49 protein-coding genes (1 of these 49 only partly in view) are annotated in these 57,671 nt (G+C 46.8%); 14 read left to right on the top strand and 35 right to left on the bottom strand.

Going from position 1 to position 57,671, the window contains the following annotated elements:
- The first annotated feature begins 26 nt into the window (after positions 1-26).
- Together AC1DLM_RS07300 and AC1DLM_RS07295 are read left to right on the top strand one after the other, a co-directional pair.
- Positions 27-1,043 carry a peptidoglycan DD-metalloendopeptidase family protein gene (locus tag AC1DLM_RS07300; protein ID WP_477569557.1) on the top strand — a complete coding sequence of 339 codons (1,017 nt, stop codon included), beginning with the start codon at positions 27-29 and terminating at the stop codon, positions 1,041-1,043.
- Positions 1,040-1,492 carry a bactofilin family protein gene (locus AC1DLM_RS07295; RefSeq protein WP_441988282.1) on the top strand — a complete coding sequence of 151 codons (453 nt, stop codon included), beginning with the start codon at positions 1,040-1,042 and terminating at the stop codon, positions 1,490-1,492. Before AC1DLM_RS07300 ends, AC1DLM_RS07295 begins: the two co-directional genes overlap by 4 nt.
- A gap of 62 nt (positions 1,493-1,554) precedes the next feature.
- Here the strand turns inward: AC1DLM_RS07295 and AC1DLM_RS07290 are convergent, their stop codons facing one another.
- The 7 genes from AC1DLM_RS07290 to AC1DLM_RS07260 all read right to left on the bottom strand — a co-directional run bounded on the left by AC1DLM_RS07290 (position 1,555) and on the right by AC1DLM_RS07260 (position 13,668).
- Complete coding sequence (locus AC1DLM_RS07290) at positions 1,555-2,580, bottom strand: ABC transporter substrate-binding protein (RefSeq protein WP_477569556.1); 1,026 nt, start codon at positions 2,578-2,580, stop codon at positions 1,555-1,557.
- Positions 2,581-2,593: 13 nt separating this feature from the next.
- Positions 2,594-3,358, bottom strand: coding sequence for an ABC transporter permease (locus AC1DLM_RS07285; protein ID WP_028553815.1), 765 nt, complete (start codon positions 3,356-3,358; stop codon positions 2,594-2,596).
- Positions 3,291-4,130: an ABC transporter ATP-binding protein gene (locus tag AC1DLM_RS07280; protein ID WP_477569555.1), complete on the bottom strand. Its 840-nt coding sequence runs from the start codon at positions 4,128-4,130 to the stop codon at positions 3,291-3,293. The genes AC1DLM_RS07285 and AC1DLM_RS07280 overlap by 68 nt, the downstream gene beginning before the upstream one ends.
- 54 nt (positions 4,131-4,184) lie before the next feature.
- Complete coding sequence (locus AC1DLM_RS07275; RefSeq protein WP_477569554.1) at positions 4,185-5,444, bottom strand: DUF445 domain-containing protein; 1,260 nt, start codon at positions 5,442-5,444, stop codon at positions 4,185-4,187.
- Positions 5,445-5,667: 223 nt separating this feature from the next.
- Complete coding sequence (locus AC1DLM_RS07270; protein WP_477569553.1) at positions 5,668-11,649, bottom strand: polysaccharide lyase family 8 super-sandwich domain-containing protein; 5,982 nt, start codon at positions 11,647-11,649, stop codon at positions 5,668-5,670.
- 277 nt (positions 11,650-11,926) lie between these two features.
- On the bottom strand, positions 11,927-12,586 hold the full coding sequence (locus tag AC1DLM_RS07265) for an HD domain-containing protein (RefSeq protein WP_477569605.1): 660 nt from the start codon (positions 12,584-12,586) through the stop codon (positions 11,927-11,929).
- On the bottom strand, positions 12,586-13,668 hold the full coding sequence (locus AC1DLM_RS07260) for a TrmB family transcriptional regulator (protein WP_477569552.1): 1,083 nt from the start codon (positions 13,666-13,668) through the stop codon (positions 12,586-12,588). Before AC1DLM_RS07260 ends, AC1DLM_RS07265 begins: the two co-directional genes overlap by 1 nt.
- Before the next feature lie 217 nt (positions 13,669-13,885).
- Here AC1DLM_RS07260 and AC1DLM_RS07255 point away from each other — a divergent pair, with 217 nt between their 5' ends.
- A complete protein-coding gene (locus AC1DLM_RS07255; RefSeq protein ID WP_477569551.1) occupies positions 13,886-14,338 on the top strand; it encodes a flavodoxin in 453 nt (150 codons plus the stop codon).
- Positions 14,339-14,514: 176 nt separating this feature from the next.
- On the opposite strand, the gene AC1DLM_RS07250 is transcribed toward AC1DLM_RS07255, so the two are convergent.
- Positions 14,515-15,669, bottom strand: coding sequence for a glycoside hydrolase family 88 protein (locus AC1DLM_RS07250; RefSeq protein ID WP_477569550.1), 1,155 nt, complete (start codon positions 15,667-15,669; stop codon positions 14,515-14,517).
- Between the two features lie 157 nt (positions 15,670-15,826).
- On the opposite strand from AC1DLM_RS07250, the gene AC1DLM_RS07245 reads away from it, so the two are divergent.
- Positions 15,827-16,663: an AraC family transcriptional regulator gene (locus tag AC1DLM_RS07245; protein ID WP_477569549.1), complete on the top strand. Its 837-nt coding sequence runs from the start codon at positions 15,827-15,829 to the stop codon at positions 16,661-16,663.
- A gap of 124 nt (positions 16,664-16,787) precedes the next feature.
- Here AC1DLM_RS07245 and AC1DLM_RS07240 read toward each other — a convergent pair whose 3' ends face one another.
- The 17 genes from AC1DLM_RS07240 to arfA all read right to left on the bottom strand — a co-directional run bounded on the left by AC1DLM_RS07240 (position 16,788) and on the right by arfA (position 37,036).
- Positions 16,788-17,474 carry an MgtC/SapB family protein gene (locus tag AC1DLM_RS07240; RefSeq protein ID WP_441988416.1) on the bottom strand — a complete coding sequence of 229 codons (687 nt, stop codon included), beginning with the start codon at positions 17,472-17,474 and terminating at the stop codon, positions 16,788-16,790.
- Between the two features lie 144 nt (positions 17,475-17,618).
- Positions 17,619-18,308, bottom strand: coding sequence for a response regulator transcription factor (locus tag AC1DLM_RS07235; RefSeq protein WP_477569548.1), 690 nt, complete (start codon positions 18,306-18,308; stop codon positions 17,619-17,621).
- Entirely contained in the window at positions 18,305-19,780 is a 1,476-nt protein-coding gene (locus AC1DLM_RS07230; RefSeq protein ID WP_477569547.1) for a sensor histidine kinase, read from the bottom strand. The genes AC1DLM_RS07235 and AC1DLM_RS07230 overlap by 4 nt, the downstream gene beginning before the upstream one ends.
- A 5-nt stretch (positions 19,781-19,785) precedes the next feature.
- Complete coding sequence (locus AC1DLM_RS07225; RefSeq protein ID WP_477569546.1) at positions 19,786-20,538, bottom strand: ABC transporter permease; 753 nt, start codon at positions 20,536-20,538, stop codon at positions 19,786-19,788.
- Positions 20,531-21,268: an ABC transporter ATP-binding protein gene (locus AC1DLM_RS07220; RefSeq protein ID WP_441988270.1), complete on the bottom strand. Its 738-nt coding sequence runs from the start codon at positions 21,266-21,268 to the stop codon at positions 20,531-20,533. Before AC1DLM_RS07220 ends, AC1DLM_RS07225 begins: the two co-directional genes overlap by 8 nt.
- A 94-nt stretch (positions 21,269-21,362) precedes the next feature.
- Positions 21,363-22,298, bottom strand: coding sequence for a hypothetical protein (locus AC1DLM_RS07215; protein ID WP_441988269.1), 936 nt, complete (start codon positions 22,296-22,298; stop codon positions 21,363-21,365).
- A gap of 293 nt (positions 22,299-22,591) precedes the next feature.
- Positions 22,592-22,729, bottom strand: a complete 138-nt coding sequence (locus tag AC1DLM_RS07210; RefSeq protein ID WP_441988268.1) for a hypothetical protein — start codon at positions 22,727-22,729, stop codon at positions 22,592-22,594.
- Positions 22,730-23,368: 639 nt separating this feature from the next.
- Positions 23,369-24,529 carry a Ger(x)C family spore germination protein gene (locus AC1DLM_RS07205; protein ID WP_477569545.1) on the bottom strand — a complete coding sequence of 387 codons (1,161 nt, stop codon included), beginning with the start codon at positions 24,527-24,529 and terminating at the stop codon, positions 23,369-23,371.
- A complete protein-coding gene (locus tag AC1DLM_RS07200) occupies positions 24,526-25,977 on the bottom strand; it encodes a spore germination protein (RefSeq protein ID WP_477569544.1) in 1,452 nt (483 codons plus the stop codon). The genes AC1DLM_RS07205 and AC1DLM_RS07200 overlap by 4 nt, the downstream gene beginning before the upstream one ends.
- A complete protein-coding gene (locus tag AC1DLM_RS07195; protein WP_441988265.1) occupies positions 25,970-27,067 on the bottom strand; it encodes a GerAB/ArcD/ProY family transporter in 1,098 nt (365 codons plus the stop codon). The genes AC1DLM_RS07200 and AC1DLM_RS07195 overlap by 8 nt, the downstream gene beginning before the upstream one ends.
- A 313-nt stretch (positions 27,068-27,380) precedes the next feature.
- Positions 27,381-29,702, bottom strand: a complete 2,322-nt coding sequence (gene helD / locus AC1DLM_RS07190) for an RNA polymerase recycling motor HelD (protein WP_477569543.1) — start codon at positions 29,700-29,702, stop codon at positions 27,381-27,383.
- Between the two features lie 33 nt (positions 29,703-29,735).
- Positions 29,736-30,707, bottom strand: a complete 972-nt coding sequence (locus AC1DLM_RS07185) for an ABC transporter ATP-binding protein (RefSeq protein ID WP_477569542.1) — start codon at positions 30,705-30,707, stop codon at positions 29,736-29,738.
- A gap of 32 nt (positions 30,708-30,739) precedes the next feature.
- On the bottom strand, positions 30,740-31,531 hold the full coding sequence (locus tag AC1DLM_RS07180) for an ABC transporter permease (protein WP_477569541.1): 792 nt from the start codon (positions 31,529-31,531) through the stop codon (positions 30,740-30,742).
- A complete protein-coding gene (locus AC1DLM_RS07175) occupies positions 31,528-32,304 on the bottom strand; it encodes an ABC transporter permease (protein ID WP_477569540.1) in 777 nt (258 codons plus the stop codon). Before AC1DLM_RS07175 ends, AC1DLM_RS07180 begins: the two co-directional genes overlap by 4 nt.
- A 573-nt stretch (positions 32,305-32,877) precedes the next feature.
- A complete protein-coding gene (locus AC1DLM_RS07170; RefSeq protein ID WP_477569539.1) occupies positions 32,878-34,917 on the bottom strand; it encodes an LTA synthase family protein in 2,040 nt (679 codons plus the stop codon).
- 99 nt (positions 34,918-35,016) lie between these two features.
- Positions 35,017-35,349: a c-type cytochrome gene (locus tag AC1DLM_RS07165; RefSeq protein ID WP_441988259.1), complete on the bottom strand. Its 333-nt coding sequence runs from the start codon at positions 35,347-35,349 to the stop codon at positions 35,017-35,019.
- A 175-nt stretch (positions 35,350-35,524) separates the two neighbouring features.
- The gene (gene arfA / locus AC1DLM_RS07160) at positions 35,525-37,036 is read right to left on the bottom strand and encodes an arabinosylfuranosidase ArfA (RefSeq protein ID WP_477569538.1); all 1,512 of its coding nucleotides are present in this window, start codon (positions 37,034-37,036) and stop codon (positions 35,525-35,527) included.
- Between the two features lie 167 nt (positions 37,037-37,203).
- On the opposite strand from arfA, the gene AC1DLM_RS07155 reads away from it, so the two are divergent.
- From AC1DLM_RS07155 to AC1DLM_RS07145, 3 genes are all read left to right on the top strand, one after another.
- Positions 37,204-38,109 carry an ArsR/SmtB family transcription factor gene (locus tag AC1DLM_RS07155; RefSeq protein WP_477569537.1) on the top strand — a complete coding sequence of 302 codons (906 nt, stop codon included), beginning with the start codon at positions 37,204-37,206 and terminating at the stop codon, positions 38,107-38,109.
- A gap of 124 nt (positions 38,110-38,233) precedes the next feature.
- Positions 38,234-38,518, top strand: a complete 285-nt coding sequence (locus AC1DLM_RS07150) for a type II toxin-antitoxin system Phd/YefM family antitoxin (RefSeq protein ID WP_441988256.1) — start codon at positions 38,234-38,236, stop codon at positions 38,516-38,518.
- Positions 38,502-38,819 (top strand): type II toxin-antitoxin system RelE/ParE family toxin, encoded by a 318-nt coding sequence (locus tag AC1DLM_RS07145; RefSeq protein WP_441988255.1) that lies wholly within the window; start codon positions 38,502-38,504, stop codon positions 38,817-38,819. Before AC1DLM_RS07150 ends, AC1DLM_RS07145 begins: the two co-directional genes overlap by 17 nt.
- Here AC1DLM_RS07145 and AC1DLM_RS07140 read toward each other — a convergent pair.
- The gene (locus AC1DLM_RS07140) at positions 38,801-40,195 is read right to left on the bottom strand and encodes an MATE family efflux transporter (protein ID WP_441988254.1); all 1,395 of its coding nucleotides are present in this window, start codon (positions 40,193-40,195) and stop codon (positions 38,801-38,803) included. The genes AC1DLM_RS07145 and AC1DLM_RS07140 overlap by 19 nt on opposite strands.
- A 157-nt stretch (positions 40,196-40,352) precedes the next feature.
- Between AC1DLM_RS07140 and AC1DLM_RS07135 the strand changes: the two genes are divergently transcribed.
- The 3 genes from AC1DLM_RS07135 to AC1DLM_RS07125 are packed head-to-tail and all read left to right on the top strand — an operon-like array spanning position 40,353 to position 43,231.
- The gene (locus AC1DLM_RS07135; RefSeq protein ID WP_441988253.1) at positions 40,353-41,243 is read left to right on the top strand and encodes a helix-turn-helix transcriptional regulator; all 891 of its coding nucleotides are present in this window, start codon (positions 40,353-40,355) and stop codon (positions 41,241-41,243) included.
- Positions 41,244-41,303: 60 nt separating this feature from the next.
- Complete coding sequence (locus tag AC1DLM_RS07130; protein ID WP_441988252.1) at positions 41,304-42,503, top strand: MFS transporter; 1,200 nt, start codon at positions 41,304-41,306, stop codon at positions 42,501-42,503.
- 50 nt (positions 42,504-42,553) lie between these two features.
- The gene (locus tag AC1DLM_RS07125) at positions 42,554-43,231 is read left to right on the top strand and encodes a TIGR00266 family protein (protein ID WP_171632407.1); all 678 of its coding nucleotides are present in this window, start codon (positions 42,554-42,556) and stop codon (positions 43,229-43,231) included.
- A gap of 270 nt (positions 43,232-43,501) precedes the next feature.
- Here AC1DLM_RS07125 and AC1DLM_RS07120 read toward each other — a convergent pair whose 3' ends face one another.
- Both AC1DLM_RS07120 and AC1DLM_RS07115 read right to left on the bottom strand, forming a co-directional pair.
- Positions 43,502-43,912, bottom strand: a complete 411-nt coding sequence (locus AC1DLM_RS07120) for a MerR family transcriptional regulator (protein ID WP_477569536.1) — start codon at positions 43,910-43,912, stop codon at positions 43,502-43,504.
- Complete coding sequence (locus tag AC1DLM_RS07115) at positions 43,913-44,893, bottom strand: aldo/keto reductase (protein ID WP_477569535.1); 981 nt, start codon at positions 44,891-44,893, stop codon at positions 43,913-43,915.
- 318 nt (positions 44,894-45,211) lie between these two features.
- Here AC1DLM_RS07115 and AC1DLM_RS07110 point away from each other — a divergent pair, with 318 nt between their 5' ends.
- The 4 genes from AC1DLM_RS07110 to AC1DLM_RS07095 all read left to right on the top strand — a co-directional run bounded on the left by AC1DLM_RS07110 (position 45,212) and on the right by AC1DLM_RS07095 (position 48,472).
- Positions 45,212-45,412, top strand: coding sequence for a hypothetical protein (locus tag AC1DLM_RS07110; RefSeq protein ID WP_056608318.1), 201 nt, complete (start codon positions 45,212-45,214; stop codon positions 45,410-45,412).
- Between the two features lie 199 nt (positions 45,413-45,611).
- Positions 45,612-46,040 carry a GreA/GreB family elongation factor gene (locus AC1DLM_RS07105; protein ID WP_477569534.1) on the top strand — a complete coding sequence of 143 codons (429 nt, stop codon included), beginning with the start codon at positions 45,612-45,614 and terminating at the stop codon, positions 46,038-46,040.
- Positions 46,041-46,186: 146 nt separating this feature from the next.
- The gene (locus tag AC1DLM_RS07100; RefSeq protein WP_477569533.1) at positions 46,187-47,071 is read left to right on the top strand and encodes a helix-turn-helix domain-containing protein; all 885 of its coding nucleotides are present in this window, start codon (positions 46,187-46,189) and stop codon (positions 47,069-47,071) included.
- A gap of 111 nt (positions 47,072-47,182) precedes the next feature.
- Positions 47,183-48,472, top strand: a complete 1,290-nt coding sequence (locus AC1DLM_RS07095; protein ID WP_477569532.1) for a glycoside hydrolase family 27 protein — start codon at positions 47,183-47,185, stop codon at positions 48,470-48,472.
- Positions 48,473-48,677: 205 nt separating this feature from the next.
- On the opposite strand, the gene tatC is transcribed toward AC1DLM_RS07095, so the two are convergent.
- The 7 genes from tatC to AC1DLM_RS07060 form a co-directional block, all read right to left on the bottom strand.
- A complete protein-coding gene (tatC, locus tag AC1DLM_RS07090) occupies positions 48,678-49,433 on the bottom strand; it encodes a twin-arginine translocase subunit TatC (protein ID WP_477569604.1) in 756 nt (251 codons plus the stop codon).
- 97 nt (positions 49,434-49,530) lie between these two features.
- The gene (tatA, locus tag AC1DLM_RS07085) at positions 49,531-49,764 is read right to left on the bottom strand and encodes a twin-arginine translocase TatA/TatE family subunit (RefSeq protein ID WP_171632389.1); all 234 of its coding nucleotides are present in this window, start codon (positions 49,762-49,764) and stop codon (positions 49,531-49,533) included.
- 152 nt (positions 49,765-49,916) lie between these two features.
- On the bottom strand, positions 49,917-50,573 hold the full coding sequence (locus AC1DLM_RS07080) for an SGNH/GDSL hydrolase family protein (RefSeq protein ID WP_441988245.1): 657 nt from the start codon (positions 50,571-50,573) through the stop codon (positions 49,917-49,919).
- Positions 50,574-50,589: 16 nt separating this feature from the next.
- Positions 50,590-52,365, bottom strand: a complete 1,776-nt coding sequence (locus AC1DLM_RS07075) for a glycoside hydrolase family 36 protein (protein ID WP_477569531.1) — start codon at positions 52,363-52,365, stop codon at positions 50,590-50,592.
- Positions 52,366-52,407: 42 nt separating this feature from the next.
- Positions 52,408-54,630, bottom strand: a complete 2,223-nt coding sequence (locus tag AC1DLM_RS07070) for a helix-turn-helix transcriptional regulator (protein ID WP_477569530.1) — start codon at positions 54,628-54,630, stop codon at positions 52,408-52,410.
- 216 nt (positions 54,631-54,846) lie between these two features.
- Positions 54,847-56,466, bottom strand: coding sequence for a type 2 periplasmic-binding domain-containing protein (locus AC1DLM_RS07065; RefSeq protein ID WP_441988242.1), 1,620 nt, complete (start codon positions 56,464-56,466; stop codon positions 54,847-54,849).
- 250 nt (positions 56,467-56,716) lie between these two features.
- Positions 56,717-57,671: the 3' portion of a right-handed parallel beta-helix repeat-containing protein gene (locus AC1DLM_RS07060; RefSeq protein WP_477569529.1), read on the bottom strand. 773 nt of this gene lie beyond the right edge of the window; only the last 955 of its 1,728 coding nucleotides appear in the window; its start codon lies off the right edge, out of view; its stop codon occupies positions 56,717-56,719.

Genomic DNA, 57,671 nt, shown 5'->3' with positions numbered 1-57,671 from the left:
TAGTTACGGAAAGTGAGGAGGATCTGTTGAAATTCATTTGGGGCAAAAAGGAACTCACCTTCATGATCATTCCGGGTGCCAACCGCCATACCGTAAGATTCAAGCTTCCGCACAGTAGTCTGTATATTGTGCCTAGTGTGATCCTGCTTGTGCTGATCGGTTTCTTTGTGACGATTTACTTAATGAATACCCTGTCCCATCAAACTCAAAACAGCATGAAACAAGCTTTCGATGGACAAGAACGTCAGTTGGTTGATCAAATTACACATCAAACAAGTGAAATTGAACAGCTGCAAATTGATTTGATTGACCTTGCTCAGCAGGCCGATGAATTCAAGGTAAAGCTAGAGGAAATTAAGAAAATAGATCATGTGATAGAACTCATGAGTCAACCAGAAACCGTAAACGGGACAAGCAAAAAAGTAGCAAGCACCCCGAGCACTAAGCCAGTGAATGGAACGAATGTTGATGTTGGCGGCAGCGATGTACCTATCACTACGGATGATGTTTCTACCCTCGTTAGCAACACGAAGCAAGGGCTTTTTTCATTAGTTGGCGATATTAATGCACTCCTCGTCAATCTCAATGAATCCGAAGCCAAAATTAAAGAAGCTGAGCACTTGCGCAGTATTACGCCTACACTATGGCCCATCGCCTCGCACAGCATTACCTCTGGCTTCGGCATCCGCATAGATCCTTTTACATACAAGCCCTCCATGCATACAGGCTATGATATCGACGGTGAGTACAATGATCCCGTCTACGTAACGGCCGCAGGTAAAGTTATTGCTGCGGGCTTTGATGGCGAGCTTGGCAACTATATTATTGTTGATCACGGCAGGGGCATTGAAACGGAGTATATGCATTTGAATAAAATATTGGTAAAACGCGGAGAATCTGTAACAAAAGGTCAGCAAATCGGTCTTGTTGGTTCTACTGGACGCAGCACGGGCTCCCATCTTCATTATGAAGTTCATAAAAACGGTATCCAAATTGACCCTAAACCTTATCTCATTTCAGATCGAAAGGATGAACGCAAATGATTGGAAGCTCGAAGTTGAAACGAATCGATACGAAAACAACAGACACATTAATTGGAGCTAGTACGATCTGTGAAGGTAAAATCATGACCGAAGCTAGTCTTCGTATTGAGGGTCAAATGAACGGTGACATTGAATGTGCCGGTGACGTCACGATTGGTGAGAACGCTGTCGTTCAATCGAATATCCACGCCCGCGATGTGATCGTAGCCGGCAAAGTGAAAGGCAACATTTATACCAAGGGCAAACTAATCGTGACAAGCTCTGGGGTCTTGATTGGGAATATTGATGTGCGGTCCGTCATTATCGAGGAGGGCGGCATTTTCCAGGGAAGTAGTGCGATGAATGCAGCTGCAGTACAAAATGAGAAAACCGGAGGCGGCAAGGTCATCGATGCCAAGGCGCATAAGCAACAAAAAAGCGAACAACAAGCTGCTTCTGGTGGAAATTAGAGCAGCTTTATATACAAAGAGCTCGTCTTCATCCGCTGGCGGCGGGTGCGACGAGCTCTTTCTCATTTCCCAGCTTTCACTTCGGCCAGCATAGAAAGATCCACAAACCGGCTAAGATCCAGCTCCTCTGGCGTAATACCTTTGATGTATCTAGCGCCGATAGACACCTTCGCCATCTCTTCCATCACTTTGACATCCACGTCAGTGGTCAGCTTGAGGCGGCTAAGAGAAGCTTTAATCAAGCTTTTATCCATACCTTTACCACTATATTGCTTCAACTGATTGTTGATCAGATCATAAGCTTGCTCGGGACTATTTTGAATGAACGCGATGCCGTCCAGATTCGCCTTAATTGCGCCCTTCACAATATCACGATGCTTGGCGATAAACGAATCGCTGGCCACCATAATCACCGTTGGATAGTCGCCATTGTTGGGCGGGATCGCCTGCCAATCGGCAACGACTTTACCGAGCCCAGCCTTCTCAATCTGCGTTCCCCAGGGCTCAGGGACTAAAGCTGCATCGATTTCTTTCTGACGAAAAGAGATCAGCGTATCTGCTGGAGAGCGGACGATGAGATGCGCATTCTCCATGCCTCTGCCTAGCGAAATGCCTGCTTGCTGAAGCAGCAAACGCAGCGAAATTTCATTCGTATTCCCCTTGGCAGGGATCGCGATGGTTTTATCTCGCAAGTCTGCGGTCGTCTGTATGCCTGCGTCCGATCTCGCAACCAGCACGGCACCGCCGTTATTGGATCCGGAGACTACGCGGAAATTACCGCTTTTCAAGAAAAAAGTCGTCGCAGGTCCTGGACCTACGAATCCTACATCGATATCCCCCGTTGCCATCGCTATGGACAGATCGGAACCGTTATCGAAAGGTGTCACTTCGATCTTCACTTCGTCGCCCCATTCGCGGGCAAAGTAACCTTTTTCCAGCGCGATGTAGGCGGCGGCATGGGTCACATTTTTGAACACACCAACTCGAACGACTTGTGGCTTACCGGATGCTGTCAGCTTTTCCTCACAGGCACTCAGGAGTGTTATAGCGAGGAGTAACAGCAGAAGTACTTTAATGCGCCTTGTCATCACGCCCACTCCCCTACGACTTGGAGCCAGCGAGGCCGTAGCGCTCTAGCACTTTATCTTCTAGTTTTTTGAAACAGAAATGGTCTGAAACCGTGCCTAGCACAGCAATAATAATGACGATACAGAGCATGAGAGAGGTGTCCCCGAGATTTCGTCCATCCTGTAAAAGCTGACCTAACCCCGCGCCCTTGGCAATCAACTCACCCGCAACAAGAGCCCGCCAAGCAAATGCCCATGCTGTACGTACACCGTTGATCAAATGAGGGAAAGCAGCCGGAATCATAACCTGAAGGAACAGGTTAAAGCCATTCCCCGTCCCCATCGTCTGAGCGGCGCGCAAATAAATCGGCGGGATATTCTTAATCCCTGTACGGCTTGCCAAAGCCATCGTCCAAGTAGCCCCGAGTGTTGTGATGAAAATAACGGAAGATTCGTTAAGTCCGAACCATATAATTGCAAAAGGCAGCCAAGCGATACTCGGAATCGTCTGCAAAGAAACGACTAGGAAGCCTAACGTGTCATCGAGCAAACGATATCTAGCAAAGAGAAAACCAAGCGTTGTCCCTATCGCGAGTGACAAAGCAAAGGAAATGAGCAGCCGCAGCATACTTGCTCCAGCAGCTTGCAGCAGCTCCCCATGCACGATACCGTCATAGAAAGCTTGCAGTGTCTGGGAGACCGACGGAAATTTCCAACCCCAGCCGAAAATCCTATATCCCGCCTCCCAAGCTATCAGAAGCAGTACCAGAAAAATCGTTCTTCTTAATGCTGTACTCATCGCCAGTCTCCTCTCTCACAACTTTCTCCAGCTCATCCGCCAGTGCGTCCATAATCAACGCCTCCATATGATGGAGCACGGAATCTGCGCTGTCGCGAGGTCTCGCTGCTTTGACAGAGAACTCCTTCTTGATCGTGCCGGGACGTGTGGACATCACCAGAACCCGATCCGACAGGATGACTGCTTCGCGAATATTGTGGGTAATGAAGAGAATTGTTTTGCGCGTACGCATCCATATTTCTTCCAATTCTTTATGCAAAATAAGGCGTGTTTGCTCATCTAATGCCGCAAAAGGCTCATCCATCAGCAAAATTTCCGGGTCCATCGCGAGCGCTCTGGCAATCGCTGCCCGCTGTTTCATTCCACCTGACAGCTCATGCGGATATCGATCCGCGAAGCGGCTTAGATGCACAGATTTGATCTGCTCCATCGCCATCTCGTGGCGCTCTTTCTTGGGGATTCCCTTCTGCCTAAGGCCAAAAGCCACATTGTCTAACACCGTCAGCCATGGGAAAAGACCATGCTCCTGAAACACGACGACACGGTCCGCTCCAGCACCTGTTACCTTTTTCCCATTAACCTGAATGATGCCTTCAGACTGCGTATCAAAGCCAGCAACAAGGTTCAGAACCGTCGATTTCCCACAGCCTGAAGGGCCGAGCAGGGAGACGAACTCCCCTTTTTTTATCGTCAATGTGATGTCATCCAACGCTTTATAACTGCCGCCGATGCGCTGAACGAACGTCTTGCTGACTCCCTTAATCTCGATCAAGCTCTCTCATCCCCCTGCGAAGCAAACGTATAAACACTCATACTTTCAAATCGATTAGAATAACATTTTCAAGCCTGCCAAGCCTAACCCAATGATGAATCCGCAAATCGCACCATTCACCCGAATCCATTGTAGATCGCTGCCGATCTTCTCTTCCATGAGCACCGTCAACTTCTCGTTGTCGAGTTTGTCTAGGTTCTCTTTCACCAGTTGGCCGATTTTACTGTGATTTTGTTCTACGTAGGACGCGATCTGCTCTTGAATCCAGTCTTCACCCTTGTGCAGCATATCGGGGTTTTGACGAATGGATGTAAGCATTTTGCGTATAATGGGCACTACATGTTGAGGAACAAAATCCGGCTCATCGATGAAGGCTTCCGCTTTTTCTTTTAGTTTTGTAAGTAACAGCGCTAGCTTCTCATCCAGGTCGAACAACTCAGGAAGCTTTGTTTTCAGTTTTTCTAGCTCTGCTAGCAGCTGTGGATTACGCTCTAACTTGTGCAATTCGTTCCGGATAAAAGTAAGCACAGATTCTCGGCGCGGATGGTTTTTCGTACGCATTTGTTCGATATAGCTGAGTACGAAATTCTGGATAATACCGCCAATTTTCTCCTCGTTAACCATACCAATAAACGCATTCACGGCAAAAGCTATGAAGCCATTGGACTGCAAACCTTCAAATGCTTTGATCGCCATTGCTCCCAGCTGATCACGCGTATCCGATTTGATTGCCCATGCCGCCGCTTTGTCTAGGACAAAATCGAACGTTTTACCGTCGTATCCGCCATCTTCGATGCTGTCCACAACGGTGCGTACGAGTCGGCTTGTATCAACGTCTTGGAGCGCTTTATGAATTTCCTCTGCTAAGAGAGGAGTTAATTTCTCTAGGTCAATCGCTTGAAGCGCTTGTTTCGCTAGCGCCGTGAGCCCTTTGTGCAAGGACGCATTGTCCAGCTGCTTGTCTGCCAGCTCTAGGCCGCGCTCCAAGAAACGGATTTGCTGCAGGCGCGCACGAATGGTTTCTTTGGACAGCAGTTCATTCTGTACCGTGGAGACGAGCGCCTTCGTGATCTTCTCCCGATTGTTCGGCAGCAGCGCCGTATGTGKGATGGGAATACCTAGCGGATGACGGAAAAGGGCGCTAACTGCGAACCAGTCGGCCAAGCCGCCGACAACCCCTGCCTCGAACCCGCCTTGCAGGAATGTGCCCCACACCGTGGAGGACACAGCTGTTGGCAGCGTAGCCAGAAAGCCCGCACCCATTACACCAAGTGAAACCGTTGCTATATACTTTGCTTCTTTTTTCATCGTCATAACATCTCTTTCCTCGTGAGGTTGATAAATCATTCTTTTTATTTTATCACATATTGGAAAGAAACGTGGTAGCGGGTTGGAGAGGGAGGAAATTGGATGCAGATTGACCTCTGTTTAGCAAAGAAGTCGCATGTTGTGCAGCATCATTGCTGGGAATTAAAAAATCCCCTCCCGGTCGGCGATTGCCTTCTAGGAGAGGATGCTGTTTGACAAATAAGACTGCTTAATTAGCAGAAGCCGCTTGAATATCTTTAAACGCCCAGTGCTGCTCCGTTACATCTGACCATTTTGCTGCCGCGCCATATAATGGCTCTTGACCAAGCAGTTTGTTGATCATGATTACGGCTTCAGCACGAGTCAATCTCATCTCCGGACGGAACGTGCCATCCGCATAACCGTTGATAATTCCCGCTGCCTTTACTTGATGAATTGCCACTTGCGCCCAATGATCGACCACGTCTGCGAAGCTTCCACCGGCTGCGTCAGGCTTCACCGTCAACAGCTTGGATGCGATGCTCGCCATCTCCGCGCGCGTGATCGTTTGTTCTGGTCTGAAACTGCCATCTGGGTAGCCTGACATCAATCCCATTTTCGCCACTTGATCAATCGCTTCCTTTGCCCAATGTGTCGATTCTACGTCCGTGTAGGCGATGCCTGCTTGCGTTGTCGACTTATCGAATGCACGGGTCAATATCGTTGCCATTTCAGCTCGGGTGATGCTTCGTTCAGGTCCAAATGTGCCATCAGGATAACCTGACATATAAGCATTGCGCTGCTTGACCGGCGTTGCCAAAGTAGCGTTCCAACCCTTCATATGCACAATCGTAAATGTACTAAATTTGTTCACTGCGAAGCGAATGCCGAGTTCGCCGTTTTGGTCAAACTTTACAATCTCTCCTCGGACGAATTCTTTCGTGCCGTCGCTATGCTCAATGTAAATACCGAGATCGTTCTTCTGCTCATCGCTAAGCGCCACGTCGCCGAGCGGCAAGCTCAGGGTTACTGTGCGACCCTGCAGATTCGTTTCGATCGTCATCGGACGACCGATCACTTCGGCGCTGCCCAGTTCTGCGATTAGGAGCACGGCTTGCTTAGTTTTTGCACGTTGCTCGACTGCATCGTGCTCTTCTTTCTTTTTGATCGGTACAACGCGGAAGTAGGTATCATTGCCAAGCCCTTGTAGCGAGCTGCCAKGGATATCAATCCGCACGTTGCCCGTAACAACTTCGAGCCCTACGTTTGCCTTGGCTAATTGCTCTGTCGACGCTTTCGGGAGCTTCACATTCAATTCCGCAACCTCGTCCTTCTCATCGGGAATGACGATTTTGGCCGAGTTGGAGCCTGCTGCTGCGAGTTGAGCGATCGTATCGACCATTTGTTCAGAAGTCAAATTGACTTCATCTCGCTTCTGTCCGTTTGCATCTGGCGTGCGGTTGATGACAACTGCTATCACGATAGAACCGTCATCGCTTTTGCCACCCCCAACATGGATCGTTTCAGTCTGAGGACCAGTTACTGTATCATCACCGCTGCTTCCCGATACAGGTATTTGCAATTGAATAGAAGCTGTGAGAGGAACAGTCGTAACATTGCCTACCGCATCCTTCAACTCCATATATACCGTCTTTGCCCCATCTCCCGATGCAAGCAACCACGCTTTCGTTCCAGCTGCCGCCTCCCAGGAGCTCCAAGTTGCATTGTCATTGGAAAAACGCATCTGTACACTTCCTGAACCTGCTCCGTCGGAGCTGTATACCGCCAAAGTGACCGATGTTGTACTCGTTATGGCCGCTCCTCCGTTTATGCTGAGCGTCCCCGTCGGAGGCGTCATATCGAACGCTACGGTCCTGAACGCCATATCGCTTCCATAGGTCGTTCCCACAACGTTAGTGGCATAGGCTCGGAAATAGTACGTCGTATCAGGCATTAAGTTCACAAGGTCAAACGCATACACCTGTGGACTGCTTGCGCCGCTGATCGCAATGTTCCCCTCACTGCCATCCGGATTCGGAGTAGTTCCATATACTGCGCCATAAACCGTAATCGGACTACTGCCGACGCTAATGATTTCCGTTTGGATAATCGCTGAGGTCTCTGTCACATTGTTCGCTGCTCTTGTCTGTACTGCAGGGGCTGCAGGCACAATTATCCTGTTTACAGTAAAACTTGCCGTTTTCTCCGCGCCTGCCACATATTTTATTTTTACCAGAAGCTCTGCATCGCTTATATGATCTGGTAGAATACTGTCAATACCAAACGTAATGGTTTTATCTCCATTAACAATCATCGTTTGAAGAAATAAGGGCGCTTCCGTTGCAACGCCATCTTTCGTCACTGTAAACGTTCCGCTAAATGAGCTTTTCATAATGTCCGTAGGCAAATCGCCAAAGGTTACAGTTAATTTGCCGTTTTCAGGAATGACGGCTGTGGTCAAATCTGTTACCGTGATTGAGCGGACGGCATATTTGGTGTTGTCGGCTGACGATGTTGCTCTAATATCTGTTGTACCGATTCCAACAGCCGTAACAAGCCCATCTTCATTGACAGTTGCCACATTTTCATTGTCCGACGCCCATAGCAGCGTTTTAACAGAAGCATCGGCAGGTAGAACTTCGGCATGCAACTGCGCAGCCTCGCCAACTCCCATTACTTTGTCGGTTGTGTCCAAGACTACTGATTCCACTGGTTTCGGCGCGACAGCCAAGTGAATCGTCCACGTGTTTTGAAACTTGACCGCATTTATTTCCGGATTTACTTTAATAACAATTTGCGGGTCTGTCTGCTCAACCGTAATGTTATCGTCTTTGGCGATAACGCCCAGAGCCTTACGGTCAACAGTGACGGTTAGTTCTTTATTGCCATTCACTGTCGGGTTCATCACGGCTATTTTTAATGTATTGTCCGGATACTCCCGAACTATAACAGACGCTTCATCGCTGACAGTAACACCACCAGCGCTTGTTGTAGTCCGCACAAAGCTGTTAAGGGCCGTAATACCCAAAGCTTTATGCTTGACCGCTTGTAAATCCGCCGTATTGGACAGAACTTCGAATCCCGGGGATTCCGAATATGCCGCCACCTCTTGGGGATTCATACCAGGAAGAATGGCATATTCATAGGAAGCACCACTAGGGTTCGTTCCATGGTCAATATACATGGTCAAATAGTTATCTGTTACAGGTGTATCATCATAAAACATGGAAGGGTTATCGTTTATAGTCTTCCATGATTCCGTACGTGATTCTCTTAATACGTTTAAATTGGAGCTGTCTGGGAAGTAATAACCAATATCGGAACCCTCGACTCTTCCTTCAAGATAAGCCCAATTTGGATTTTCAACAGTTTCGCTATAGCCTAATGCAGAAGATTTGGTTTCCCCATCAACTACAAAGGTATTGCTTCCTGAAGAATTAAGCCTTCTGTTCTCTACAATCGTTTCTATAGCACGGCCTTTAGAACTTTTAATTCCCGCGCCAAGTGCAACAATTTCATTGTCAAAAACAAACCATGATTTTTTAGCTGTCAAATCCATGTCTTTGGCATTAGTACCTTTTGTATTATCCTGGAGGTCGGTTTTATCTAAGGCCATTCCTGCCACCGCATAATTATCCAGCTTTGAAGCGCCTGCCCATCTGATCTTGKGATTGACAGAGGAACCAGTTCCGCCTGTTCCCAGAATCTCGAGATGCTCTATAGGCTTTGTATCAACCGTAGTCCCGGGCAGCCTCTTATAGTCAACGGTAGCCCAGAAGTTTTCCGCATATTGCATTATGTCATTATTATACAGATATGTGAATCCATCGGATGTATGTACACCGCGTCTATTTTCCTGATTGCCCGCTTCAAATGACGCTACTCGATAATTATACATGGCCAAATCAAACAGATAGTCGTCTCTCTTCACTGTTGTACGAGCCATGCGATTAAAGGTGTATGCGCCTGTTACTTCTGCTTCCGGGGCGATAGACTCATCCTGCAGCACACTTTTAAATAATTGTCTGTCAAACAGGCTTGTCGTTTCCAACAGCTTCGGGTTTGCAAGCAAATGCGCCTTGGCAACAGCCTTAAAGTGGGTTGACAACGAACCGTTTATCGATTGGGCAAGCATAATCAGTGCTTTGACGTGTGAATTTGCGCTTTTTCCTCCAACAGCTTTGGTTTGCCTTGATGCTGAACGTCCCCAGGTTGAATACAACAGCATTCCCTTGTACATCTGAGGTAAATATGCGGTATCGACTGCCTCATATACGCGACTAACGTCGGCCTCGTTAGGCCCATAAGTCGAATCGCCGATCGTATACAAAATCTCGCTGATACCGCGAAGGCTTTCGGTACCATAGCTGTTCGTGTATGGAATGTTGCTGTGCTCAATGAACGAGCCGTCATAATAAATGCCAGTGCCGGTTGTAACAAGTTCAAGAACCTGGCTGTTCGCGTTAAGCAACTTGCTGGAGGCTTCTTTGATTCTAAGAGAATCTTTTGTTAATATGCCGTGCATCATAACGATTAAACTTTTGTCTACTCGATTGGCGGCGATAGCGTTGCCACCAGTTACAACTGTATCTGCTGTCGGCGAAAATACTTTCACCTTAGCCATATACTTGTCGATTTTCGCTTGCGGCAGGTAATCGTAGAGCAKCGTTACGATGTTGTTCACTTCCTTAGGCATGCCGATATCTCTTTCCCACCAGTTGGATATCGCCCATTTTGGACTCGTCGTGAACAAGTTACTGTCCATCCAATCTAAACCAAAAATAATGTCCCGATACAAGTCAGCATTATATTGGAGAGGCGATCCTTCCGTCACGTAAGCCACGGACATGTCTAACAGAAATTTGTAGTACGTTTGGAACTCTCTTGTGAGGTTGCCCATATCCGCATCTGTCCACAGCTGGGAGGAAGCGTTGGCGTTTTTGTTCATTTTCTCCCAGTACATTTGTCCTTTGGCTACTCTTTCATCAACTATGGCCTTGATTTCAGAATCGTTGATGTCATAGCCTATATAAAAAATGTAATCCGACCACCGTTTTCGCATACGGTCAAATTCATCCTCCGTATACGCGGTAACAGTGACCTGGCAATCGGCTGAATGCACCCCCGAAGTTGCCGTGATCGTTACGGTTCCCGTACCTTTGCTGAAAACCACGCCATCCCTCACAATGGCAACGCTTTCATCAGATGACGACCATAGGATTGGATCCGTTGCATTGAAGGGTATACGGGTAGCGTTGAGTACTAGATTCTTGCCTTTCGGAATCGTTGAGGCGGTTCTGTCAAGGCTAATCCCCGTTACATGACTGCTAGCCGTAATTACGCAAGTGGCTATCTTACTTGGATTTCCAACCGAAACTGCTGTAATTGTTGCGGTCCCATCTACTAAACCTTTCACCACGCCATTGTCATCAACCGAAATTATCGATGAATCGGAGCTAGACCATGTGACTGCTTTGTTAGAAGCGCTCGCAGGAGAGATCGTGGCGTTCAACTGGTGCTCGGTTCCTGTCAGCAAAGTAAGGGCTGATACATCCAAATTCACATTATCAACAGCCGTTGGGACAGGCTTAATCACGAGATTGTCCATCCAAAATTCGCCTGTGTTCCAAGGGGTGGTTTGTTTCTTACTTATTGCAAAAAGAAATTTAATACCGGCGATGTCGTTGTTGTTTGGCGCTGTGAAGGTTTTCGTATAGGTTTGCCAGGCCTGATTGGCGCCTATTGTAAAATGGTCAGTGCGACCAACCGTGCTGCTAGCTGTTCCGTCACTCTTCACAAACTCCGTCCGCACTATTACACTATCGGTGTTGGCGCCTGTTTTGATATCCACAGATATGGTGTATTTGCCGTTTGCAACCGCAGGCAAATCAGTGATTTTCTCTAGATAGCCGGCGGATTTATCATACTGCACATGTAGGGACTGGGTTCCTTGCGTTTTCTCGGTTGTATCATAGGTAGCTCTGGCATAATTGGGTGCGCCGTGGTTCAATCCAAGTTTCCACTCTTTTCCAACCGTAGCAGTCATCGGTCGACCTTGCACAAAAACAACAGTAGTGTCGGCTGGATTGATTTCGTCAGGCTCAAAGCCTGCTCCTTTCAAAATCATATTGTCTGTGTCAGCAGCTTGAGCAATCGGCTGCACGAAGTTAAAGCAACTGATCGCTATGACGATGCTGAGAAATATGGCTATACTTTTTTTAATTCGTCTCATAACTATAATCATTCCTCCTGTTATCCCGGTTCGTACACCTTTGGTTGCTTGTCATGCATTTATCCTACTAAGAACGCACTCCTTCGGACAATGACCAATTCTTGTGATAAACACTCCTTCAAGTAAAAAAAGAGAAGTCCTTGTGTAGCAAGGCTTCTCCATCTGTATAGTACGCTTTTTTAGTCATGATACTGACAGCTGATAATAATATTTGGGCATTCTAATCTTCATTCTCATTGCCTCTAAATTGCCCACTACAGGCTCTCCCTGTATAATCTTATCGCTCGCCTTCCCACTCCGCATAGAACTGCTGCAGGTATTGCTCCATGAAGCGATGCCGCTCCTCCGCGAGCTGCCTCGCGTAGGCCGTATTCATAAGCTCCTTCAGCTTGAGGAGCTTCTCGTAAAAGTGATTAATCGCGGTGTCGTTGMCCCCGCGATACTCCTCCACCGTCATGTGCTCGCGCGCGATGACGGAAGGATCATGAATCGGGCGGCCTTTCCAGCCCGAATAGGCAAACACGCGCGAGATGCCCACCGCGCCAATGGCATCCAACCGGTCGGCATCCTGCACGACCTGGCCCTCAAGCGTGCGCATTGGCGGCCGCGCGCCGCCCTTGAAAGACATCGTGCTGATAATCTCCAGCACGTGCTCCACCTGCGCCGCCGGCGTGCCGCTGGCGGCGAGCCATGCCTCCAGCTCGCGCTGCGCCGCGGCTGGATCGGCGTTCAGCTTCTCGTCGACGACGTCGTGAAGCAACGCCGCAAGCTCGCAGACGAAGCCATCAGCGCCCTCCTGGGCGGCTATACGCTTCGTCGTCTGCACCACGCGATAAATATGCCACCAATCGTGGCCACTGCTATCGCGCTCTAGCTTTTGCTTCACGAGCGTCTCCGCCGCGAGTAGTATCCGTTGTTGATCTACTTCGTGATCCATCATTTTTTCTTCTTCCTCTTCCCTTGTCCAGACTTTCCTTGTTCCAGCTTTTCCTGTTCAGACTTTCCTTGTTCCAGCTTCTCCTGTTCAGACTTCCCTTGTCCAAACGTTCCCTGTTCCTGCTGTTCATGTTCAGTATTTCTTTGTTCCGGATTATCTTCTTTAGCACTCTCGTCGCTCAAAGGCGCTCCGCCAGATACGCCCTCATCGAGATGTCCGAACTCTCCAGCGATCTCATGACCCGCATGGAGCTTAAGCGCAACCGCTTTGCCCTCATCCGTTTTCTTCGGTTCAGGCACTTTTCCATCTATCTGTTTTTGTATGATTTTCTTGAAATTTTTGCCGTATTTATCCTCAAGTTTCGTACCCATATCCTGCTGAAGCTCTTGTAACACGACACTACTGCAAAAATGATTATACAGCAACTCCACCATCGCAGGATGCTCGGTTATCATTGCTACGGCCTGATCTTCGGCGCCGCGCGTGCCAATAATCGCCAGTTTACGATCAATAAGTATCGCGAATTTACGTCCCTGCTGCCCCTTCAGACCCTCGCCCCGTTTACGTGCAAATGGGTAGAAACCAGTTCCCGCATCGCGCGTTGGCATGACGATGACACGCACGCCCTGTGCAGACACCTCGCGTATATCTTCCCTCAGCAGCTTCGCTTCCTCTGGAGACAGATCACAGAACGCCTCCTCCTTCGCTTTCCGCAGATCCGAACGGATACGTTCGATAACCTTGGTTTCACCCTCCAAGCTAAAATACTCAGACATATGCGTCTCTTGCTTGGGCAGATGCTCTTTCACATACCGGATGGAGGCTTGCAGCTCCGCTTCCATTCGCTCGCCGATTTCCTCAATCGGCACGCTTTGATAGACGGTTGGTTCACCATGACTCGTGAGCACTGCTCCCTTTTCAGCGAGCTTTTGTAAAGCTGCATATACGTTCGAACGCGATACGCCAAGCCCCTTGGCGATTTCATAGCCAGTTTGCGTGCCACTCACTGCTAGTACGTGCAGACACTTCGCTTCCAAATCCGTGAAGCCAAGGTTTTTCAAATGCTGTAGAACATTTTCCATGGCGCAGCCCCCCTCATATCTCTATTGTAGCATGATTAAATGCATAGTCGTACCGTTTCACAGTACGTCGATATTATAATTTTATATTGATAATGATAATCATTATCACATAATATGGTGGAAGTTAATGGATTGCTCGTGCTTGCACAGAATCCTGTTCTATCTGCTTGACGTCAGGTTGAATCAAGGAATTATATCCCCTATTAGGAGGCCCACCATGTCCAAAATTATTATCGTATACGCAAGCATGTCTGGAAATACAGAAGAACTCGCCGAGGCGATTGCAGCCGGCATTCAAGAGGCAGGGATTGAGCCTGTTCTCAAAAACGTCATGGATACAAACGCTAGTGAGCTCGAGAAGTATGAAGGGGTTCTGCTCGGAGCTTATACGTGGGGAGATGGCGATCTACCAGATGAGTATGAAGATTTCTACGACGAAATGGATGACATTAATCTGGAAGGACGCAAGTTCGGCGTATTCGGTTCTGCTGATTCCTCTTACACGTATTTTGGCAAAGCGGTGGATACACTCGAAGAGAAGCTAGCTGAGTTAGGCGCTGAGAAAGTATTTGACGGGTTAAAGGTTGAACTGAACCCTAGCAAAGATGAAAAAGCACTTTGTCGTGAGCTAGGACTTAAATTTGCAGCATCCCTAGGCGTTTCGATCTAGACAACAACCGTCAGGGGAATCGCCCTGACGGTCCTTTTAAGTTTGAGGATTATTAGATAGTTATGGCTCCGAATTCAGACGTAGTTCAATCCGGAGGTGCTTGGAAACGGAACGGGGAAAAGCTCAAGAATCTCTGACTGATGGTTTTCCGCCATTCCGCCCGTTTACCAACAAACCTACCAAACAAACAAATCATTTCCCTTTAATTTGAAAATAGCTTCCATAAAATAGTAATCCCCATAGATGATTGCCGTATGTCGCTCCGGATGGTGATACGCAGCCGAACCATTCATCAATATACAATCGGAGTCTGTTGTCCAGTCGCAACGCGATTGATCTAATGTTTTCAACAGCTTCAAAGCGGCTTTCATATACGCATCTTTTTCGTGCTCACCAACGACCTTCGCAATTTCAATGAGCCCGCATGCTGCAATTGCTGCTGCCGTGGAGTCCTCGTATTCAGGTTCTTTCGGTTGTCTGAAATCAATTGGAATGATGCCGTTGTCCGGAATGTTGGCCATAAAATAATGCGCAACACGCTTTGCCGTATGCAAATATTCTTCCTTCTGCGTATGCAGATAGCTCGAGATAAAGCCATACATAGCCCATGTCTGCCCTCGCGTCCAAGAGGAACCTCCTTCGTAGCCCTGGCCTCCGTAAGTTGCTGCCACACCGCCTTGAAACGGATCAAACTCAACAATGTGATTAACGGAACCGTCTGGTCTGATAAATGCGGTCATCGCTGTATCGGCATGCCTCATGGCAATTTGTTTGAACCGCGGATCTCTGCTTTCTTCGCTTGCCCAATACAAAAGCGGGAGATTCATCAGACAATCTACGATGGCCCAGCCCCGCGTATCTCCGCCTTCGTTGTCGTTCCATGCCCGGATAAAACCGCCAGCCAAATTAAAGCGCCCGGCAAGCAAGTTCGCAGCATGCATGGCTCTCTTATGAGATTCCGGTTGTCTGGTTACTTTATAATTCGCTACACTGGTTGGCAGCCACATAAATCCAACATCATGATGCAGCCCGTAATATTGACGGAAGCATTCATCCAGCGCATCTTCCGAGATATTAGCAATTTCCTTATAAGCTTCATTACCCGTTTCGTGGTACATAAGCCACATCATGCCGCCCCAAAACCCATTGGTCCACCAATTGATCCCGTCTGTGATCGAACCCCTAGGATTCTCTTCCATACGGTTGTCATGCGTGCCATTAATGGTTGTATAGGGAATCTTAGTTCTCGATTTATCGCTAACCCAGTCCATTTTCGTTGTAATTTTATCAATGACACTCTCTAACCATAGTTGATCGCTTGCCTGTAGCATACGTCTCCCAACTCTCTTCGTTTTTCTTTCAGTTTATTACGTATTCCAAGCAATTTCTTTGCGATTATTGGGAGATATATTGCGATTATTGTATCGCGGCATTATTATTGTAATTGTAAACAACAGAATGCGGTAATTCCCGGAAAGGAACACGTTGATGACGGATTCAAAGTATTATGAAATGTTAGAAGAAGATTTAATGACGTATCATTCCAATTCTACTTTCGTTCCCATTAATGACTTTCACTTTCATGAAAATTACGAAATATTTTTATTTTTGAATGGTGATATTCAATTATTTATCGATCAATTCTGCTATCCGCTGCAAAAAGGCAGTCTCGTTGTTATTAACAATCACGAGATCCATAAAATTCGCAATCTCTCGTCGCAGCCCTACGAGCGAATTACACTTCATTTTAAGCCGCAAATTGTTCTACCCTTTTGCTCATCCGAAACGAATTTGCTTTCCTGCTTTCAAAATCGCAAACCTGGCCTTAACAATATTGTCCAGCTTGGCGAGATGCAAATCGAAGCCTATCGATCCCTTGTGTCGAAATTAAGTGAAGTCCTGGGTCAAACTAAATATGGAAGTGATGTTCTTTCTTACGCCTATTTGATGCAAATTCTTGTTTTTACCAATGAGGTTTTCCGAGAAACGAATGCGCATATCCCAAGTATCACTTCGTCATTGATTCAATCTGTGATGAACTACATCGACACGAATCTGCTTAAGGAATTAACCTTAGATCACATAGCCAAAGAGTTATCCGTGGACAAGTTCCATCTAAGTCGTACGTTCAAGCATCAAACCGGCGGAACCGTTTATCGTTATATTTTATTAAAACGAGTGGCTCAGGCTAAACAGTTATTATCCACGGGACATTCTGTCTCTGACGCTTGCCATTTGTCAGGCTTTAATGACTATGCCAATTTTATTCGTACGTTTAAAAATATTACCAACATATCTCCCGGCCAATACGGGAAATCGACCTAACTCATTCCATTGGAGCGGAACAGCACCAGTATGTTGAAGAACAGCAGAAAAAGGACCGGAGGGCAGCTCAATCGCCACCTACGGTCCTTCTCTATCGGCCTACCCGCGCCGATCCCTACCTTTGTTACAGCGTCTCCACTTCAGCAAACTCAATATATTCCATCGACTTCAACTCATCATAGACCTCAGAAGCATATTTGCGATCGACGAACACGATGAAATTCAGCTCCTGCAGATCTTTGTTCAATTCTTTGATATGAACGCTTTTCATTTTGTAACCCTTGGCAATAATGGCTTTGATGATCGTCGTTAGGTTCCCATCATGGGAAACAATCAAACGGACGCGAAGATCCTTCATCGTCAGCGGTTTTGGACCAATTTTCTTAATAAAATAAGGTAAAACAATTACGCTGATGAGAATGAGCATGAGTCCGAAAAAGGCTTCCACGTAGAATCCAGCTCCAACAGCAATTCCAAGGCCCGCAGCTCCCCAAATCATAGCAGCCGTAGTCAAACCAATAATGACATCATTGTGCTTGCGAAGAATAACACCAGCGCCAAGAAAACCGATCCCGCTCACCACTTGCGCCGCCAGCCTCATGGGATCCATGACATGTAGTCCGGCTACGGCATATTTATTGGCCGATTCGATAGACACGATTGTTAATAAGCAGCTGCTTAAGCAAATGACCAGCGACGTCTTCAGTCCCAGCGGTTTATTCCTAATTTCCCGTTCCAATCCAATAATTAATCCAAAAATTGCAGAAATCCCAAGTTTCATTAAAATATGCAAATCTACAGTAAATTCCATCATCGTTGACTCCCCTAGTTAAGTAACCTTTACAATATCTTAACAAAGAGACGATGTAAATAACCATTTGTTAAATATGGCAATGTTTATGCGAACAACCAAAAAGCCCGAGATGAGTTAGGCAACTCCCCCAGGCTTAGCTAGTTAGATTCGGAAGCGATATCCTGCTCCCCATATAGTTTCAATATATTGTGGATTGGATGGATCCTGCTCCACTTTCTCTCGCAGCTTACGGATATGTACCGTCACTGTGGCAATCTCCCCCATGGCATCCATGCCCCACAACAGGTCAAACAATTGCTCCTTACTGTATACCCGATTGGGATTCATGGCAAGATKGGTCAGCAGATCGAATTCTTTGGTCGTAAACATGACCTCTCGATCATTCACGAACACGCGCCGCGCTGTTTTATCAATCATCAGTCCGCGAATGCGAACTTCATCGTTCTTCGACTCACGACGTCCCATTAACCGTTCGTACCGGGCCAAATGAGCCTTAACCCTAGCCACCAGCTCACTTGGGCTAAACGGTTTGATCATGTAATCATCGGCACCAAGGCCGAGTCCTCGTATCTTGTCGATGTCTTCCTTTTTAGCCGAAACCATGACGATTGGAATGTCTTTCACACTCCGAATACGTCGGCAAATTTCAAAGCCATCCATTATCGGAAGCATAAGATCGAGTATCACGAGATCATAATCGATCGACAGCGCCCGCTCAAGTCCACGTTCACCGCTCGTTTCAAGATCAACCTCGTACCCGTTAATTTCCAAATAATCACGTTCTAGCTCGGCAATGCTTTGTTCATCTTCTACGATCAAAATCCGACTCATGCTTCGCTTCCCTTCCCCTGATGGAGTGGTAAGGCCATAAACACGGTAGTGCCCAGCCCTAACACGCTTGTCGCACCAATGCGCCCGCTATGTTCTTCAATGATTTGCTTCGCAATTGCCAGTCCTAGCCCGCTGCCTCCTGTTGCCGTATTGCGCGAAGGATCTGCGCGGTAGAAACGATCAAAAATATGCGGAAGCGCCTCCTCCGAGATCCCCTGACCATTATCCTTGATTTGAATAACGGCGAATTCAGCCTGTCGCAACACGCTTAACGTAATCTTACAATTGCCTTCTTCACTGTATTTAACTGCATTCTCTATTATGTTTAAAAGCACACGTCTAAGCTTGTCGCGATCTGCTGTAACCAGTATCGGCTCTTGTGGCAGATCGGCAAGTGTAAACTGGACTCCTTTTTTCTCCATATCAAATTGCAATTCCTGCGCACAATCCTGCACGTAGTTCCCTAGATCGACGGTCTCGAATTGAAATGGAACTTTACCCAGATCCAACTTGGAAAATAGAAATAGCTCATCAATCAGCCGATCCATATCTGCCGCTTTGTTATAAATGGTTCGTATATATTTATCCAGCTTATCCGGCGAATTCGAAACACCATCCATGATGCCTTCGACATAGCCTTTGATCGCGGTGACTGGTGTTTTCAAATCATGGGAAATATTCGAGATAAGCTCTTTGCGATTCTCCTCGTATTGGAGCTGCAGCTCTACGGATTTCTTGAGTTTACGCCGCATTTCTTCAAATGCAACACTGAGCTCGCCAAGCTCATCTTTCCTGTGTGGAATAATTTCAAAGTCTAGATTTCCCTCTTTGATCTCTTCTGCTGCACGTTTAAGTGCTCGCAAGGGCCGAATAATGCTCCGCGAAACGAAGTACGTCAGCACGCCATTGGTAGCAATGAGGATGAAAATAAAAGTTAAGAATACCGTTTTTGAAAATTGGTGCAAGTATTTCTGAAAAGGACCGCCATCTAGAAACACGAATACCGTTCCTTTACTCTTATCAGAAAATAAGAAATCCTGCTGTCTAGTTATCAACAGAGAGCCTTGATTACGTTGAAATTTCCCTGGCGGCGTACCATAAAGTGGGAGCTGTGAGGTGTCCCCAGCTTCTCTATCCTTCAGATAGGATGATAAATACGTGATCGTTTGATCCTTCCGAATGATCAGTCCCATATTGATTTTGTGAAATTGCTCGTTCAAGTCCTCCACAAATTTCTCCTGAAGAAAGGCATCAGGGTCAGTTTCAATTTTGGCCTTTATATAAGCGACATTTTCCGCTTCCTGATCAATGACGCGCTTAATGGGATTGCCATGCGAAAAGTCGACATCAAAGCCGGATTTCAGGCTCCCGAAGGTGGCGACGCTGATAAGAATGACGGCTAGCCCAAAGAGCACAAGCGGTACAAGCAGCATGGCAATATAGGATAGGACTAGCCGTATGCGAATCGACATCGGGTTCAGAGCTCCTTTTTATCAAACAAATAATAACCTGCTGTAAAAAATAGTATACTGCACGCTGCCAAAAACATAAAGATCGAGAAGATCTTGCTCGTCACCATCGAACCGCCAACCMATAGCATATGCCAATCCATGTACGCTATTGGTGAGTAAGTTGCGAGTTGTGGGAGGAATAAATCGGCTACTTTGAATGCCAAGTATAGCAGGATACTGACCGTCAGCGCCGAGCTGCTGCTCGAGAAAAATTGTGCCAAACATACCGCGGCGATACTCAATGCAATCAGGGGGACGAAGGCAGCGCCGTAGGCGAGCAACCAGTTGCCGAGTGTCCCGATCCCACCGAAATGCTGAAATAGTAAAGCGGAGAACATCGATGCGACGAGGGCCACGACTAAATAGAGGGCAATATAGATCGCCAGCGCTAGCTGTTTGGATGCGAATACTTTAAAACGGGAGAGTGGTCGGGTAAGAATGTTTTTCATCGTCCGATCCCCCATCTCACCAGAGAACACATCCGCAGCTCCCATGAACACGAACAGAGGCAAGAAAATCGTTGTGAACAAGCCCAACATAACGATGGGAAAATCCTTCGCCGCGATCGCGCCAATGCCGATACCATTCTGGAATCTCGACAGCAGAATACCTGCTAGAATGGGCAATAGCAAGGTGACCGCTAGGAAGAAGATGGTTTTCTTTTTGTAGGCTAGTTTCAGCGTCTCATTCCAGACATTTGCTGTCAAAATACTAGGCATTGGCAGCAAGCCCCCTGACTTCTTTAATTTCCCGTAGGTAAGCGGCTTCCAAAGATGGGCTGCCTTCGATCAAATCAGAGACAAGTCCTTCACGGACGAGCTTTCCTTGATGGATGATGCCAATGCGATTGCACATCAGCTCCATTTCGTGGATGAGGTGGGAAGAGATTAAGAACGTGATCCGCTCTTCTCGTGCTAACCGTAGAATGATTTCTCGAATATGAACCATGCCCTCAATGTCGAGGCCGTTCGTCGGCTCATCGAGAATGAGAAGTTCTGGCTTTGAGAGCATCGCGGCCGCTAGTCCGAGCCTTTGCTTCATGCCCAGTGAGTAGCCTGCAACCTTTTCGTGCTGAAAAGGGGTTAAGTCCACGATCTCCAGCACTTCGTCTATTCGCTGCTTGCTCACACCTGGATACAACCGCCCCGCTTGTTCCAGATTTCTTCTGCCGCTCATGTAAGTGTAGGCTTCTGCCGTTTCGATCAACACGCCGACCTTCGCCATCGCTTGCTCGTACTGCGTTTTCACGTCGTAGCCGAACAGCTTCACCTGACCTTGCTGCGCCTGAGATAGGCCAGTCATGATCTTCATGACGGTTGTTTTCCCCGCTCCGTTTGGCCCAAAAAAACCATAGATATCACCACGCTGCACCGTCATATTGACTTGATGGATACCGCGGAGGTTCCTGAAAATTTTCGTTACATTGTTTAGTTGGGCGACGTGTTTCATGCCGTTCCGCCTCTCAAAAGGGAATGAGGAGGTCAACCGAGGTTGACGGCTCCTCTTTGGTGTTTCTTAGAGCTTAGTGCTTAGAACTCAGTGCTTAGTTCTTTTCGCCCCATTTTTTGTGGCCCGACATGTCATCGAATTTCACGTTCTCTACTTGCTTGCCACTCAAATCCACCGTGTCAGGCGTTGTCGAGTTCAAGCTAGATAGTGTCATGTCAATGCGCAGCACAACATCATGCTCAGCGCCTTGCTCATCTTTACCAGACAAATGAATTTGTGCAGATTGACTCGTTATGTGGTCATCCCCATCCACGCTCGCATTTACTTCGACTTCATCCATGGAAATATCGGAAGCAAGTTGCGGCAAACTGTTGCGCAATGTGGCAAGGTCGATGCCCAGTGTGTTTGCTTTGGTTGGCATTGGCTCATCTTTGGCCATGGTGCCATGTTTGATGACAAGTGAACCCACGGTATTCACAATCGGAGAAATCTGGCTGCCGGAAAGCTTGAAATGAATTTCCTTCCCGTTACCAGCTGCGTCATCCATCGTGACATAATTTTTCAAGTTGCCGACCAGGGCATCCACTACATTTTCCACTTCGCTGATGACTTCTGGGTCTGCGGTATGGTTGCCTTGGTTATGCCCTTTGAACTTCGTTGGCGCATTGTCACCTTCGATGACTTTGTATACATCAGAATCTGCTGTTTTGATAATCTGCTTGCCATCTTGGCTGTAGAATTGAATCGTTTGCTGCTCATTTGTGCCATTAAGCACATTCACTTGCGCACTTCCAGCTTGATCGGCTCCACCGGTTTTGATCGTTGACTTTACTTGGAGCAAGGAAGCTCCATTGTCCTGTAAAGACACGTTCACTTGGCGTGTTACGTTCTTAATCGTCGCTGTCTGTTTCACCGCTGTTTTGAAAGCTTCATACCCGGGAGCCTCTCCCACACCTGCATATACGGAAGTCACTAGCATCATGCTGCCAACTGCTACACCTAAACCCAACATCGCTAACTTCTTATTCATCTCGTCCTGCCTCCGCGTAATCCATACGCTTTCTCTAATTTGGCCGCGCTACCTGCGCTTCCATACTGACTATCTTAGCCCTCAAGAGTTAATTGCCACTAAACCGCCTATTAACCTGGCCTAAAACAATTCTTAAATATTTCTAAACTGKGGGAGAGCAAGCCAGGGAATTAGTTAGTAGGCAGAGATGGTGCGGGAGGATGGCTGAGTAGATCGTTGTGCGGTTCGTGACGTAAGTGAGTAGATAGTTGGGGCGCGGTAGTTGGTAACAAAGTGAATCGTTGGCTGGTGTCTTAACTAGTCGCTCCTAAAAACATAACTGGAAAAAATCCCGCTAATTTATCGGTTTCGGCAAGAAAATCGACATTAAATGGAAAACATACAGTTTCACTCTCTCCACTACTCTCCCATCTCTCTCCATCTCTCTCCATGTCTCCATTTCTCCTTCTCTCTTACTCTCCCCTCTCTCAAAAATGCAAAAATACAACCTTTCCCACTAATTTATAACAAAAATTGGTAAATAAGTGCAAATAGGCAACCTTTTTAACGTATTTCATGATTATCTCCTGAAATCACACCAAATTGATGCCTATTCGCATCAATTTCCAATAACAGAGGGGAGAACCATTCGAAAAGTGCTCTTTTGCATTTTTGACAGGGCTCGGAGAGAGGACTTGAATTTACTCCTTTTTTCCCACATTCTTTTCATTACTCTCATTACTCTCATTACTGTCACTACTTCTCACTACTCCTATTGGGGGGAGACTCGGTGGCGATGCTGGGGTCGGGTACGGGCTGATGCGTTCGGGATGTGAGATACGGTGCGGGGGGCGGGGATGCCGGGTGTTGGGGCGAGGGGCGGCGAGGGGCGAGATGCCGGGTGTTGGGGCGAGGGGCGGCGAGTGCCGAGATCCCGGGTATTTGGGGTGAGGGATGGCGTGTGGCGGTGACGTGCAGTGTTGCACGGTGCGGGGTATGGACTGTTGAGTTAGGTGCCTACCTCCAGACATACCACAATTAAAAAGCCGCCTCCTGAGTATCGAACCGTCAGTAGGCAGCTAATTTGTAAACTAATACTGTTTCGTTTTCTCTATCATCTTCAACATGCCGGTATGGATAATTTTCGCTTTCACCGAAATGTTTCCCAATTCATAGTCTTTAAGCGGCTTCTCTCCATAAGCGGTTAGTTTAGCCCATGTTTTGAACTCATCCCTGTACAACACATGTTCCAATGTGTAGACGTCGATTCCACGACTTTTTCCAAGTTTAAAGGTTGACTGGACTTCCTCTGCTATTTGTTTGGAAACTTGTTCTTGCAACTCTTTCTCACCAATATCTTTAAGTATTTCAGCAATAGTAACATAGGCTTTAATCTCAACATCAAAGAAGACCTGCTCCCCCTTTGTTCGTACCTTGATGAGAGCCTCTGGCTTAATACTTGCGTTTTGAATCGCTTTCCCCTCATGATACACAACCATTGGGGTACGACTTGTGTGCTTGTACAACCATCTTGCACCACTGTATTGATTTTCAGAAAACCATTGCAAATCATGCTGCTTGTTTAGGGTATATACACCGCTCACGATAAGTTTTTGATCAGGTTTTTCATTTTTCTTCCAGACCTCTTTATTGATATCTAAAGAGGGGAGCATGACAGTAAACCCGGGTTCCCTTAATTTGGACACAACCTGGAACAAGCGCTGTGGGGGAATATACGAACGCTGGCGATAACTGTCTACCGGTTGCATCAAAATAGAGCTCATTGGTGAGACATTGAAGAAAGGGATCACGGAGAAAATCGACTCAATAGATTCGTCCGTCATATACACCCATTGGGTAAATCTCGTTTCGCTATACCTAATTGCGCCGTCAGTAAAGACGCTAATACCTTGAGTAAGTGCATCCTTAGAAAATAAATAAGCGCCAACATGCCCCCAAAAAACACGTTGCTGAGACGTCCGGTAGAGCTTATTGAACGCATCACTAATGGTTGTTCCTTCTTCTTTACCTACCCAAATCAAAGGCGGTTGCGACGACCGCCCCCCCTCCTGTTTAGCCACACTAGCGAAATCCAGCATTTGACCGTAAACAATATATTTCCCATCCTTATAATCAAAGCCAATCGCTGTCATATAATTCGTGTCTTGAATCGTTTTCAAATCCCAACAGCCAGTCAGGCTAATCAACAAAAAGACTCCGAACGCAAGTTTCACCAACGCTATTTTCATCATGAGGGGTCCCCACCTTGCCGGGTGTCATCCTTCGGGTTGAGCGAGTGCGGCCTTGTTTTTAGCTTCTTCCAAGGCTTAGCCAAAAAAGCTGTGAATATTTCCCCTAATTGGGGAGGTGAAAGCGGAGAGAGATAGGGTACTCCGAATGAACTCAATGTCGACAAGAGCAGTACGAGCCCCATGAGGGATATCATGAATCCATAAATACCGAACATGGTGGAGACTAGCAGAATAACAATACGTAAAATCGTAATTGTACCTGCAAGTGATTGATTGACAAGTGTATACATCGATATCGTCGACAAAGAAGTCACGACCAAAGTTGTTGGACTTGTAATGCCTGAGCGAATCGCCGCGTCCCCGACGATTAATCCGCCAACAACCGTGACCGTCTGTCCAACTACTTTGGGCAACCTAGCACCCGCTTCGCGGAACAATTCGAATAACAGCAGCATGATGATAAAATCCATCGGTCCTGACAAAGGCAATCCTAATCGTGACGAGGAGATGGTCGCAACAAGTTGATACGGAATTTGGTCCAAATTAAAACTGGAAACTGAAATCCACAAGCCAGGCAGCAATACCGAAATTAACAAGCCGATCAATCGCAGTATTCGCTCGAAAGCAACGAAAAAAAACGGATTATGGACATCCTCAGGTGAATTTAAAATAAAAGATAGACTAGCAGGCGCGATGAGAACCATCGGCGAGCCATCGACGATGACGGCAAACCGACCACGGAGTAGGCTATCCGCAACAAAATCTGGCCTCCCCGTGTAATTTAATAGTGGAAATAAGGCGAATGTTCGATTTGATAAAGCATCATCGAGTTGTGAACTGCTAATTACCGCATCCACATCAATCGATTGCAGTCGGTCTCTTGCTTCTTGTAAGATCGACTCATTGATGACATCACCAAGATACAGTAGGGCGACTACCGTGTTGCTTTTTCGTCCCAAATGTATCTTTTCACAACATAAGCTCGGCGTGGCTAAGCGTTTGCGAACTAAAGCGATATTCGTGACCACATCTTCTGTAAACCCGTCGCGCGGTCCTTTAATCGAGGTTTCCGTACTTGATTCTTCGGGTGAGCGGTTCGGAGGTGATGCAATATCCAGTGAGTAAATCGATTGGGTATGTTCAAAAAATAAAACAAGCTGTCCTGCATACACAGCTAATTTCATATCATCTATGACGTGAGTACCCGTGAATTTGATTAATTCCAACATCGAACTCAGATCAAGGGCATTTTCATTTTGGTAAAAGTCACTATCTATAAAAACCTGCAGTTTAGGCAACACGAGCCCCTCGATCATATCGGTTCGTACCATGCCTGCACAATATAGCAAGATAACACGCTGGGCGATGCCACCTTGCTTGACAGGATATGTTTTCAGAATGACGTCGTCCGAAAGAGCAAACCACTCACGGAAATCTTGCTCATCCACTAGGCAACTTCTCCTTTCGCCGTATAGGCAGCATCGCGACTAAAAGCAGAAACAAGGACAAGCATAAGCCGACTACAAACATAAAGGTATAGTAATAATTTTGCAGAATATGCACCATTTGATTGTCTGATAGGGGGTACATGCTTGCTGCAATTAAACCAAGGCTGATCCACACAAGATATTTCGTTCTGGTCGATTTCTTCGTGATGCTCAGCATGTCTACCATAATAAACATCATGATGGATGTACGCATGCTAGCCCCTGAGATCCATTGAAATATGGATAGAAAGTCAAGATGAGAAATATATTTCCCCATGGTTACCATTCGCCATTGTTCAAAGGCGGGATACCTTAGATCTGCTGCTTCGAAGGGACCAAATATCGCAATGGCCCCAGTTAGCGGACCGATGGTTAGTCCAATAACACATGTGGTTAGAATCAGTAAGCCTCTCAAGCGTATACGGGTCCGAACATGGTGCTGCATAATAAGAACACTCAATATTTCGAAGGAAGCGCTGCAGCTCAATAACATACACATCACAGTCGGACCATAACCATGTGTAAAAAGTGGTGTGAGCAGTGTGTAATCCTTATATTGGAAGTTAGCGCCCATCACAAAATAACCCAGGACAACGACTCCTGGTATGAGAACTCCTGATGCAATCGCAATCACCCTGATGCCTTCTCTTGCCGCAAAAAAACAAAATAAAACAAACATTAATTCTATGATCAATATGGGTGTTCTTGGCAAATAAGAAATGTGTGTCCACATGGTCACGTCTTTAATTGTGACAACAGTATGTGAAAAACAGATCAGAATAATCGTCAACTGAACAAGATGCGTTATCCATTTCCCTGTTCTCATTCGGACCCAATCCATCAAGTTACCCTGCTTGGATCGTCTTACCAAGAAATAGAGCAGGCATGTCCAAATAAGCATGGGAACAAGTGAAAGTGTAGCCCCCACCCATGAATCTCGCTTTCCATAATGCAGCAGGACGGGAATGAGCAAGACATGATTCGTAATCGCGATAGAAATAATCACAATCATATACAATTGAAGTGACGTGATCTTGTTCTTTGCAAGCATAAGGTTCTCCCACTTTGATATGAGATGGACATACAATAACGGCTATCGTTAAGTTCTCCCGCTTCTGGAAAATTATGCGTAAAGACGCAACAAAGCCGCCTTCCAAGGGTCGGAAGGCGGCTTATGCGGTCAATTATATTAATAGAATGTTGCCAATATAATAACCAACAAAATATACAATACCAGTACAACTGCAGTGCTGGAGTGTCCAACGTTTGACATGGTTAGTTCCCCCTTCCGCCTGCTATACCTGATCTTGGTTGCTCCATATATTCTATGTTAGGCAGGGCGGATGGGTATGGACGGATGTCTATTAATCGGGAAGAAAAGGGGTTAATTCACCTAGATAACAGACATCTAAATAGTGAAGTGCCCGGGTGCAAGCCGTGTAAAACAGCTTGCGTTCCTTCGCCTCCGCGTAGACAGCTGCCCCGGCGTCGTAGAGAATAACCGCGTCGAACTCGAGCCCTTTGGCGAGGTACGCCGGCAGGATCATCACGCCTGCTTCGTAGTGCAGCGTGTCTTTGCTAATCCGCGCGAGCTCCGGCAGCAGCGGCTTCAAGCGCCCGTGCGCAGACTCCGTCTCGCGCTCGGTCTTGCAAATAATCGCGACGGAGCTTGCGCCGCCGCCCTGCCTCAGTGCAGCCGCCTCTGCGACGAGGCGGATCAGTTCTTGCTCGCTTACTGCGCGCAGCAAGCGCGGCTCTTCGCCGCTGCGGCTGAACGGTTCCACCGGTTCGCCGCCCGGCAAGACCTGACACGCGAACTCCGTGATTTCGCGTGTTGAGCGGTAACTCTTGACGAGACGGATCGTCTCCGTCTCGTCTTCCCCCATCAGCTCGCTAATCGAGCTGTAGGCTTGCTCTTGCTGCGTGGAGTCTGAACCTCCACCAGCGTTGACGAGCTCGCTCACATTCGCGTTCGCATGCGTGAAGATCCCTTGATTCCAATCGCCGAGCAGCGTAAAGCGTGCGCGTGGGAACATCTTTTTCAAATAGGCATAGTGAAACGGTGAATAGTCCTGCGCTTCATCAACGAGGCAGTAGCGGATCGTGCCCACGCGCAGCTGCCCCTCCACTAGTCCTTTGAGATACACGAGCGGGGTCGCGTCCTCATAACGCAAGTGACCTTGCGTGAGCGCCTCCACCGTGAAATCACTGATCGTTGCCCATGCTTCAGGCAGGGGCTGATGGGCAAGCCTCACTAGTTCTTGTTGAAGGCTCGGATCCGTAAACAAGGCTTTGTACATGCCGAGCACGTCGACATAGGTTAATTTCTGTGCTTTTTCGCGGAGCGGCGTGATCGCTTTGTGCGCTTTAACTCTGCTCATTTTCTTCATTTCAGGCTCAGAACCCATATATTTCGGCTCACGCACAAGCTTACGATAAAACCGTTTCTGCACATCAGCTTGAAACACGTCTAGCCTCTCTAATATCCATTCTGACAGCTGCTCCATGCGCTCACCGATGGCAAGAATCGAAGGCTTACCGTAGAAGCGTTCGCTCAGCTCATCAGCGGTGATCAGCACTTTCTTACCCACAGCCAAGTCAACGAATCGGATCCCGCCCTCTTTCAATTTATCCCCATAAGCTTCAATCACACTTAGAAAAGCCTCGGAAGTCTTGTAGGTAATGCTCTGCAACCGTGCAGCATACAAAGGATCCTGTTCGGTGCCTGTCAAAATAAATTCGAGCTGATCATACGGATCCTCCAGCTTCAGTCCGGTATCCGTTAATTTATGTGTTAAATAATCTTGGAAGGTCGTTTGCTGCATGGTCGCTTCCCCCAGCTCTGGCAGGACGCGAGATACGTAATCGCTGAACAGTGAGTTCGGCGAAAAGAGGATCATATTATCGGCACTAAGTGTCGTCCGGTACTTATAAAGCAGGTACGCGATGCGCTGCAGCGCAACGGACGTTTTACCGCTGCCCGCCGCACCTTGGACGACCAGCACCTTGTGATGATCATCGCGGATGATCTGATTCTGCTCACGCTGAATCGTCGTCACGATGGAGCTCATCTTCTCATCTGCGCTGCGGCTGAGCATCTTCTGCAGCATCTCATCACCGATCGAGATGCCGGTATCGAACACATCCTGCAGCTCGCCAGCCTTGATGATGTATTGGCGCTTGAGCCACAGCTCGCCGCTAACGTCCATTTCTGGCGTGCGGTAGGTCGCCGGGCCCGGCGGATAGTCATAGAACAAGCTGGCGATCGGCGCGCGCCAGTCATAGATGAGAATTTCATCTGTTTGACTATCGATGAATGACGTCAAACCGATATAGATTTTCTCCCGCTCCTGCTCGCCCTTCTCTTGAAAATCAATTCGGCTGAAATAGGGTGCATCGACGACACGCTMCAGTTTACGAAGTGCATCCTGTGCTAGTCGGTAGCTGCGCTCCTGCCCCTGCAGCACATGCTCCTGCTGAGCCATACTCGCAGCCGTTTCAATCAAATCATCGTCATTGTCTGCATTGACGGAAATATCGTCCCAGAAGCTACGGCCAATAGCCGTCGCTTCTGATCTGCGGTCATCTACCGTTTGGCGCAGCTCTATAATACGCCGCTGAATATTGGATCGCACCACAGAGACGCGCTGCGCTTCCTTCTCTCGTTCTTCATTCCCTATCGCCATGGTTTCAGTCCACTCCCAAGTGATTTCTTTCTTTTAAAGATACACGTTCTGAATGACTTCTTCAAATTCCGGTTCTTCCATATGTACATCATCCATATCGCCCCAACTGCTCACAATCCGCAGGACGTCCATCGCCTTCAGTTCTTGTCGGTTGCAAGCAATCGTCAGCCTGTTCGATTCTTGTGCGATCACACGAAACGGCAGCTCCCAGCTATCCGGAACTTGAATCTCCCCCCGATAAGACACCTTCATCATCGTCGGAAGTCCAATGCGATCTCTCAGCTCGTCTATGGAACCATCATAGCCAATTTGCCCGTGATTAATGACGATAACTCTTGGGCAAAGCTGCTCGATATCATCCATGTCATGGGTCGTTAGCAAGATGGTTTTTCCGAAATCCCGATTTAGCGTCTGTAGGAAACCGCGGATATTCCTTTTGGCTACCACATCTAGGCCGATCGTTGGCTCATCCAAGAACAAAATATCCGGATCATGCAGCATCGAAGCTGCCAAATCGGCTCGCATTCGCTGACCGAGGGAGAGTTTACGAACGGGCGTATCTAGAATTTCTTGTAAATCGAGAAGCTCCGTCAATTCACCTAATCGAAGGTAGGCATCTGCCGCTTCTACGCGATACATCGCGAGGAGGATTTCGTAAGAATCCTTCACTGGGAGATCCCACCACAGCTGGCTCCGCTGACCGAATACAACACCAAGCTGCCTAACGACTTGCTTCCGTTGTTTTTGTGGAGAGCTGCCATGAATCAAAACCTCACCAGAGGTGGGGTGCAGGATGCCTGTGAGCATTTTGATCGTCGTCGACTTCCCTGCCCCATTAGGACCAATATACCCGACGAACTCGCCGGTTTCAATTTCGAAGCTCACATCGCGCACGGCTTCTTTCTCTTTGTACGCCCTAGAAAATAGGGTTCGGATTCCCRAGAACTTCCCCTCTTGGATGACTGGGGATTGAAAGGTTTTGCGTAAATGCCTAACCGTTATCATAAGGATCATACCCTCCCTTTTCGTTAATGTGATTAACTACCTGTACTTTGATAGCGAGATAGTCCTAGCTTCCAGAATTGCATGGCTAGCCACAACACAGCTACAGAGACCATTACTGTGCCTACCAACATGCCCACGCCACCTTCATTCCTCAGTACATAGAGAGCAGGAATATAATTGACGAAACCGACTGGAACAAGTACTAACAGCGCGCCTTGCAGCCATTTGGGATAGATGCTAAGTGGATAGCGGGCCGCTGTTTGGGAGGCATCCTCGGTCATATTTTGCAAAGACTCAATACGTGTTAGCCAGAAGCCTGCCGCCGCCGTCGCCAGCCCAATCGCGAATAAAATCACAGCACCTGTGAGGATGATAACCCCCGTTAAAGGTATAGCGACCCAGCCAATTTGCCCGCTTCCGATAAGCGCTTTCATTGAAATGATCAACAGGATCAAACCTTGGCCGATTTCGGCAATGAGAATCCTTGAATTTTGGGTCATTAGGGCAAGCAGCACAGGGACAGGACGAATCAGAATCGCATCCAGGTCGCCGGACACGAGATATTTCTCCAGATGGTGCACATCGGAGGCGAGTGTGCGATAAATCGCTTTGGAAATCATCATCACCCCGTACAAGTAACTCACTTCATACAGCGTCCAGCCATGTATATGGCCAAACTTCATCATCACCAGCGCCACCATCAGGAATTCAGAGATTTGAATGAACGAAGACATGAGAGTCGAGAACACAAAATTAAACTTATACTGCATGCGACTTCGGAAACTTGCCCGAATGAGCAGCATAAACAGCCTAATCGAGATCATCCGCCCTGCACCTCCAGTTTCTTGCGAACCACCGCAGTAACGGCCAAGCAGACACAAGTAAACCCGATGCCCCAAAGAATTGCGCCCAGCACCACAGTGCCATGTTCAAGTCCAAGGTAGATTCGAGTTGGGTAATAGAGTAAATAGGGATATGGCGTGTACAAGCTGATAGTCCGAAGCCAGCCTGGCAACCATTCCACAGGAATAAAAAAGCCAGATAACAGCATAGCGAACGAATAGTTGACCCAGTAAAACCAACGGGATTCCGTCGTCCATAGGGCGGCTACGCCAATTAAGTAATTCAAACAGATGGAAATATAAGAGGCCGTGACGAGTGAGAGTGCTGTCCATCCATACACCGAGGCGATTTGTGGAAGCTGTAAGGAGAAGATGAAGACGTAGAGGACATAAATCGGAATGCTTTTATATAAAAATTGATACCACACTTGGCCCCATTCACGGCTCATCGCCTGGTAAAATAAGTGCACCGGCCGCAACAGATCGACCGCTATTTGCCCCGTCCTGACCGATTGCTCGAGCCCGAGTCCATTCGTCGTAAACTGTGTAATCCACAGAATGGCCTGGTTAAAAGCAATGTAACTTACGATGCCTTTGGCACCGTATTCGCCTAGCGATGCATCACTGCCTAAGCTGGTCCAGATGCTGGCATAAATAAAGCCGAACACCGCACTGACTGCATTATGCAGCAGATGCGAGCCACGATACTGCAAGTTCCTTGCGTACGCCTTGCGCGCCAAAACCGCGAAAAGCATAAAACACCTCCTGTTTTGTCATTCAAGATCCGTTTGACTTTTCGTTTAACGTGCAGTCGCCGCGTAGAGACGGAATCTCATATTACCAAAATACCCCTGTCTCTGGCAACAGTTATTTCTAGCATGGGGAGGCGTATACGATAAGGTAATAATCTTAGAGCAAGATTAGCTTGTTTGTGGTGGTTGGCGGAAGATGGTGATAGCGATTGCTGTTGGTGGAGTGGCGGAATGTTGAGGCGAGCATGTTTAAAACAAATTAATGTTTAATTGTAAAAACTCCAGCTATTTCAGCCAGTTTACTCACTTTGGATAGACTAACTGGATTTCCTACAGCTAATTTGGCTAGCTTTCGCTGAAACGGCTGATATCAAGAATATTAACTGTACGTTTTCCATCTATTTTGTTATTTCTGGTCTTTTCCGCATAAATAGATGGAGGTTTTCCAGTTAATGCTGAGGGAGCGCCAAGTCAGGAGGGAGGCCATCTTTAATATTGGGGTTGGGTTTTCTCGGGTTAAAAGCAAAAGCCGCCTCCCAAGTTACACTTGAGAGACGGCCCTTTATCCAATTTGTACTACTGTGCACTTGCCGGCTTTGCCTCCTGGCTGCCTTGAGCTTCAGACTGAGCGGCAGCGCCAGGGACACCAAACTCAGCATTGTAGCTCGTTTGCGTACCTTTGGTCAAATAATCATGATCCATATAGGTGGCCAGGTACTGTTTACCGAACATCAAGTCATACTGTACGTTCCGATAATCGGCGATGAGCGGTGCCGCGGATTCCGGTGCAGTTGCATGCAACTGCCCATCTTGATCAACAATCAAATTGCTAAGAAGCCCTGGTACTTGTCGTGCCAACTCGGCATTCAAAGCAAAATTCGCTGGCTTTTCCATATGAAGCATATCAAGAACGTGAGCTCCTAAGAAAGAATCACTCAGCAGCGGAATGTCTTGCTTCGGCATATCGAAGTTGGACCACGTCACAAGTGGGATGCTGTGCATCTTTTTGATTTCTTCCAACGACCATTTGTTAGCATCACTTGTTGAGATAAAGCCTGCTTCTTTATACACCTGATAATCCATGCCAAGCATCGGCAAATGATCACCATAGAAAACGATCATCGTCGGTTCATCCGAATCCTTGAAATGATCAATCATCATTTGCAAGCTTTGATCCGCATCATGTGCACCTTGCGTATACGTTTCTAGAATGCTTTTGGCTTGCGCTGAAAGATTGCCTGTTGCCTTGAACTGATTTTCCCCATAGCGCGGATCATCATACGGTCCATGATTTTGCATTGTTACGGTATAGATAAACATCGGATTTTCCGTTTTATCTACTTCACTAATCACGTTTCTTGCAACCTCGGCATCGGAGATGAAGTAACCTTTCGTTTCCGGATTGTCGAAGTGTTCACTACTCTTAAAGGATTCAAAACCAAGTTGCTTATACACGTTATTCCGATCCCAGAACCATCCTTCATACGAGTGAATCCCCATGCTCTTATACCCTTTATCAGCAAAATAACTGGCCAAACTTGGAATTGGCTTCGAAATATACTGTTGATACGGAATGGATCCGCCAGGTAAGAAGCTCATTGAGTTCCCCGTCAATACTTCAAATTCCACGTTGCTCGTACCGCCGCCATACTGTGGAGAAAGCAAATATCCGGAACTTGACTCCTTCTGCAAACGGTGGATGGTCGGAAGCGGATCTTCACTGAACGTTACATTCTCTAGTAGGGTAGGATCCCAGAATGCTTCGCTCATTACGAAAATGACATTCGGCTGTTTCCCGTCAGCAAGGGTAGCTTTCGCTTTACGAACGCCTGAATCCTGCTGCATAGCAGCCGCTTGAATATTGGCGGTAGCCGCAGCCTTTTGAATATTGGCCGCTGCAGCAGCCATTGCTTGCTCACTGTATGTTTCAGGCTTTTGAACGATCGAGTTTTTCACATTCAGTGTGAATGCTAGTGTAAGACCATTGTTGGCATAGTTTTGCTGTTGATCCCACACAATTTCACTAACACCTGCGTTGTCTAAAATTTTGCCAGCTAACGGTGTTTTGATCCCAAATGCATACAAGGCATAGAGCGAAAAAAGCCCTAAACCGATTCGAGCGATAACAGGTAGTGTAACACGCGGGATCACCCATCTAAGTGCAAGGACGATGAGAATCACAGCCGCTACAGCGCATATTCGAATTAATGCAGCATTTCCGGTAACTAATGAAGCAATATCCATACTCTCTTTGTTCAGCAATATATCCCAAGGGAAGAACGGCTCCCCAATCATTTTCACTTTCATATACGAGATAATTGCCATCAGACCGAGTATTAAGGTCGTGATAGATCCAGAGATTGCCAAGGAACCTACGAGGGCGTAAACGAAGGACAACAGACAAAAGGTTAACCCTACATTTAACATAAATAATGGTTGATTAGCTGTAATCCACTGCATGGTTTCAGCTAGATTTCCACGTTCGAGAAATTCCATACCTACCACAGACAGAACCGGTAAACCGATCATAAATAAAACTAGTGAAATCGATGCTCCCAGACGGCTTGAGCTCTTTTTACTCGAAAGACGCTTCCGGGGCTTCAAATTCAAGTGCATCTTGCATCACTCTCCTCATGCCCCTAATTGTAAATGTCAATTGTGAAGGAATTATGTAGCTAACCTTAATATAACCTTAACAATTCCAGTTTATGTAAATTACTTCAACCCAGCTAACCAAGCTGCGAGTGCTTTCAATTCTTCTTCCTTCATCGTGACCTGAAACGGCGGCATCCCGCCCCCACCCTTTTGTATCCGCTTTACGATTTCAGCTTCGGTGAGGCGTTCTCCCACTTTTTGAATATTGGGACCTTGTCCACCTTGTAATTGATTACCATGACAGGAGATACAATAATTTTGATATAACTTTGGAACATCTACATTCGCAGAAACACTCGCACTCGGTGTCGCCGATGGTTTATCTCCACAAGCAGTTAAGCTTAATGCTGCCACCAGCAAGAAGCCGCCAACCAAACCTACTCTCATTTTCATGTGCGCAAACTCCTTCAATCTCATTTCTCTCATCATACCAGAGCGTGGATTGGAAAAGAAAGAAGAGCCGCGTGCACCATCACATGAACAACCTCGATTTTCCTACCGATCAAGGCTTCTCATGTCATTATTATGGTCAAATTCGCGGCTTTTAATATGAATTTATTTGATATTTTTACGCCAGCTTAAGACGAATCACATTCCAAGAGGCCTTACCAAGAACAGCCTCAATGTGCCCATTTGAAGAAATCGTCGCATTCCCTGCGGAATGTGGTTTCACACGATCTGGCGCTTCCAACGTATTCGAAGCCTTAAGATCGTCATGCTCCAATACGATATGCTCCTTGATTTGGAAGCCGCCGAAGCTGCGAAGATCCATCTCTAAAGGTAGTGCATCTGCCAAATGACGATTCACTGCGAAAATAGTCAACTCCGATGCTTTCTCGTTATGCACGGCAACAGCCTCGAGATAGGGTACGTCCGTGTAGTCCTTCGCGTCATACTTCGGTGATTTAATGAGCGGTACGAGAACTGTTCCACGACCATACACACTTGCATGCAAATAAGGATAATAAATCGTTTGCTTCCACGCAGCACCGCCACTCGCGGTCATAATAGGCGCAATCACATTAACCAGTTGGGCTAAGCAGGCCATTTTGACACGATCCGCACGTTTCAGCATGGAAATTAGCATACAGCCTACAAGAAGCGCATCTTCATGGTTATAGATGTCCTCCAACTGCGGAGGCGCAATGGACCATGGCTCGATCTTACGGTCGGCATCATGCGAGTGATACCACACGTTCCATTCATCGAAGGATAGATTGATCTTCTTCTTGCCGCGCTTTTTCGCCTGAACGAAGTCTGCCGTAGCAATCACAGTATGGATGAAGCGATCCATGCCTAAGGATTGCGCTAGGAAATTCGCTGAATCTTGATCACGATTGCCATAGTACTGATGCAGCGAAATATAATCAACATGATCATAGGTATGCTCAAGAACGGTCGCTTCCCAATCGGGGAAGGTAGGCATGGCTAAGCTGGAACTGCCGCAAGCGACCAGCTCGATGGAAGGGTCAACCCACTTCATCACTTTCGCTGTCTCACAGGCGATACGGCCATATTCCACCGCCGTTTTGCTTCCGGTTTGCCACGGGCCATCCATTTCGTTGCCTAAGCACCACGTTTTGATGTTATGCGGTGTGCGGTAGCCATKGGAAATACGCAAATCACTCCAATAGGTGCCGCCGTTGATGTTAGCGTATTCCATAATGTCCCTCGCCTCATCAGGACCACGAGTTCCTAGATTCACAGCCATCATGGCATCCGTGTTCGCTTTGCGGCACCAGTCCATAAATTCATTAAGGCCGATCAAATTCGGCTCAATCGTGCGCCAAGCAAGATCAAGACGTCTTTTGCGCTGATCCACAGGTCCGATGCCATCCTCCCAATTGTAACCGGATACAAAGTTCCCACCGGGATAACGAACAATCGGCACATTCAAGCCTTTAACCAACTCCAGCACATCTCCCCGGAACCCCTGTTCATCTGCTTGCGGATGTCCAGGCTCATAAATCCCGCCATACACCGCACGGCCCAAATGCTCAATAAAGGAACCATACAACCGTGGATCAACTTCTCCTACTTTGAAATCCTTGTCAATAATCATGCTTGCTTTCATAGACATTTAGCTCACCTCATCGTATAATTAATATAAATATAAATCGGTTAATACAAACGTTATGTATAGCTCATATTAAACAATAAAAAAGGATGAAGATCAATACCTTTCACCCGTTTTTGTTGCATTCATATTTATGTTAATCAGAAGATACGAAAGAAGGCGTTGATGGCATGATTCAAACGACTACAGACCGCAAATGGCTGCCCTTATATGAAGCGTTAGCTAGCGATGTGCGCCTGCACATTTTGGAATTATTGGCTGAAGAAGAGATGAACGTGAAGGATTTGGCGCAGCGTCTTTCCCTAAGCAGTGCAATCGTGACGATGCATGTCAAAAAGTTGGAGACCGGCGGCCTCATCCATACGAAGCTCGTTCGTAAGCAAGGTGGTACACACAAAATCTGTACATTAGCGCTATCGCGCATTGACATTCGGCTTCCACAGTCCACCGAACAGCAGCGATTATTCAATGAAGTATCTGTTCCTGTAGGTCACTATACTCGCTATGAAGTCCATCCGACCTGCGGTTTAGCTTCAACTGAGCGACTGATTGGTCAGTTCGATGACCCCCGATTTTTCTTCGAACCAGAGCGTATGCATGCCAAAATTCTTTGGTTCGCCAAGGGCTTCGTTGAATATCGCGTTCCCAATTATATGCTTCCAGGCCAGACTTTGGAGGAAATCGAAATCTCGCTGGAAATCGGCTCGGAAGCACCGGGTATCGCAGCTAATTGGCCGTCCGATATTCATTTTTATGTGAATGATACTCTGCTTGGGTATTGGACTAGCCCTGGCGATTCCGGTGCTGGTCGCGGCCTTCTTACACCATCTTGGTGGTCGGACTATACGAACCAGTATGGTTGGTTGAAGGTACTTCGCATCACTGAAGAGGGAACATTTCTCGATGGACAACTGCTTTCCACCGTTACAATTCAAGACCTTCCTATCTCACGAAATGAGTGGACCTTACGATTAGAAGTACCCGAGCATGCCGAACATGTCGGTGGGTTGACGCTGTATGGGGAAGGCTTCGGCAACTACAATCAGGATATTCGGTTTCGTACCTACCGAAGGTAGGAGGTGGATGCTTGTAGTACCTAATTCCATTGAATTGCAATGGAATTAGCTAGTATCCAAGGTTACTGCGTAGTATAATAAGGGTATTATATAAGTATAATACTGCTACGAATGAGGTGTGATTATGTATATAAAACCATCAGCAGCAATAAGAAAAAACTATAATCAAATTTCTGAAATGTGTAAAGAAACTGGGGAACCTGTCTATCTTACTAAAAATGGTGAAGGCGATTTGGTCGTCATGGATATTGTCGCATTTGCCAGACGTGAGAGCATGCTAAGACTTCGGGAGAATTTGGTAGCTGTGGAAGAGGACCGAATTGCCGGGAAGCAAGGCGTTTCCATTGATGATGTGGCTTCACTTATGCAAATAGCTGTTAAAGAGGTCTTAGATGGCAAACGCAGATAACCAATATACGGTCATCATTTCCGTTAGGGCAAGTGAAATGCTGGTTTCACATGCCCGATTTTTAGCAAATGTAAGTGCACCAGCCGCACAAAATCTAATTGATGATTTTAAACTTTCGGCAAAATCACTGGAAAACTTTCCAGAAAGAAATCCATGGTTAACTGATAGTTATATTCCCATGAATAAATATCGAAAATTGGTATTGTGCAAGCGATACCTCTTGATCTACCAAATTAAGCAAACAACGGTATTCGTTGATTTTGTACTAGATTGCCGACAAGATTATGGATGGCTTGTGTAGCCTACGTTTTGAGTCGGCCCTACTACTTCAATCCCCTTCGTCCGTCCTTCTGCCAAACGCAAATACTTCTTTCGCCGCCAGCGGATAGCCACTAGAATACCACGAAGATACTCGTCGCACATCATCGCTATGTAAATGCCGGCTAACCCTAAACCGTAATGCAAACCCAGCACATAGGAGAGACCCGCAGCAACGCCCCACATCGAGAACAGCGAAATCACCATATTGAAACGGGTATCACCAATCGCATTGAGTGCATTACCAAAGCCCATATTGATCATTCGGCCTGGCTGCAGTATCGCTGTTAGCACTAAACAAGAAAGGGCTAGCTCAATGATCGCTTTGTCTGAACTGAAGAAGCCTAAGAAGCTTTTCCCGATGATCAAAAGAAGAATGCTGTTGCATCCAACCAAGCCCAGCCCAATCCACGTACCGCGGTAGCCTGCTTTGTATGCCTCCTGCGTTTGCCCTGAACCGAATAGATGCGCAATCTGGATTTGTGCGGATAAAGCAATCGAATAACCTAACATGAAGCAGATGGATTCCAGTGTATTCATATACGTTCTAGCTGCCAATGCTGCAGCACCCATCGTTGCCAAAAAGCTATAAATCGCGAGCTGCGACAACACCCAAGACGACATATTGACGCCGAGCGGCCAGCCAATTCGGATAATTTCACTAAATAGTTTTCGGTTAAAAACGCCCAGATCACGCCATCTGATCCTTCGCTCAAAGATCGAAATAAACATATAGAGGAGTAAACAAGTCGCAACTAACCGGCTCAGTAAGGTTGAAATCGCAACCCCCGTTAAGCCTAGCTGTGGAAATCCGAAAGCACCATTGATCCAACCATAGTTCAACACGACATGGATCACATTCATCCCGATCGCAATAATCATCGGTCCCTTCGTGTTTCCAGTATTCCGAATTGCTGTGCTGAGTGTAGCTGTTAATGCCGTCAATACCATACCACTGCCGACAATTGAAATATACGTATGTGCCATTGGGATTAACCGCTCTTCTAATTGAAACAGCCTCGCAAGTGGAACTGCCTCTACGTACAGGATCACACTAAGAATCGCACCAATGAGTCCGCTTATCGTAACAGCCATAATCCCGACTGTTCGTGCAGATTCCTGCTGATTGGCCCCGATTTTCTGTGCAATGAGAATACCTGCACCGCTGGCCACGGTCATGAATAAAATCATAACCGCTTGAAAGATCTGGTTCGCTAAGCCAACTACCGCAACCGCATCGTCTGAAACGCGGCTAACCATAAGTGTATCAACAGCTCCCAAAAGTAGTTGCAGCAGTAATTCTACAAATATAGGCCATGCTAGAAACCATAACGAATATTTATTTTTCTCAGCCTTCATGTACACGCCACCATCCAGTAAGATTCTCTATTTATTATGAAAATGAAACTTAGTAGTCAGTTCAAATTATAGCTGTTATAGTTGATTTCATGTATCAACATCGCAACTGAAACTTATACAATTCCAACTTTCATTCTGGATTAAGCAGGTGGCTTTCATGGCATTTCTAGAGATCACGATCCCTCCCCTGCCCCACTATATCACGAGCGGATTGAACGCTATTCCGAAGGGAGGGCAGCACCCTAGTCGCAGCAACATCCAAGTCTTTGATCTTCTTATCACCATTTCCGGCTGCTTCTACATCGGTGAGGAGGATGCCAGATTCAAGGTTGGCGCAGGACAAGCCGTCATCTTGCGGCCTGACCGTTATCATTTCGGGACACAGGTATGCTCCGAGATAACTCACACCTATTGGCTGCATTTCCATGTAGGCGGTGCATGGGAGCTGAATAATCCTGCTGTCATTACCCCTGTCTCCTTGGAGGATCCTGCTCCGGAGGAAGCCGTGGTAGAAGCTTTCGCCGTGGAACCCTTCACGATGCGTATTCCACAATTTACGACGCTGCAGTACCCTAAGAAAATGTACGAGATCTTCGACCAGCTTTTGCAGCTGCAGCCTCGTGCGCATGTGGGCAGTGTTCGGTTTGCTCAGCAGCAGCTATTCCAAGAAATCCTGCATCAGCTTGCCGCGTCTGGTGAGACAGATCATGCCTCCGCCTCCAGCGCTTGCGCTGAGAAAGCGGCCTCGTACTTACGGCAGCACTTTCGCGAATCCGTGTCTGCTAAACAGCTCGGCGATGAGCTCAATTTCCATCCTGTCTATATCGCTCGCTGTATGCAAAAAGAATACGGCTGCTCACCCATAACCTATCTCCTGAAAGTAAGAGTAGCACAGGCCAAGCTCTTACTCTTGCAAACGGAGCGGCCCATTGCCCACATTGCTCAGGAGGTTGGCTTTGAGCAGGCTGCCTATTTCGCAGCTAGCTTCACCAAGCTGGAAGGGATGTCGCCTCGGAGCTATCGGCAGCAGTTTTCACAAAGAACCTAGATGATTTGGGATCGATCCATTTATGCTATACTGAGAAAAAAAGGATAAGGAGTCCTCATCATGGCAACCCCCTTACATTGGAAAAAGTCATTATGGATACTCTGGGGCGCGAACTTCTCCATAACGTGTGGCATGAATCTGGTTCTTCCGTTCTTACCTCTCTATATCGGGGAGCTAGGGGTTCATGATCTTGATGATATTGTCCGTTGGACAGGCTGGATCGTGGCTGCCCAATTCATCACTTCCTTTTTGACCCAGCCGCTATGGGGAGCCATTGCCGATCGACGTGGGCGCAAAATCATGCTGCTTCGCGCCGGATTCGGGATGGCCATCGTAACAGCACTCATGGGCATTGTCACATCGCCCTGGCAGCTATTATCGCTCAGGTTGCTGAACGGATTCTTCTCCGGCTTCATCTCGATGGCGGTTTCATTGCAAGCCTCTCTGACACCGCGAGAGCATTCAGGGAAGTCGCTAGGCACGCTGCAAACTGGCGCAATTGCAGGCACCCTCATCGGCCCATTAATTGGCGGTGTGCTGGCAAGCTTTCTCGGGTACCACCATGTGTTCTTCTTCACAGGCGGACTCATGCTATGCGCCAGTATTATCGTCATGGTGTTCATCAAGGAGGAACGGAAGCCCGCTTCTGACAAAAAAGTTAAACAGAAGACACAGTGGCGTTTGTTTCGTCCCTTATTGCCTGTGTTCGCCGCATCCCTGATCACACAGATCGGAATGATGAGCATCGAACCGATCGTAACGGTGTATGCCAAGACCTTATACACAGGGGCGCACTTGGCTTTTTTTGCCGGACTTATCGTCGCAATTACCGGTATCGCCAATTTATTCGGAGCTCCTACATTGGGAAGACTAGGTGACCGTATCGGTCAACGCATGACGCTGGTCATTGCCCTCCTTATGGCGGCAGTCGCTTTTATCCCACAGGCTTTTGCCACGAATATCACGATGCTGTTGGTCGGTAGATTCCTGCTCGGGCTGTTCATCGGTGGCATGATTCCTTCATTGAACGCACTGGTCATGAAGCTTGCAGCTCCAGAGATTCAAGGCACCGCATATGGATTCAATACGTCCTCACTATTCCTTGGCAATCTAATCGGCCCCCTGCTCGGCAGTCATTTGGCAGCTGCGTACGGCTTCACTTCCGTGTTCTATGTCACGATGAGTATTTTACTAATCTGCGCGGTGTTCGTGTATGCGAATCGCAGTTTGGATGCAACCATACGACCCAAAGAGGCGTAGAGAAATAAAGGCATTTGATCATCTAAAAATAAGTAAAATGGAGGATTACGATGAAACACGAAATTTTATATAAAGGCGCATTTCCTATGCTGCGCGTGCAGCTTGAAGCTGGTGAGAACATCAAAGCAGAAGCCGGTGCGATGGTCTCCATGTCCCCGAATATTGAACTCAAAGGAACCGTAGATGGCGGGATCATGAGGGGACTCGGCCGCATGCTCAGCGGAGAGAAGTTCTTCTTCCAAGAATTGACCCCCAATCGTGGATCAGGTGAGGTGCTGCTCGCCCCTGCTGTGATCGGCGACATTGAGGCCGTCGAGCTAGATGGTTCCTATAAGCTATATGTGCAGAAGGACGGCTTCCTGGCCGGCACCTCTGGTATCCAGGTGAACACGAAAATGCAGAATCTGATGAGCGGCTTCATGTCGGGCGAAGGCTTCTTCATCGTAGAGATCAGCGGTAGAGGCACTGTGTTCCTTTCCTCTTACGGGGCGATTCATGCGGTTAACTTAAAACCAGGCGAGGAAGTGCTCATCGATAACGGACACCTTGTCGCTTGGCCGGATTATACGCAGTATACGATTGAAAAAGCCGCAAAAGGCTGGATTTCCAGCCTTACCAGTGGTGAAGGCGTCGTCTGCCGCTTCCGCGGCGAAGGCGTCGTGCTCATTCAAACGCGGAATCCAAAGAGCTTCGGCGGTTGGATTAAGCAGTTGCTGCCGGGCAGATAGGCAGCCGGATATGGAAGAAGAAGCATGCATAGACGGTTACGTCTTGCATGCTTCTTCTGTAGTTGCGCCTCTAGCGAGGGCGCAAGGGCTTGGGAGGTCACCGCGGCAGGCGGTGGCCTGGTTGTGGGAGAATAGCTGTATAACATACAGCTATTCTCTCTCTTTCTGGCCCGCGATCGCTAATAACTGGATAACCTCCAGTTATTTCGACCGATACGGGCGCATTCGCGAGAAAACGTTGAAATTAACTGTATAAAACACAGTTATTCTTTATTTCCCATTACTTTCGGCGAAATTAACAGGAGAAATTCCAGTTATCTCGCGAGCGGCACCGATCATCTGGTCGTATCTATCCATTTTACCTTCTAGCCGCTCAAGGACTTTCTGCATATCTGCCATTCTTGTTAGGAGTTCTTTATGCTGCTCGACTAGGATCTCTTTCCTAGTCTCCAACGTTTCATCACCTTGTTGAAACAGTCGCACATAGTCAATCAAAGTTTCAACTGGAAGGCCTACGCCTCGCATACATTTGATAAATTCAACCCACTTGCAGTCTTCTTCCGTATAGTCCCTAATTCCGCTATTTTTGCGGTTCACCCGCGGAATAAGTCCGACTCGTTCATAGTAGCGCAGTGTGTCCTGTGATAATTCGAATTTCTCACTTACTTCTGCGATCAACATTTAGACTGCACCAACTACCCGATGAGGCACATACTGTTCTTCCAACGACATAATCTCTTCAGGTGTTAACGTAAGCGATAGAGAATCTACCGCATCATCCAGATGAGACATCTTCGTAACACCAATAATTGGCGCTGTTACAGGTTCTTTCTGCAACAACCAGGCAAGGGCAATTTGCGCGCGAGGAACGCCGCGTTTCTCTGCTATTGCGGCAAGGCGATCTACAATTAATCGATCCGCATTTGCAAATGCGTCATATTTCATTCGCTGAGCTTGGTCCGTCTCAGACCGGTGGGTGGTTTCCGACCAATCACGCGTTAATCTTCCAGAGGCCAGCGGACTGTATGGGATTACGCCGATTTTTTGATCCTTGCAAAGCGGCATCATCTCTCTTTCCTCTTCACGATAAATGAGGTTTAAGTGATTCTGCATCGACACAAATCGTGACCAGCCATTTTTCTCAGATACATGCAGGGCCTTTAGGAACTGCCAGGCGTACATCGCAGAAGCACCAATGTATCTTGCCTTCCCAGCTTTGACTACATCATGCAGAGCTTCCATCGTTTCTTCGATCGGCGTATGATAATCCCAGCGATGGATTTGATACAAATCAACATAATCGGCTCCCAATCGCTTAAGGCTCTTATCGATTTCACTCAGGATGGCCTTGCGGGAAAGTCCAGCCCCATTTGGGCCTTGATGCATACGGAAATGAACTTTTGTCGCGAGGACAACTTCATCACGATTCGCATAATCCTTCAGCGCTCGTCCAACAATTTCCTCACTTGTTCCATCTGAATAAATATTCGCTGTATCAAAGAAATTGATACCAAGCTCGAGTGCTTTTTCAATAATAGGACGACTGTTCTCTTCATTCAGCACCCATGGATGCGTCCACCGTTCTGCGACTCCAAAGCTCATGCAACCAAGACTTATCCGCGATACGTCCAAACCTGTATTTCCAAGCTTCACATAATCCATTTGATGATTCCTCGCTTTCCAGTAGCTCATAATTCTCACATGTATAGTTTACTCTCTGGAGTTAACTCCAAGTCAAGTTACAGTTCCTCCCCTTATGATAATTCGGAAGACTCATATCCTCCCGCTTATTCAAATTGACACAAATTAGATAAAGTGATATGGTCAAAGCAACAAGACGTTCCGCCTTTTTTTTGCGGAATGTCTTGTTGTACTTTTATGGGTATTGCACATCTTATGTATTTACTTTGCGAAAGGGTGAGGTCTTATGTGATTCTGCTGTACATGCTAGTCAATCGACAATTTAGGGAGGAATTCTAAGTGATTCAGGTAAAAGAGTTTTTAGATACGGATGCGTCTTATGCGGAGACAAGGGCTAATCAGTTTTTAGCCGAATTGAAAGATGAACAAATTGTTAATGTTTGCTATGGCTCCATCTTGAAGTCATCTGCAAGCGGGGTGGGTTTTCAACGTAGTGCAATCCTTGTAGTTTATAAATCGGGAGAAAGTAATCCCAAGTAAACGAGGTGTTCACACTAAAATGGAGACCTTTTTTAAACTGCTCTCAGTCATCTCTACCGTTCTTCTTGCTGTAATCCTATTTTATTTAATCTTTCAGAAGTATTGAAAAAAGTTATTGAGAAAAATAATTTCCCGGAGGTTTTGTATATGAGGCAATTAGATCGATATTGGAATCTAATCATGTGGGGAGGAATCTACGATGAACCGTAGTCATCTGTCCAACCCTACCCGGAGTCGACTAGTTGATCAGCTTGTTTTTCTTGACGAGCAAACGACGATGTACCTTAACAGTTATCCTTCACAGCAGAAGATTCAAGTGCATAAGAGTATTAAACAATATGTAAAAATATTAGAGAGATTACTTGAGCTTGATGATGTTAATCTTGTAAAAACATTGAGCAAAGTTACGGTAATAGGAAGTAACATTACGATTTGTTACGAAGAGGAAGGATCAAATGAAGTATTTACAGTGGTCCTCCCAACTGAAATAGATCCTGATCAAAATAGGATATCACTGTTTTCGCCAATTGGAAATCAATTGTTATCGAAATCAACAGGTGAAACCTTCATTCTTCAAACTCCGGAGGCAGAATATTCCGTTCGGATTGTAGGGACTTCACTTAGCTAAAATTGCAACTGGACTACCTGAATTTGCGCGCGATTTACTATTACGAGATCATTATGAGTAACGGTTATACTTGAGACTAAAAAGCACCCAAACGGGTGCTTTTTCCAAATTCATTCAATTTCTCATACGAGGGGCAACCATCGATTATGGTAATAAAGGATAACTACGGTGTTTACGGGTACCGCTTCCAAGAAAACCCCGTACTTCCGCTTTACCAGTTATTTGCCGTTGGATTTCAGGATATTCGACAGCAAGAATATGATTGGGACGGCATGAAGCGAATTGACGGGCCCTTATATTTGTTCCAATATACAATTTCCGGACGCGGGAAGATCGAGCTAGACGGCCAGCATCACGATGTGCCAGAGGGAACTTCCTTTTTGGTCGAAATACCCGGCAGGCATCGCTACTACTTACCTGAAGACAGCTCCCATTGGACGTTCTATTTCGCTTTATTTAGGCAAAGCCATCTGCAGCATCTATGGAAGGAACTACTTCAGGAACTTGGACCTATGCCACAGTTCGACCCCCGGAGCTTGGCCATTCGTCGGCTCGAGACCCTCTACTCAGAAGCCCGAATTGGAGCAATAAAAGACGGATATTACGCATCCTCCCTTGTTTATAGCTTCATGATGGAGCTTCTTCGAAGCAGCAGTGCGCAGCGCCAGGAGCGAAGTAATTGGCCAGAGATCGTACGACGGGCAGCTGATTATATTGAAATCAACTTCAGGATGCTGGAAGGACTCGACCAAATTGCGCAAGCAGCTGGCAGCTCAAAGTACCATCTGGCACGTACCTTTCATCAAGTAACTAGCTTCTCACCAATGGCCTATACCTCTAAACTCCGAATCGAACTTGCCGTGAAATTGCTTCGGAATAGCGCATTATCAGTTGAAGAGATCGCTAGGGAGGTTGGCTACCAAAATGGCAGTTATTTTAGCAAAGTATTCCGCAATTGGACCGGCTACTCACCAAGCAGGTTTCGTGAAGGAAAGGAACTTCTTTCCATCGATGAGATCATGTTTGACTAGATACATACCGCAATATTTTACATACGACAGCAAAACATTACGCTAGCTTCCATACCAACTTCGTCTTATTATATGGCTATTACTTCAAATGAGAAGGGACGAGTTCATGTAATGACCAATCATCACCAATGGGCTGCCACGCCGCCGCTCGGCTGGAATAGCTGGGACTGTTATGGAGCTGCTGTCACGGAAGAAGAAGTACGTGGGAATGCGCAATATATGGCTGAACATCTAAAGCCTTTCGGCTGGGAGTATATTGTCGTCGATATACAGTGGTACGAACCTGGTGCCATTTCTTCCGCTTACCGTCCTTATGTTCCGCTCGAGATGGATGCGTTTTCCCGCCTCCTACCAGCAGTGAACCGTTTTCCATCCGCTTTAGATGGACAAGGTTTCAAGCCATTGGCTGATTATGTTCACAGCCTGGGTTTGAAGTTTGGTATTCATATCATGAGAGGTATTCCACGTCAGGCGGTTCATGCTGATACACCCCTATTTGGGACAAATGCAAGCGCACGGTCCATTGCAAAGACATGGGATGGCGCTATTTGCAAATGGAATACGGATATGTATGGTGTCGATCCGGCAAAGGAAGGCGCGCAAGCCTATTATGATTCGTTATTCGAACTTTACGCTTCGTGGGGCGTCGACTATATCAAAGTGGACGATATCGCAGCCTCTCTACTCTACGGGATTCAATTAGACGAGATTCAAATGATCCGGAAGGCTATTGATACGTGTGGCCGTCCGATGGTGCTGAGCCTTTCCCCTGGTCCCGCTCCGCTTGAGTTCGCTGAGGAGCTAAAGACTCACGCCAACCTCTGGCGTATGACCGATGATTTCTGGGACATCTGGCGGCTGCTTTACGGCATGTTCGAACGCTGTGAGAAATGGGCGCCGCATGTTGGCGCAGGAAATTGGCCGGACTGCGATATGCTGCCACTCGGTCACATCGGCATACGTTCCGTTGACGGTGGGGCTAGCGACCGTTGGACGCGATTCACACAGGACGAGCAGCAAACAATGATGACGCTTTGGGCAATCTTCCGCTCGCCGCTTATGTTTGGCGGAGAACTAAGGGACAATGATGCGTGGACATTATCACTACTCACGAATGAAGCAGTGTTGGATGTTCTTCGTAACGGGCGAGATGCCCGTCAATTGTACCGGGAAGAAGAGCGGATTGTGTGGACAACGGAGGGGACCGATGGCGTCCGTTATGTCGCTCTGTTTAATGCTGGTGACGACATCCAGACCGTTCAAGTAACATCATCCCAACTTGGTGCTCCTGCAATCGGTAGTGTACGTGACCTATGGAATCGCGAAGAACTCGGTACACCAGAGGAGCTTTCTTTTACACTTGCCCCGCATGCGTCTATGCTGTTGAAGCTTTCTCTTTAAAACAAAAAAGCGATCTTTAGCCATATTGGCTAAAGGTCGCTATGAGTAACGGTTATAATTGAGACTAAAAAGCAGCCGAATGGGTGCTTTTATTAGGTTTGCGACGGAATGTGATGAACACTAATATAAAGTCTGGTAACGCTAAAAATCTCTTCAAAAAGAAGGTTAAGAACCACCTAACTTCTACTCACCTTTAAATCACCACTCAGTAAAAACCTTTGTTGTACCTAATAATTTCACTTCCCCATTTGGGAGCAGCCCCCAGCTGTTTGCGATAGACGATCCCAGCCATATAGATGCTTATCTCGTACAGGACAATCAACGGGACAGCAACCAGCATATCGGAGATAAAATCCGGCGGCGTGACAAGAGTACCAATCAGAATTAGCACAAAATAGGCAATGCGGCGCATTTTGCGTAGCCGATTCGGATTGAGAATACGGATAGCTGTCAGGAACATAATTATGAGAGGAAGTTCGAATAAGAGAGCGATCGGAATAATAATATTGAACATAAACGTAAAGTATTGGGCCATTCCAAACGTCTCCTCTAAATGCAACTTCGCAGTCATATGCCTAGTAAAAGTGAATGCAAGCGGAAATACAACGAAATAAGCAAAGGCTAATCCTATCAGAAACATGATCAGAGCGAATGGGATATATTTCAGTGTCGCTCTTTGCTCATTCTTCTTCAGAGCGGGCTTTACGAACGCCCATAACTGGTACAAGGCGAATGGAATAGCCGGTATCAAAGCGATAGCCACGGCAAACTTCATATAAATGCCGATCCCATCCCATAGAGAAAAGGCGTGCAAGGCTATTCCGTTTGCCGGCTCTAGACTCATCAAGTAATTGTATAACGGTTGTACGGCAATTAGTCCGAGTATCAATCCAGCCACAAGTACGATCAATATGTAGATAATTCGTTTACGAAGCTCACCGATATGCTCGAAGAGCGACATATCCACGTCTTCTCGAATCTGCTTCTCATTCGACTGTTTCCCTTGAGCAGTGCTATTACCGGCTACCACTTCAGTTCCTCCTTCCAGTATGGCTTCATTAACTAGGAAGTTTCTTATTATCCACTACCTCAACGCCTTCCTTCACTTCAATCCGCTTCGAATCCTTATCCCAGTTGTCACTATCACCGAGCATGTCCTTTGCTCCCGCTTTGAACTCTTTCAGCGTGCGACCGACTGCACGGCCAAGTTCCGGCAGTTTGTTTGGTCCGAATAACAGCAATGCAACAAGGACAAGTAAAATAATTCCTGTAGCTCCAATTCCCGAAAACATATTTTTTTCCTCCCTTATGATTAGGATAGATAAGATTTTTAAATGGTCGTTGCGGACAATCGTCCGGCCAGGAATATCCCCAGGCATATAAAACGTCCCTCCGTGACCATTGTTCCCGGATATATTAATGCTTGGCTCCAAGCCAACTTCCCTTAATCCTTACTCCAATCGAAATCAATTTTATTCAAAAAAGCCCGAGCAAGTACCATATGACCGGTCTGTGTTGGGTGTACCCGATCCAAGGCTAGCGCTGCGGAATAAAGCTCCTTCAATACGCTGTCGAATGCTGCTTGCGTATCAATGAACAAAGCATCTATTTCTTCGGCGATCCGTTTCACGACTATTCCATATTGATCCATCTTTGTTCGCATGTCATCTTGGCAATTGGCTTCGATGAAGAACGGTGTCATGAGCACGAGTTGCTTCGTAACTGGCAGCGCATCCTTCACCAATTCACGAAGTGTGCTTTCGTACTCTTCGATATACACATGAGATGTATGAATGAATGGCGAGTGGAATTGGCGCCATACATCGTTAATACCAATCATGATGATCAGCCAATCTGGTTGCTGATTAATAACATCCGTTTCCCATCTTGCTTTGAGATCCCGCACGTTATTTGCGCTCACTCCCATATTCACAACGCGAATACCTAGTTCGGGATACCCCGACTGCAGCAGCGCATCTATAAGACTTACATACCCTTTTCCGACTCCTCCGTATAGTCCTTCTCCAATCGGCCTTGCACGCTCGCAATCAGTAATTGAATCTCCGATAAACAATATTTTTTGGCCCTTAGCGATTTTCATCCGTATTCCCCCTTTTTCATTTCTCCGAATATAACGTCGCCATGCCTGAACGTGGAATATCAATGGCATGAATTCCTGGTTCTAACATTAGCGTTGATCGCTTTATGCAATTCCCCTTACAATCTTTTATCTCGATTATTTTCTTATCAACGGCACGATCCACCTCGACATACACTTTGCCGTAATGTGATCCATTGATCAGAATGACTATAGGCGGCAGATCACGGTTTAGCGAAATGACCATACGATTGTATACTGCAGCAATCAACTTACTTGTATCGCTAGCAATAACAAGAGGATATAGAAGTTCAGGGTTGTAAGGCTCGAGGTGCCCATCCAATAGTACTTGCTTGTGTTCATTCCAAAATTCAAGCCAATAGCTGACCATTTCTAAATGCTCGTCTGGCAAGGAGTCAAGAAGTACTGAGAGTTGTGGAACAGCAAACAACACATTGATGAACTGTAAGGCTGCGCTCTCCACTGGCTCTTCTTTACTCCACATTAACATGTCAGAGTGTGCCGCAGTATCACCGCACAGCAGACGAATATCAATCGTACGAATCCTATTCTCCAAGAAATCATTTGGACAATCGCCTGCCCGAAACATATTTCCGTATTTCCGCATATTTGGCCCAACATAGCATTGGCGGAATTCGATCATAACTTCTGGATTGATTTGACGTAATCGTTCCATGATAGTTATCATGAGTCGGTCCACAGCTTCAGGTACAGATACATAGTCCATTCCACTACCCTGTTCATGTTTATAATTTCCTGCAAGACGGAAGCTATCAACAAAATCCAACTTTAAACCATCTAATTCCCATTCTCGTATTGCAGCCTCATAGATACCAATTAAATATTCTCTCGCTTCGGGATAGCGTGGATCTATAACTCCAAAGCCCCTCGAGTCGATTGTATAAAGCATCTTATCCTGAAACTTAACCCAAGCTTCACTATGCTTACCAATATAAGGGACGGAATACCAAAGCATGTACTTCATGTCCATGGCATGAACGCGAGCCACATGGGCCTTCATGTCATCTATTTTGTCCGCACATACCTCCCAATCTCCACAATAGGCATAGCCACGCTCATTGTTAGTGGTTTGCCAACCATCATCAACGATGACGGTTGTGCATCCAAGTCCTCTAGCTAAACGACACTGTTCCTCAATCTCGTGTTCCTTTAGATTTTGATGAAAACTGTACCATGTGGAATACATGGGCTCGCGCGCCGCGGCCGGAACTTGTGAAGGCGTTAATCCTGGACGCTCGCACCACCATTGCTGCACATCTCTTAAGCTGTCATAATATGCAATGTTTCGGCGATCCACTCTTAAGGTGGCTTCGTAATAACGAATAGGACTCGATAGTTCCTCAAACAGCGTTATGGAACAATTAAAGATTGCATTTTCCTCATTGACCCCGGCCTTGCACACAACTGCATTCAAAGTATCTGAAAACGCAAACGTCATTCTATTGTTGCTTGCCCCGCTAAATAAACTAACGACTGGCGCGGAATTGGTTGACCTGCTTGAAAAGCCGGATTGCCAATCAGGTATCAAACTGCGGTTGCGGTTTCCATTCGGATGCCATACGCCAGTTACATCACAAATCGGGAAGCTCCATGATACTTGCATAACAGATGGTATACATAGTTGATCAGCTTGGAGTTGGATATGAACGAATTCTATACCTTCATCATACGATTCAACACTAAGCTTCGCATGAAATTGCTCACTTTCACTAACGAACTGATAGGGGGAATCTTGAACATGTACAGCTTTCATATAAACAACCTCCCGTTAAGAAACGAAGAATGATAACAAGCGCTACATTGCCTTTTGCTTTCGGTAGTCCCCTGGCGTTACGTTCATCACTTTCTTAAACAATCGAATGAACGAAAGGGAATGTGTGTAGCCCACCTTCATTGCAATATCTTGAATAGAAGCATTTGTTTCCTCCAATAACTGCCTCGCATGTCGAATGCGGAGAAGCGCCAAATAATCGACGAACTTTTCCCCCATCTCGTCCTTGAACAACTGACTAATGTACTTGGTATTTAATTGAAAATGGTCGCTGATCATTTGTAATGATAAATTCGGATCCGCATATTGCTCTTCAATATACGATTTAATGTCTAGAATCAACGTGTGACCGCTCCGCTTTTCACGCATTCGGCGAATATGATCAAATGTTTCTCCAAGCAGATCGTGATACTGCACTTTGACTTCATCCAACGTTTCAAACTTCCCTACTATTCCCGAGAGTTTAGGGTATATTTCCAAATCCCAGTTTCTGCGGTATTCATACGCCATTTCCTCCAATGATTGATTCAGATGATAGTTTAAGTAATTAACCGCGATGATGATCTCTTCCTTAGAGCTCAGGTTATTATGTAAATTCAAAAACATCTCCTCGAAGATCAATTCCCACTCCTCATTGTTTTGTTTGAAACAGGAGGTAAGCTTACGAATAATATCCAAATTGCGGTAAATCGTATCCGAAGACTTGGCGTTCATCTCCGAATATAAAAACGTTCCCGCTCCCCCTAGCACAGTCTTGTATTTCAACGCATTTCTTGCGTCCTCAAAGGAAAGCGGGATTTCGGTTACCTCTACCACACCGGAACCGATGCCCGAAGTAACCGAAAAATGAAGATGATTCTCCACCCACACGCGGAGCTCTTCCCCCATATTCTTCAGTATTCGCAAACTCGCTTCTTCATCGCTTGCCGTTCCATACAGGACGCCGAGCCGTTCATTGGCGATCCACTCCGACCAAACAGGGATAGCGTGCTTTCCGGCAATTTCGTTCACGACACTTTTCACAACAAACTTAAGCAAACTCTGATCCCGCTGATGATAAGCGCTTGTGAACTCCTGATATTTGTCGATTTCAATCACTGCCACAATCAGACATTTCAACTCATGGGTACTCTCCAAACCGTTGAGTTCCCCAATCCACTCCTCCGGTGAAATCGCCCTGGTGCCCTTTATCGTTTCCTGAAAAAAATATTGACGCCGGTATAATAAATCCTCTTGATGCTGCAGTTCATATTTGTTGGATTGTTCAACCAACTGATTCAGCGCAGTCTCAATGAACCGAAACTCATCATTTCCACCATTTGCGATGAGCAACTGGCTTTTCTGCTTGGCAAAATGCCGGATTTGTTCGACAATCACTTCAACCGGGCGATAGTTCCTTTTTGTGGCCAATATAAACCATACGAAACCCATGATCAGGGTTCCTGCAGTTATTCCTAACCAGATCCAATGAATACGGGAGAACACATGATACAAACCGCCGTCGCGAAGCCCGCTGTGAATAATCCAACCGGTATAAGCCGAAACGGCGGAATTGATTTCAGACCCGTTTTGAGGAGCATTGGCGTTCAGAATATCGGTTCCGTTCTGATCCTCCAGTTGAATATAACTGAATTTAGAGCTGGACATGTCCAATATGTACTTGGCGAGCTCCTGAACGCCTACGTTGACGACAATAAAGCCTCTATCTCCGCTCAGCAGCGGCACATTACGCACCAGAGTGATGACGTTTGTCGGAGGCTCGTCTGCAAACTCCCTGTACGGGCGAACTGGAAACCATTTCGGCGGCGCTCCTTCCCGCAATATTTCTCTTGCAAACTCTTGGTCGCCGAACTCGCTTAGCGGCATGATCACGTTTTTGCTCAGTACCATTTCATCTGCCGTGCGGTACATATAGATTGAATCGACAAGCGGCAGGGATCTGATCGTTTCACGCAGTTTTTTGGACGGCACGACAAGGCTTTCGAATACTTCTTGCGATGATTTGAAGTAATAACCCTTCAGTTCATCGTTATAACTCGTTTCCTTCATAATTTGTTGGCTATTGAACTCCAGCGTTCGGTCCAACTGGACGAGAACTTGTTCCATGAACACCTCATTCACCCGTTGAGCTTGTTCACGAGACACATTATTCACAATAGCAAAAAAGATAATCGACAAGCTGAATATAACGAGGATAAATATCGGCAGATAGGAAAGTAAGAGCCGAATAAACCATTTGCCCGGCATGTGATGCCCCCCAATAGGTTCGAATAGCATTTAGACTTATGAACAATCAGCGGAGATATACGTTCAGAATCGTTGAAATAAACGTCCTGGTCAATATACAACTTTCCGTCAATATACGTTATTGTATCATTGCCTGCTATTAACCCTGCAACCACAAGTTTCTTTCATCCTAATAAATACGGCGCCTTCCGCTGAGGGCGCCGTTTCATTCCTTGCTTATTTTTTCTCGTAGATATCCATGACTGTAACGATCTTGTCTTTATTTTTATTGTAATACGTATTGTACCACTCTTCGATTTTACCGCCGCCTGCTTTGGTCCACATGTCCTTCGCCGTTTGAGTAGCCATTTGCACGCTATAGTCCTTGGTGACGATCGCCTTCGAATACTCGTCTCCCAATTTGGAAACGCTCTGATTGATCATATTCAGGTCGTTCGGCAGGGCCGGTGTGTTCAGGAAAAAACCAGGTATCGGCGTTTGCGGATTCACATAGGTTTTACGTGCAGTCTCCAGAATGGCTGTATATTCCTGACCAACGGGAGTACTCTTGTCGATATCCATGATTCGGGGATCGCATTTGAGAGTAGCATCGGTTGGATTGCTCACCAAGGAATAGTCGCCGTTCCAAGATTTTTCCTTTTTGTTTTTCTCTAGGTCTATAGGAGCCGGACAACCATTAGCATCCAATTTATAGTGTTCTCCCTCGATTCCCCATTTGAGCGCTTTCACCGTCTCTTCTTTATTCAGAAAATCGATGTATTTGATGACGGATATCGGATCTTTCGCTTTCGCGTTAATAACACCCGGTGTCGCTCCCGCCCCGGACAGCGCCGGAGCGAACTGGCCGAACTGGCTCCTCGGCAGCATGATCGGAATGACATTACCTTCAGGCACGTTTTTCTTGAAAGCCTCGAACGTCGACTTTACATCGGCCCACTGCATCGTATAAAAACCCAGTTTTCCGTTTACGAAATCGCGCTTTGCCTTTTCCCCATTCGCATCGGCGGCAAAATCCTTATCAATTAGGCCATCCTGATACAACCGCTTCTTAAATTCGGCGATAGCCTCCGTTTGCTTCCAAGGATATACCATTTTCCCGTCTTCCAAGGCTAAGCCAGCGCCAGGCACCCCAAAAATCCAGTTGAATATATTTTGGTTAAACCCGCCCCCAAGCGACATACCGAACGTATCTTTTTTGCCGTTTCCATCCGGATCGTTCTCTGTAAACGCTTTGGCGACGGCATACAATTCCTCGGTTGTTTTCGGAACCTCCAGATTGAGCTTCTTGAGCCAATCCGTCCGCACCAAGAAAACCCAGTTGATGTCCGATGGAACGAAAGCTCCGGCTTCATACAATTTTCCGTCATCCTGGGTTCCCAGCTTGCGAAGAATCGGGTATTTCTTCAGCAACGCTTTATATTCCACACTGTATTTTTCGATGAGATCATCCAAGGGCATTAGCTGCTTGGACGTGTACCAGGCATTTTTGTTCAAAGCATCGTAATCCTGGATAAAATCCGGCGCAGTGCCCGAAGCGAGCAGGACGTTCAGCTTTTCTCCCGGATTGTTGCGCAAGATCGGCACGAAAGTGGCGTCGACCGGCCCATTTTTGTTGATCCACTCGGTCCAACGGTTTTTCTCGTAGGTGCCTTCATCTGCGGGAACGCGGCCTCTGTCATAGACCATGACGGAAATATTCCCTCTTTTTTGCGCTTTAGCCGTAGCCTGCTGATCAGCCGATTCGTTTCCTTGCTCCTTGCTGCAGCCTGCGAGCACGGATCCTGCAGCCAACATTGAGGTAAGCGCCAATAGGAACGTTTTATTTCTTTTCTGCACAGATAATCCTCCCTTTTTTTAGTAGAAGCCTTTAAGTTTAACGATGAAAAACTGCAACAACCTTATCTCTTGAGCATCACCCCCTACTAAAATCTCGTTATGACTAGCTCTAATTCAATAGGAGTTCAGGAGGAGATGCAATACACAAGTTTTCGGTTCGGTATACGATAATCCAGTTCCAGCGTTATATTGGTAAAATTGTATATAACTGATTATCGCTTATCGGACATAAACTCGCTTGTTTCTGCGTCTACGTTATGTCCACCTCGACATCGTTAATCAGAGCAATTATTTTTGTCCCGTCCGCAAATTGATTGCTTACAATATTTACGTTCTTGCATGCATAAAGCTGAATCGGGTATTGCATGACGTTATGCAGCGGATAGGAATCGCTTCTCGTTATGACATTGCCCGCGAAAGTGATTCCGTCGATAGAACGGCCATACACAATGCCGACATCGAACGTAGCGAAAACATTGTTTTCAATCGAAATGTTGCGGTGATAACAGGCCTCAAATGACTCCGGACGCTCAATCTCAGGATCGATGTCAATAACGGCTCTTCCCCAGTCCGGACAGCAATAATTGCAATCCAAAAATTCGTTGTGGCGAATTATAACTTGCTTCACCGCCCCCGACTCGAACCAGTAATTGGCGTCACCGGAAATTTTAACGCCGGCCCCCGGGGCGCTGATCCTATTACCCTCAAGCAGCACGTTCCCCGATGTGCTAATCAAGAAACCGCGGGCGCGGTTTGACCTCACGGCGCAGCCCACGACCGTCAGATCGGGATTCCAAGTCGCATTCCCGACCATGTCGTCGACGTTCGCGTCGCTAGGCAGCGGCTGCTCGAATGTCAGCAGCAGATAGTCCTTATTCAACGCTTTCACATCTTTAATCGTAGAAACAGCATACGTAAGCAGCGAATCGCGGCGAACGAATTCGATCGTATCTCCCGGCTCGGCAATGGGAATGCCTTTGGCCATACGATGAACCAGCTCGATCAATAACCGGTTGTCGCCAAGACGCTCCGCAATCCGGGCATATATGCCGTGTACGTTGCACGGATCGTCCAATTGATTCTCGAACAAACAATGGTCGATGACGATCTGCCCCCGGCAGTTGACAAAATGAGTGGCATCGGCGGCGGCGGTTACGAGTCGGTCTGTTCCGGGTCTAAGCATCACGTTGAATTCACGCAAGTGA

Source organism: Paenibacillus sp. 01T442 (assembly GCF_056398345.1).
The sequence above is the reverse complement of the archived record's forward strand: the minus strand, read 5'-3'. Positions and strand labels throughout refer to the sequence as shown.

What these genes read in the sequence shown, in the direction of transcription:
- AC1DLM_RS07250 (WP_477569550.1), bottom strand. Translation starts at nt 15,669, where the DNA reads ATGCTACAGGCAAGCGATCAACTATGGTTAGAGAGTGTCATTGATAAA.
- AC1DLM_RS07180 (WP_477569541.1), bottom strand. Translation starts at nt 31,531, where the DNA reads ATGATCTCGATTAGGCTGTTTATGCTGCTCATTCGGGCAAGTTTCCGA.
- AC1DLM_RS07155 (WP_477569537.1), top strand. Translation starts at nt 37,204, where the DNA reads ATGATTCAAACGACTACAGACCGCAAATGGCTGCCCTTATATGAAGCG.
- AC1DLM_RS07220 (WP_441988270.1), bottom strand. Translation starts at nt 21,268, where the DNA reads ATGAAACACGTCGCCCAACTAAACAATGTAACGAAAATTTTCAGGAAC.
- AC1DLM_RS07290 (WP_477569556.1), bottom strand. Translation starts at nt 2,580, where the DNA reads ATGACAAGGCGCATTAAAGTACTTCTGCTGTTACTCCTCGCTATAACA.
- AC1DLM_RS07105 (WP_477569534.1), top strand. Translation starts at nt 45,612, where the DNA reads ATGAACCGTAGTCATCTGTCCAACCCTACCCGGAGTCGACTAGTTGAT.
- AC1DLM_RS07135 (WP_441988253.1), top strand. Translation starts at nt 40,353, where the DNA reads ATGGCATTTCTAGAGATCACGATCCCTCCCCTGCCCCACTATATCACG.
- AC1DLM_RS07145 (WP_441988255.1), top strand. Translation starts at nt 38,502, where the DNA reads ATGGCAAACGCAGATAACCAATATACGGTCATCATTTCCGTTAGGGCA.
- AC1DLM_RS07130 (WP_441988252.1), top strand. Translation starts at nt 41,304, where the DNA reads ATGGCAACCCCCTTACATTGGAAAAAGTCATTATGGATACTCTGGGGC.
- AC1DLM_RS07100 (WP_477569533.1), top strand. Translation starts at nt 46,187, where the DNA reads ATGGTAATAAAGGATAACTACGGTGTTTACGGGTACCGCTTCCAAGAA.
- AC1DLM_RS07215 (WP_441988269.1), bottom strand. Translation starts at nt 22,298, where the DNA reads ATGAATAAGAAGTTAGCGATGTTGGGTTTAGGTGTAGCAGTTGGCAGC.
- AC1DLM_RS07095 (WP_477569532.1), top strand. Translation starts at nt 47,183, where the DNA reads ATGACCAATCATCACCAATGGGCTGCCACGCCGCCGCTCGGCTGGAAT.
- tatA (WP_171632389.1), bottom strand. Translation starts at nt 49,764, where the DNA reads ATGTTTTCGGGAATTGGAGCTACAGGAATTATTTTACTTGTCCTTGTT.
- AC1DLM_RS07125 (WP_171632407.1), top strand. Translation starts at nt 42,554, where the DNA reads ATGAAACACGAAATTTTATATAAAGGCGCATTTCCTATGCTGCGCGTG.
- AC1DLM_RS07205 (WP_477569545.1), bottom strand. Translation starts at nt 24,529, where the DNA reads ATGATGAAAATAGCGTTGGTGAAACTTGCGTTCGGAGTCTTTTTGTTG.
- AC1DLM_RS07230 (WP_477569547.1), bottom strand. Translation starts at nt 19,780, where the DNA reads ATGTCGATTCGCATACGGCTAGTCCTATCCTATATTGCCATGCTGCTT.
- AC1DLM_RS07260 (WP_477569552.1), bottom strand. Translation starts at nt 13,668, where the DNA reads ATGGAAAATGTTCTACAGCATTTGAAAAACCTTGGCTTCACGGATTTG.
- AC1DLM_RS07245 (WP_477569549.1), top strand. Translation starts at nt 15,827, where the DNA reads ATGACGGATTCAAAGTATTATGAAATGTTAGAAGAAGATTTAATGACG.
- AC1DLM_RS07150 (WP_441988256.1), top strand. Translation starts at nt 38,234, where the DNA reads ATGTATATAAAACCATCAGCAGCAATAAGAAAAAACTATAATCAAATT.
- AC1DLM_RS07165 (WP_441988259.1), bottom strand. Translation starts at nt 35,349, where the DNA reads ATGAAAATGAGAGTAGGTTTGGTTGGCGGCTTCTTGCTGGTGGCAGCA.
- AC1DLM_RS07080 (WP_441988245.1), bottom strand. Translation starts at nt 50,573, where the DNA reads ATGAAAATCGCTAAGGGCCAAAAAATATTGTTTATCGGAGATTCAATT.
- AC1DLM_RS07195 (WP_441988265.1), bottom strand. Translation starts at nt 27,067, where the DNA reads ATGCTTGCAAAGAACAAGATCACGTCACTTCAATTGTATATGATTGTG.
- AC1DLM_RS07170 (WP_477569539.1), bottom strand. Translation starts at nt 34,917, where the DNA reads ATGCACTTGAATTTGAAGCCCCGGAAGCGTCTTTCGAGTAAAAAGAGC.
- AC1DLM_RS07175 (WP_477569540.1), bottom strand. Translation starts at nt 32,304, where the DNA reads ATGCTTTTCGCGGTTTTGGCGCGCAAGGCGTACGCAAGGAACTTGCAG.
- AC1DLM_RS07255 (WP_477569551.1), top strand. Translation starts at nt 13,886, where the DNA reads ATGTCCAAAATTATTATCGTATACGCAAGCATGTCTGGAAATACAGAA.
- AC1DLM_RS07115 (WP_477569535.1), bottom strand. Translation starts at nt 44,893, where the DNA reads ATGGATTATGTGAAGCTTGGAAATACAGGTTTGGACGTATCGCGGATA.
- AC1DLM_RS07285 (WP_028553815.1), bottom strand. Translation starts at nt 3,358, where the DNA reads ATGAGTACAGCATTAAGAAGAACGATTTTTCTGGTACTGCTTCTGATA.
- tatC (WP_477569604.1), bottom strand. Translation starts at nt 49,433, where the DNA reads ATGTCGCTCTTCGAGCATATCGGTGAGCTTCGTAAACGAATTATCTAC.
- AC1DLM_RS07210 (WP_441988268.1), bottom strand. Translation starts at nt 22,729, where the DNA reads ATGGAGAGAGATGGAGAGAGATGGGAGAGTAGTGGAGAGAGTGAAACT.
- AC1DLM_RS07070 (WP_477569530.1), bottom strand. Translation starts at nt 54,630, where the DNA reads ATGCCGGGCAAATGGTTTATTCGGCTCTTACTTTCCTATCTGCCGATA.
- AC1DLM_RS07240 (WP_441988416.1), bottom strand. Translation starts at nt 17,474, where the DNA reads ATGGAATTTACTGTAGATTTGCATATTTTAATGAAACTTGGGATTTCT.
- AC1DLM_RS07075 (WP_477569531.1), bottom strand. Translation starts at nt 52,365, where the DNA reads ATGAAAGCTGTACATGTTCAAGATTCCCCCTATCAGTTCGTTAGTGAA.
- AC1DLM_RS07295 (WP_441988282.1), top strand. Translation starts at nt 1,040, where the DNA reads ATGATTGGAAGCTCGAAGTTGAAACGAATCGATACGAAAACAACAGAC.
- AC1DLM_RS07120 (WP_477569536.1), bottom strand. Translation starts at nt 43,912, where the DNA reads ATGTTGATCGCAGAAGTAAGTGAGAAATTCGAATTATCACAGGACACA.
- AC1DLM_RS07140 (WP_441988254.1), bottom strand. Translation starts at nt 40,195, where the DNA reads ATGAAGGCTGAGAAAAATAAATATTCGTTATGGTTTCTAGCATGGCCT.